The organism is Yoonia sp., from assembly GCF_965660735.1.
Classification (GTDB): Bacteria; Pseudomonadota; Alphaproteobacteria; order Rhodobacterales; family Rhodobacteraceae; genus Yoonia.
In genome coordinates this window covers 1-55,793 of the sequence record NZ_CBFIBD010000011.1, presented here as the reverse complement: position 1 = coordinate 55,793, position 55,793 = coordinate 1, and the positions used below count along the sequence as shown (strand labels likewise).

General features: G+C 60.1%; 55 protein-coding genes, 2 tRNA genes and 2 pseudogenes (1 of these 59 running past the window's edge). 23 read left to right on the top strand and 36 right to left on the bottom strand.

The window, feature by feature from the left end; translation table 11 throughout:
* A protein-coding gene (hisA, locus tag ACTG4B_RS06570) for a 1-(5-phosphoribosyl)-5-[(5-phosphoribosylamino)methylideneamino]imidazole-4-carboxamide isomerase (RefSeq protein WP_439154886.1) crosses the window boundary here: on the top strand, positions 1–400 show its 3' portion. Its footprint begins 323 nt before the window's first position; the window shows 400 of its 723 coding nt (coding positions 324–723); its start codon lies beyond the left edge, outside the window; its stop codon occupies positions 398–400.
* Here hisA and ACTG4B_RS06565 read toward each other — a convergent pair.
* Positions 397–840, bottom strand: a complete 444-nt coding sequence (locus ACTG4B_RS06565; RefSeq protein ID WP_439154885.1) for a DUF302 domain-containing protein — start codon at positions 838–840, stop codon at positions 397–399. The genes hisA and ACTG4B_RS06565 overlap by 4 nt on opposite strands.
* 79 nt (positions 841–919) lie before the next feature.
* On the opposite strand from ACTG4B_RS06565, the gene hisF reads away from it, so the two are divergent.
* Both hisF and ACTG4B_RS06555 read left to right on the top strand, forming a co-directional pair.
* Entirely contained in the window at positions 920–1,681 is a 762-nt protein-coding gene (gene hisF, locus ACTG4B_RS06560; RefSeq protein WP_439154884.1) for an imidazole glycerol phosphate synthase subunit HisF, read from the top strand.
* The gene (locus ACTG4B_RS06555; RefSeq protein WP_439154883.1) at positions 1,678–1,983 is read left to right on the top strand and encodes a phosphoribosyl-ATP diphosphatase; all 306 of its coding nucleotides are present in this window, start codon (positions 1,678–1,680) and stop codon (positions 1,981–1,983) included. Before hisF ends, ACTG4B_RS06555 begins: the two co-directional genes overlap by 4 nt.
* Here the strand turns inward: ACTG4B_RS06555 and ACTG4B_RS06550 are convergent.
* From ACTG4B_RS06550 to rlmB, 3 genes are all read right to left on the bottom strand, one after another.
* Positions 1,980–2,447, bottom strand: coding sequence for a CoA-binding protein (locus ACTG4B_RS06550; RefSeq protein WP_439154882.1), 468 nt, complete (start codon positions 2,445–2,447; stop codon positions 1,980–1,982). The genes ACTG4B_RS06555 and ACTG4B_RS06550 overlap by 4 nt on opposite strands.
* Positions 2,448–2,642: 195 nt before the next feature.
* Entirely contained in the window at positions 2,643–2,948 is a 306-nt protein-coding gene (locus ACTG4B_RS06545; RefSeq protein WP_439154881.1) for a hypothetical protein, read from the bottom strand.
* 5 nt (positions 2,949–2,953) lie between these two features.
* Entirely contained in the window at positions 2,954–3,730 is a 777-nt protein-coding gene (gene rlmB / locus ACTG4B_RS06540) for a 23S rRNA (guanosine(2251)-2'-O)-methyltransferase RlmB (RefSeq protein WP_439154880.1), read from the bottom strand.
* A gap of 144 nt (positions 3,731–3,874) precedes the next feature.
* On the opposite strand from rlmB, the gene ACTG4B_RS06535 reads away from it, so the two are divergent.
* Positions 3,875–3,958 (top strand) — tRNA-Tyr (locus ACTG4B_RS06535).
* Between the two features lie 156 nt (positions 3,959–4,114).
* Here ACTG4B_RS06535 and modC read toward each other — a convergent pair.
* The 5 genes from modC to ACTG4B_RS06510 all read right to left on the bottom strand — a co-directional run bounded on the left by modC (position 4,115) and on the right by ACTG4B_RS06510 (position 7,320).
* A complete protein-coding gene (modC, locus tag ACTG4B_RS06530; RefSeq protein ID WP_439154904.1) occupies positions 4,115–5,206 on the bottom strand; it encodes a molybdenum ABC transporter ATP-binding protein in 1,092 nt (363 codons plus the stop codon).
* The gene (gene modB / locus ACTG4B_RS06525) at positions 5,206–5,901 is read right to left on the bottom strand and encodes a molybdate ABC transporter permease subunit (protein ID WP_439154879.1); all 696 of its coding nucleotides are present in this window, start codon (positions 5,899–5,901) and stop codon (positions 5,206–5,208) included. Before modB ends, modC begins: the two co-directional genes overlap by 1 nt.
* Positions 5,902–5,904: 3 nt before the next feature.
* On the bottom strand, positions 5,905–6,675 hold the full coding sequence (modA, locus tag ACTG4B_RS06520) for a molybdate ABC transporter substrate-binding protein (RefSeq protein ID WP_439154903.1): 771 nt from the start codon (positions 6,673–6,675) through the stop codon (positions 5,905–5,907).
* Between the two features lie 88 nt (positions 6,676–6,763).
* Positions 6,764–7,144 (bottom strand): winged helix-turn-helix domain-containing protein, encoded by a 381-nt coding sequence (locus tag ACTG4B_RS06515; RefSeq protein ID WP_439154878.1) that lies wholly within the window; start codon positions 7,142–7,144, stop codon positions 6,764–6,766.
* Between the two features lie 89 nt (positions 7,145–7,233).
* Positions 7,234–7,320, bottom strand: a tRNA-Leu gene (locus ACTG4B_RS06510).
* 96 nt (positions 7,321–7,416) lie between these two features.
* On the opposite strand from ACTG4B_RS06510, the gene lipB reads away from it, so the two are divergent.
* Complete coding sequence (lipB, locus tag ACTG4B_RS06505) at positions 7,417–8,088, top strand: lipoyl(octanoyl) transferase LipB (RefSeq protein WP_439154902.1); 672 nt, start codon at positions 7,417–7,419, stop codon at positions 8,086–8,088.
* A 129-nt stretch (positions 8,089–8,217) separates the two neighbouring features.
* Here the strand turns inward: lipB and ACTG4B_RS06500 are convergent, their stop codons facing one another.
* The 4 genes from ACTG4B_RS06500 to ACTG4B_RS06485 all read right to left on the bottom strand — a co-directional run bounded on the left by ACTG4B_RS06500 (position 8,218) and on the right by ACTG4B_RS06485 (position 11,367).
* Entirely contained in the window at positions 8,218–8,577 is a 360-nt protein-coding gene (locus ACTG4B_RS06500) for a group I truncated hemoglobin (protein ID WP_439154877.1), read from the bottom strand.
* Between the two features lie 95 nt (positions 8,578–8,672).
* Positions 8,673–9,332 carry a winged helix-turn-helix transcriptional regulator gene (locus ACTG4B_RS06495; protein WP_439154901.1) on the bottom strand — a complete coding sequence of 220 codons (660 nt, stop codon included), beginning with the start codon at positions 9,330–9,332 and terminating at the stop codon, positions 8,673–8,675.
* Between the two features lie 208 nt (positions 9,333–9,540).
* A complete protein-coding gene (locus ACTG4B_RS06490) occupies positions 9,541–10,671 on the bottom strand; it encodes a carboxylate-amine ligase (RefSeq protein WP_439154876.1) in 1,131 nt (376 codons plus the stop codon).
* Between the two features lie 63 nt (positions 10,672–10,734).
* On the bottom strand, positions 10,735–11,367 hold the full coding sequence (locus ACTG4B_RS06485; RefSeq protein ID WP_439154875.1) for a TIGR02466 family protein: 633 nt from the start codon (positions 11,365–11,367) through the stop codon (positions 10,735–10,737).
* 240 nt (positions 11,368–11,607) lie between these two features.
* Here ACTG4B_RS06485 and ctaD point away from each other — a divergent pair, with 240 nt between their 5' ends.
* The 3 genes from ctaD to ACTG4B_RS06470 all read left to right on the top strand — a co-directional run bounded on the left by ctaD (position 11,608) and on the right by ACTG4B_RS06470 (position 14,806).
* Entirely contained in the window at positions 11,608–13,281 is a 1,674-nt protein-coding gene (ctaD, locus tag ACTG4B_RS06480; protein WP_439154874.1) for a cytochrome c oxidase subunit I, read from the top strand.
* Positions 13,282–13,384: 103 nt separating this feature from the next.
* The gene (locus tag ACTG4B_RS06475; RefSeq protein ID WP_439154873.1) at positions 13,385–14,230 is read left to right on the top strand and encodes a glycosyltransferase family 25 protein; all 846 of its coding nucleotides are present in this window, start codon (positions 13,385–13,387) and stop codon (positions 14,228–14,230) included.
* 69 nt (positions 14,231–14,299) lie between these two features.
* Positions 14,300–14,806 (top strand): DUF2244 domain-containing protein, encoded by a 507-nt coding sequence (locus ACTG4B_RS06470; RefSeq protein WP_439154900.1) that lies wholly within the window; start codon positions 14,300–14,302, stop codon positions 14,804–14,806.
* A 23-nt stretch (positions 14,807–14,829) separates the two neighbouring features.
* On the opposite strand, the gene ACTG4B_RS06465 is transcribed toward ACTG4B_RS06470, so the two are convergent.
* Positions 14,830–15,291 (bottom strand): GatB/YqeY domain-containing protein, encoded by a 462-nt coding sequence (locus ACTG4B_RS06465; RefSeq protein WP_439154872.1) that lies wholly within the window; start codon positions 15,289–15,291, stop codon positions 14,830–14,832.
* A gap of 172 nt (positions 15,292–15,463) precedes the next feature.
* Between ACTG4B_RS06465 and carA the strand changes: the two genes are divergently transcribed.
* Together carA and ACTG4B_RS06455 are read left to right on the top strand one after the other, a co-directional pair.
* Positions 15,464–16,618 (top strand): glutamine-hydrolyzing carbamoyl-phosphate synthase small subunit, encoded by a 1,155-nt coding sequence (gene carA / locus ACTG4B_RS06460; protein WP_439154871.1) that lies wholly within the window; start codon positions 15,464–15,466, stop codon positions 16,616–16,618.
* Between the two features lie 102 nt (positions 16,619–16,720).
* Positions 16,721–18,490 (top strand): glycosyltransferase family 2 protein, encoded by a 1,770-nt coding sequence (locus ACTG4B_RS06455; protein WP_439154899.1) that lies wholly within the window; start codon positions 16,721–16,723, stop codon positions 18,488–18,490.
* Here the strand turns inward: ACTG4B_RS06455 and ACTG4B_RS06450 are convergent.
* Entirely contained in the window at positions 18,444–19,097 is a 654-nt protein-coding gene (locus ACTG4B_RS06450) for a GntR family transcriptional regulator (RefSeq protein WP_439154870.1), read from the bottom strand. The genes ACTG4B_RS06455 and ACTG4B_RS06450 overlap by 47 nt on opposite strands.
* Before the next feature lie 101 nt (positions 19,098–19,198).
* Here ACTG4B_RS06450 and ACTG4B_RS06445 point away from each other — a divergent pair, with 101 nt between their 5' ends.
* Positions 19,199–19,885 carry a pyrimidine 5'-nucleotidase gene (locus tag ACTG4B_RS06445; protein ID WP_439154869.1) on the top strand — a complete coding sequence of 229 codons (687 nt, stop codon included), beginning with the start codon at positions 19,199–19,201 and terminating at the stop codon, positions 19,883–19,885.
* Positions 19,885–21,075 carry a UbiH/UbiF family hydroxylase gene (locus ACTG4B_RS06440; protein WP_439154868.1) on the top strand — a complete coding sequence of 397 codons (1,191 nt, stop codon included), beginning with the start codon at positions 19,885–19,887 and terminating at the stop codon, positions 21,073–21,075. Before ACTG4B_RS06445 ends, ACTG4B_RS06440 begins: the two co-directional genes overlap by 1 nt.
* On the opposite strand, the gene ACTG4B_RS06435 is transcribed toward ACTG4B_RS06440, so the two are convergent.
* From ACTG4B_RS06435 to ACTG4B_RS06425, 3 genes are all read right to left on the bottom strand, one after another.
* A complete protein-coding gene (locus ACTG4B_RS06435) occupies positions 21,076–22,203 on the bottom strand; it encodes an aminotransferase class V-fold PLP-dependent enzyme (protein WP_439154867.1) in 1,128 nt (375 codons plus the stop codon).
* 110 nt (positions 22,204–22,313) lie between these two features.
* Complete coding sequence (locus ACTG4B_RS06430; protein WP_439154866.1) at positions 22,314–22,766, bottom strand: Lrp/AsnC family transcriptional regulator; 453 nt, start codon at positions 22,764–22,766, stop codon at positions 22,314–22,316.
* On the bottom strand, positions 22,763–23,218 hold the full coding sequence (locus ACTG4B_RS06425; RefSeq protein ID WP_439154865.1) for an Lrp/AsnC family transcriptional regulator: 456 nt from the start codon (positions 23,216–23,218) through the stop codon (positions 22,763–22,765). Before ACTG4B_RS06425 ends, ACTG4B_RS06430 begins: the two co-directional genes overlap by 4 nt.
* A gap of 126 nt (positions 23,219–23,344) precedes the next feature.
* On the opposite strand from ACTG4B_RS06425, the pseudogene ilvC reads away from it, so the two are divergent.
* Positions 23,345–24,373, top strand: a pseudogene (gene ilvC, locus ACTG4B_RS06420) (ketol-acid reductoisomerase); the annotation flags it as partial.
* A gap of 84 nt (positions 24,374–24,457) precedes the next feature.
* On the top strand, positions 24,458–25,357 hold the full coding sequence (locus ACTG4B_RS06415; RefSeq protein ID WP_439154864.1) for a DMT family transporter: 900 nt from the start codon (positions 24,458–24,460) through the stop codon (positions 25,355–25,357).
* Here the strand turns inward: ACTG4B_RS06415 and glmM are convergent.
* The 8 genes from glmM to ACTG4B_RS06375 all read right to left on the bottom strand — a co-directional run bounded on the left by glmM (position 25,354) and on the right by ACTG4B_RS06375 (position 35,900).
* Positions 25,354–26,697 carry a phosphoglucosamine mutase gene (glmM, locus tag ACTG4B_RS06410; RefSeq protein ID WP_439154863.1) on the bottom strand — a complete coding sequence of 448 codons (1,344 nt, stop codon included), beginning with the start codon at positions 26,695–26,697 and terminating at the stop codon, positions 25,354–25,356. The two genes, ACTG4B_RS06415 and glmM, sit on opposite strands and share 4 nt — an antisense overlap.
* Positions 26,694–27,704, bottom strand: coding sequence for a dihydropteroate synthase (folP, locus tag ACTG4B_RS06405; RefSeq protein ID WP_439154862.1), 1,011 nt, complete (start codon positions 27,702–27,704; stop codon positions 26,694–26,696). Before folP ends, glmM begins: the two co-directional genes overlap by 4 nt.
* Positions 27,701–28,621, bottom strand: a complete 921-nt coding sequence (locus ACTG4B_RS06400) for a dihydroneopterin aldolase (RefSeq protein WP_439154861.1) — start codon at positions 28,619–28,621, stop codon at positions 27,701–27,703. Before ACTG4B_RS06400 ends, folP begins: the two co-directional genes overlap by 4 nt.
* A 97-nt stretch (positions 28,622–28,718) precedes the next feature.
* Positions 28,719–29,387, bottom strand: a complete 669-nt coding sequence (locus ACTG4B_RS06395) for a cell wall hydrolase (RefSeq protein WP_439154860.1) — start codon at positions 29,385–29,387, stop codon at positions 28,719–28,721.
* Positions 29,388–29,578: 191 nt separating this feature from the next.
* Complete coding sequence (locus ACTG4B_RS06390; protein ID WP_439154859.1) at positions 29,579–32,128, bottom strand: putative PEP-binding protein; 2,550 nt, start codon at positions 32,126–32,128, stop codon at positions 29,579–29,581.
* Between the two features lie 78 nt (positions 32,129–32,206).
* Complete coding sequence (gene glyS, locus ACTG4B_RS06385; protein WP_439154858.1) at positions 32,207–34,459, bottom strand: glycine--tRNA ligase subunit beta; 2,253 nt, start codon at positions 34,457–34,459, stop codon at positions 32,207–32,209.
* Positions 34,459–34,980 carry a DUF6446 family protein gene (locus tag ACTG4B_RS06380; RefSeq protein WP_439154857.1) on the bottom strand — a complete coding sequence of 174 codons (522 nt, stop codon included), beginning with the start codon at positions 34,978–34,980 and terminating at the stop codon, positions 34,459–34,461. The genes glyS and ACTG4B_RS06380 overlap by 1 nt, the downstream gene beginning before the upstream one ends.
* Positions 34,980–35,900 (bottom strand): glycine--tRNA ligase subunit alpha, encoded by a 921-nt coding sequence (locus ACTG4B_RS06375; protein WP_439154856.1) that lies wholly within the window; start codon positions 35,898–35,900, stop codon positions 34,980–34,982. Before ACTG4B_RS06375 ends, ACTG4B_RS06380 begins: the two co-directional genes overlap by 1 nt.
* Before the next feature lie 160 nt (positions 35,901–36,060).
* On the opposite strand from ACTG4B_RS06375, the gene ACTG4B_RS06370 reads away from it, so the two are divergent.
* Complete coding sequence (locus ACTG4B_RS06370) at positions 36,061–37,800, top strand: serine protease (RefSeq protein WP_439154855.1); 1,740 nt, start codon at positions 36,061–36,063, stop codon at positions 37,798–37,800.
* 4 nt (positions 37,801–37,804) lie between these two features.
* Here the strand turns inward: ACTG4B_RS06370 and ACTG4B_RS06365 are convergent, their stop codons facing one another.
* Positions 37,805–39,253: a TrkH family potassium uptake protein gene (locus ACTG4B_RS06365; protein WP_439154854.1), complete on the bottom strand. Its 1,449-nt coding sequence runs from the start codon at positions 39,251–39,253 to the stop codon at positions 37,805–37,807.
* Positions 39,254–39,336: 83 nt separating this feature from the next.
* Between ACTG4B_RS06365 and ACTG4B_RS06360 the strand changes: the two genes are divergently transcribed.
* The 3 genes from ACTG4B_RS06360 (at position 39,337) to ACTG4B_RS06350 (ending at position 43,291) form a co-directional block, all read left to right on the top strand.
* On the top strand, positions 39,337–40,491 hold the full coding sequence (locus ACTG4B_RS06360) for an FAD-binding domain-containing protein (RefSeq protein WP_439154898.1): 1,155 nt from the start codon (positions 39,337–39,339) through the stop codon (positions 40,489–40,491).
* A gap of 97 nt (positions 40,492–40,588) precedes the next feature.
* Entirely contained in the window at positions 40,589–41,053 is a 465-nt protein-coding gene (locus tag ACTG4B_RS06355) for a (2Fe-2S)-binding protein (RefSeq protein ID WP_439154853.1), read from the top strand.
* 3 nt (positions 41,054–41,056) lie between these two features.
* Positions 41,057–43,291, top strand: a complete 2,235-nt coding sequence (locus tag ACTG4B_RS06350) for a molybdopterin cofactor-binding domain-containing protein (protein ID WP_439154852.1) — start codon at positions 41,057–41,059, stop codon at positions 43,289–43,291.
* 45 nt (positions 43,292–43,336) lie between these two features.
* Here ACTG4B_RS06350 and ACTG4B_RS06345 read toward each other — a convergent pair whose 3' ends face one another.
* The 7 genes from ACTG4B_RS06345 to ACTG4B_RS06315 all read right to left on the bottom strand — a co-directional run bounded on the left by ACTG4B_RS06345 (position 43,337) and on the right by ACTG4B_RS06315 (position 48,755).
* Complete coding sequence (locus tag ACTG4B_RS06345) at positions 43,337–44,023, bottom strand: D-lyxose/D-mannose family sugar isomerase (protein WP_439154851.1); 687 nt, start codon at positions 44,021–44,023, stop codon at positions 43,337–43,339.
* A gap of 65 nt (positions 44,024–44,088) precedes the next feature.
* Complete coding sequence (locus ACTG4B_RS06340) at positions 44,089–44,622, bottom strand: flavodoxin domain-containing protein (protein WP_439154850.1); 534 nt, start codon at positions 44,620–44,622, stop codon at positions 44,089–44,091.
* Between the two features lie 69 nt (positions 44,623–44,691).
* Positions 44,692–45,459, bottom strand: coding sequence for a gamma-glutamyl-gamma-aminobutyrate hydrolase family protein (locus ACTG4B_RS06335; protein ID WP_439154849.1), 768 nt, complete (start codon positions 45,457–45,459; stop codon positions 44,692–44,694).
* A gap of 190 nt (positions 45,460–45,649) precedes the next feature.
* On the bottom strand, positions 45,650–46,078 hold the full coding sequence (locus tag ACTG4B_RS06330; RefSeq protein ID WP_439154848.1) for a GlcG/HbpS family heme-binding protein: 429 nt from the start codon (positions 46,076–46,078) through the stop codon (positions 45,650–45,652).
* A gap of 39 nt (positions 46,079–46,117) precedes the next feature.
* Complete coding sequence (locus tag ACTG4B_RS06325) at positions 46,118–48,265, bottom strand: malate synthase G (protein ID WP_439154847.1); 2,148 nt, start codon at positions 48,263–48,265, stop codon at positions 46,118–46,120.
* Between the two features lie 115 nt (positions 48,266–48,380).
* Positions 48,381–48,530 carry a DUF2256 domain-containing protein gene (locus ACTG4B_RS06320; RefSeq protein WP_439154897.1) on the bottom strand — a complete coding sequence of 50 codons (150 nt, stop codon included), beginning with the start codon at positions 48,528–48,530 and terminating at the stop codon, positions 48,381–48,383.
* A gap of 30 nt (positions 48,531–48,560) precedes the next feature.
* Positions 48,561–48,755: a hypothetical protein gene (locus ACTG4B_RS06315; protein WP_439154846.1), complete on the bottom strand. Its 195-nt coding sequence runs from the start codon at positions 48,753–48,755 to the stop codon at positions 48,561–48,563.
* 91 nt (positions 48,756–48,846) lie between these two features.
* On the opposite strand from ACTG4B_RS06315, the gene pepN reads away from it, so the two are divergent.
* From pepN to ACTG4B_RS06295, 4 genes are all read left to right on the top strand, one after another.
* Positions 48,847–51,396: an aminopeptidase N gene (gene pepN / locus ACTG4B_RS06310; protein WP_439154845.1), complete on the top strand. Its 2,550-nt coding sequence runs from the start codon at positions 48,847–48,849 to the stop codon at positions 51,394–51,396.
* A 102-nt stretch (positions 51,397–51,498) separates the two neighbouring features.
* On the top strand, positions 51,499–52,368 hold the full coding sequence (locus tag ACTG4B_RS06305; RefSeq protein ID WP_439154844.1) for a 1-acyl-sn-glycerol-3-phosphate acyltransferase: 870 nt from the start codon (positions 51,499–51,501) through the stop codon (positions 52,366–52,368).
* Positions 52,369–52,446: 78 nt separating this feature from the next.
* The gene (gene gatB / locus ACTG4B_RS06300; RefSeq protein ID WP_439154843.1) at positions 52,447–53,958 is read left to right on the top strand and encodes an Asp-tRNA(Asn)/Glu-tRNA(Gln) amidotransferase subunit GatB; all 1,512 of its coding nucleotides are present in this window, start codon (positions 52,447–52,449) and stop codon (positions 53,956–53,958) included.
* A 66-nt stretch (positions 53,959–54,024) separates the two neighbouring features.
* Positions 54,025–54,354 carry a DUF4177 domain-containing protein gene (locus ACTG4B_RS06295; RefSeq protein ID WP_439154842.1) on the top strand — a complete coding sequence of 110 codons (330 nt, stop codon included), beginning with the start codon at positions 54,025–54,027 and terminating at the stop codon, positions 54,352–54,354.
* Here the strand turns inward: ACTG4B_RS06295 and ACTG4B_RS06290 are convergent, their stop codons facing one another.
* Complete coding sequence (locus ACTG4B_RS06290) at positions 54,355–54,606, bottom strand: BolA family protein (protein WP_439154841.1); 252 nt, start codon at positions 54,604–54,606, stop codon at positions 54,355–54,357.
* 78 nt (positions 54,607–54,684) lie between these two features.
* On the opposite strand from ACTG4B_RS06290, the gene ACTG4B_RS06285 reads away from it, so the two are divergent.
* Entirely contained in the window at positions 54,685–55,320 is a 636-nt protein-coding gene (locus ACTG4B_RS06285; RefSeq protein ID WP_439154840.1) for a J domain-containing protein, read from the top strand.
* A gap of 51 nt (positions 55,321–55,371) precedes the next feature.
* Here the strand turns inward: ACTG4B_RS06285 and ACTG4B_RS06280 are convergent.
* A pseudogene (locus tag ACTG4B_RS06280) lies at positions 55,372–55,793 on the bottom strand (hypothetical protein); the annotation flags it as partial.

Sequence of the window (55,793 nt, the reverse complement as noted above, 5' to 3'; positions counted from 1 at the left end):
AAACCCCGATCTGGTGCGGGACGCGGCCCGTGCGTTCCCCGGTCAGGTCGCAGTCGGGCTGGACGCCCGCAATGGCCGTGTCGCGACCCGTGGCTGGGCCGAGGAGACAGATGTGATGGTCACCGATCTGGCCCGCTCGTTCGAGGACGCCGGCATCGCTGCGATCATCTATACAGACATCCTGCGCGACGGCGCGATGAAAGGCCCCAATATTGCGGCCACTGCGGATCTTGCCCGCGCGGTCAGTATCCCCGTCATCGCATCTGGTGGCGTGTCGTCCATGGCTGACCTGCTGGCGCTGCGCGACACTGGCGTGATATCCGGCGCGATTTCGGGGCGCGCGCTTTATGACGGCGCGCTTGATCTGCGGGCGGCCTTGCAGGCGCTGTCGGGCGATTAATGCGCGCTCATCGCGCGGTCGGTCAGCCCGTTCAGCGCGCCGTTGATCCGTGCGATCACTGCGGCATCAGCGGCGATATTCATCCCCGCGAACAGATCCTCTGCCGGGGTCCATGTCATCTGGGTATGTCCATCCGCATCCCGATAGACCAACACCCGCAGCGGCAGGACTAGACCCGCGCGGATGTCATCCTCCATCGCCAGAGTGCCCAGCGCGGGGTTGCCGAAAATCAACAGTTGCGCATCGGGGATGGATTTACCGACGCTTTGCGCACCTGCGGCGTGATCCACACGGGCAAACACGGTGGCACCTGCGCCTGTCACTGCGGCCTCCAGCCCATCGACAGTCTGCGTGACCGACAAGGGCGATTGTTTCGTGACATCCGCGGCCGTGGCCATTGTTGAAAGCCCGATCAGGGCCGGGGCGACCAGATACTTCATCAAGAACTCCTGCTATAGCGTGTCGTACTCTATCACCTTCCCCTTCCCATTTCGCCCTGTTCAGCCTATGGATCACGCCATGTTGAAAACCCGTATCATCCCCTGTCTGGACGTGGCCGATGGCCGTGTCGTCAAAGGCGTCAATTTCGTGGATCTGATCGACGCGGGCGACCCTGTCGATGCCGCGATCGCATATAATGCGGCTGGCGCGGACGAACTGTGTTTTCTGGATATCCATGCGACCCATGAAAACCGCGGCACAATGTATGATCTGGCGACACGCACAGCGGAACAATGTTTCATGCCGCTGACCATCGGTGGCGGGGTGCGCACGCATCATGATGTGCGCAATCTGCTGCTGGCGGGGGCGGACAAGGTCAGTTTCAATTCGGCCGCCGTCGCCGACCCCGATGTGGTGGCCGAGGCCGCGATGCGGTTCGGGTCGCAGTGCATCGTCGTGGCGATTGATGCAAAAACCGTCAGTCCCGGAAAATGGGAGATCTTCACCCATGGCGGGCGCCGGGCAACAGGCATCAACGCGGTGGAATTCGCGCAGACCGTTGTTGAAAAGGGTGCGGGTGAAATCCTGCTGACCTCGATGGATCGGGACGGCACCAAATCGGGGTTCAACATCCCCCTGACCCGCGCAATAGCGGATGCGGTCGATGTGCCGGTGATCGCCTCGGGCGGGGTCGGCACCTTGGATCATCTCGTCGAAGGCGTGACCGAGGGTCATGCATCTGCGGTGCTTGCCGCGTCGATCTTCCACTTTGGCACCTATACAATCGCCGAGGCCAAGGCGCATATGGCGGCCGCTGGCATCCCTGTGAGGCTGACATGACCCTTGACGATCTGGCTGCGATCATCGCCGCACGCAAAACCGCCGACCCCGAGAGCAGCTGGACAGCAAAACTGCTGTCCAAAGGCCCCGAAAAATGTGCCGAGAAATTCGGCGAAGAGGCGGTGGAAGCGATCATCGAGGCGGTGAAAGGCGACAAAGACCGCCTGACATCAGAGGCAGCGGATGTGATCTATCACCTGCTGGTCATGCTGGCCGCGCGCGACGTCCGGCTTGAGGATGTGATGGCCGAACTGGCACGCCGGCAAGGCACATCGGGCATCGCCGAAAAGGCCAGCCGCTAAAGTTTCGACGAAATCACACCGGTATTGAACCCGCCCATGCGCAATTCACCGCACAACCGCTGATATTCAATCTTGGGGCAGCGGTTCTGGATGACATCGACACCGCGCGCCTGGGCCTTTTCTGCGGCCTCTGCATGTTCGACCCCGATCTGCATCCAGATCGTCTGTAAGTCGGGCCAGCGGGCCAGCGCCTCGTCCACGATGGGCGGCACCGCGTCAGAACGGCGAAAGATATCAACCATATCCACATCGTCGGGCACATCCGTCAGCGTGGCATAAACCGTTTCACTCAACAGGGTCTGGCCCGCCAGACCGGGATTGACCGGGATGACGCGATAGCCTTTCAGCCCCAGATAGCGCGCGACGTAATAGCTGGGGCGAACGGGATTGGCGGAAACCCCGACCACGGCAATGGTGCGGGTCCGGTCAAGAATGCGGCGCAGATGCGAGTCGGTATATGTCATGGCGACACATTAGCCCCGAACCGCCTCATAAAAAAGCGCCCGGTTGAACCCGGGCGCAGGTATGGAACGAGGGACAGTGAGGGGAAGCGGCCTGTTCCAGTGGCGCGCTTCCTGACTATTAGATGGGGATCACATCGCCGCGCAAAAGGGTTGATCAGATAATCGTGAACAGCCTGCGCAGTGTGAATGACCGGATCAGTCAAAAATATCCTCCAGTTCGTCCCATATTTCTTCCCATAACTTGCGGGCAAAGCGGCCAACCTTTCGTTTCTTTGCCGGGCGGCGCGGTTGTGCATACTTTGGTTGTTCAGCACGACGGGCCGGGCGGGCGGGCGTCGCCGCAGGCGCGGTGGCCATGCCCGGGGTGACGGGAAACATCTTGAGATTATGCAATGGCGCTGCGCAACTGGCACAGGTCAGTTCATGACGCTCCTTGCCGCGCAGGCGTAACGCTGTGCGGCTGCCGCAGTAACAACAGGTTGCAATCTTGGTCGCTGGCATCGGCTTTACCCCCGTGCAGCATATAGGGCCACCGCCGCTGCATTTGAGACGTTGAGAGAGCCAAATCCGGCCGCTGCGTCAATCCGTACCAGCGCATCGCAGGTCTCTCGCGTCTTTTCGCGCAGCCCCGGCCCTTCGGCCCCCATGACCAGCGCAACGGGCCTGTCGCGTTTCCCTTCAACGGCCGCTTCGATGGTCTGCTCAGCCTCACCGTCAAGGCCCAGCACCAGATAGCCCATCCCCCGCAGCGCCTCCATTGCGTCAGCCAGATTACGCACCCGCAGATAGGGCTGCCGTTCCAGCGCACCGCTGGCCGTTTTCGCCAGCGCGCCGGTTTCCGGGGCCGCGTGGCGCTGCACTGCGACAACCGCGCGCGCGCCGAACACCTCCGCCGATCGCAGGATCGCGCCCACGTTATGCGGGTCCGTCACCCGGTCCAGCAGCACGATCCGGGGTGGGGTTGGCCCCTCGCCCAACGCCACATCCTCAAGGCTGCCCCAATCCAGCGGTTTGACCTCCAGCGCGGCCCCCTGATGCACCGATTGCGGATCAAGCGGTGCTGCAAATTTCCGCGGATCCGAAAGTTCAGGTTCAATTCCCGCCTCTGCCACCGCATCTCCCAGACGCTCCAAGGCGTTGCGGGTGACGACCAGCCGAAGTTTCGTCCGCGCGGGATTCAAAAGTGCATCGCGCACCGCATGCAATCCGAAAAGCCAAACCGTTTCATTGGCCGCCGCCCGCTTGTCCTGCTCTTTTGCGATAACCCACTTTGGCTTTTTCATCTTCTGTCCGATCTGATCCTGATGCTATCGCCAGCCGATACCTGACATCGGTAGCCCTGTGAAGCCAACATGCCCATTGATCGTTCAAACCGCGCGCTTTTGCGGTTGACGCACCATTGGGCCACAGGTAATCAGCCGTTCAGTGGGCGACAGGCCGCAAGGTGTGGCAGGGGACTGTAACTCCCTCGCGGAGACGCACGCCTGGTTCGATTCCAGGGTCGCCCACCATTCTGTTTTCAAACAGTGCCTTAGAACGCTTGGCTTTCCGGTGCGACAAACTGGTGAGACAATCACATGCGTCATGCAGCCTATCCAAGCACCTCTCCGAGCAGGATTTTTACGGCCCGACTGCCATTCCGCCACATTTGCAGACATCGTGCGGTATCATGGCACGCCGACGGCGCCGATGTCCCCTGTGGCGACCGAGACGGTCTTGACGATGGCATGGACGTCGACGCCCGCTGCCAACCCCATCGCCTGCGCCGAACGGCGGGTGATCCGGGCCAATACACGTCCTGCAGCAGTATCCAATGCCACGATTGCGCCGGGACCGTCGCCTGAACGTATGTCGCATATCGTTCCGGGCAGAATGTTGAGCGCCGACAGCCCCTTTGGCCGTGCCCGCGACAGGATCACGTCATGGGCTGCAATGCGCACGCGCAGCATGCTGCCCGGTGCCGCCGCGACGCGCGGCAGAAACAGGGGAATGCCGCCAGCGTCAAGCTCGGTCAGTCCGTCGTCATGGTGGGCGATCACGCGCGCGGTCAATACCGCGCCGGCCTCGCGAGCGCCGGCAGGCAGCACCGCGGGATTGCCCAGCACATCGGCCGCCGGCCCCTGCGCCACGACCCGCCCGGCATCGAGCGCGACGACGGTGGTGGCAAGCCGCGCCACCTCTGACGCGGAATGGCTGACATAGAGGATCGGCACGCTTACCTCGTCGCGCAACCTTTCGAAATAGGGCAAGATCTCGGCCTTGCGCGCCTCGTCCAGTGCGGCGAGCGGTTCATCGGCCAAAATCAGGCGCGGCGCCGAGAGAAGCGCCCGGCCGATGGCGACGCGCTGCTTTTCCCCGCCCGACAGCGCACCGGGACGGCGGTCCAGCAGGGGGCCGATGCCCAACACCTCGACGACATGATCCATATTCTCGCGCGGGGCGTCCCTGGGCGCGAACCACCCGCCGTAAGCAAGGTTTTGCTGAACGCTCAGATGCGGAAACAGCCGCCCTTCCTGAAAGATATACCCCAGTCGGCGGCGATGCGGCCGCAGGCGAATCCCACTCCCGGTATCAAGCAGCACCCAATCGCCTGCGGCGACACGGCCTTCGTCGGGCATCAACAAGCCCGCCACTGCATTCACAATCGTCGTCTTGCCCGAGCCGGATCGGCCAAACAGGACCGTCAACCCAGGCGGTGCCCGGAAATGTGCGTCAAGCGAAAATGCCCCAAAAGAATGGCGGACAGAGACATCCAGCATCATTTCCCCCCCACCCGCACGGCCACCCGCCGCGCGATCAATTCCGACAGCAACAGCGCGCCCATGGCCAGAACGACCGACACGATAACCAGTTTCATGGCAGACCCCTCACCGCCCGGCACCTGCAAGAAGGCGTAGATCGCAGAAGGGATCGTGCGGGTCTGTCCGGGGATGTTGGATACAAAGGTGATGGTGGCCCCGAATTCCCCCATCGCCTTGGCAAAGGCCAGAATCGTGCCCGCGATGATGCCGGGCAGGGCCATGGGCAGGGTGACAGTCAGGAACACCCAGGCGGGTGCGGCCCCCAGAGTGGCACTGGCCTGTTCCAGTTTAGGATCCACAGCCTCGATCGAGAGCCGGATCGCACGCACCATCAGGGGAAAGGCCATCACAGCGGCGGCCACGGCGGCCCCAGTCCAGCGAAAGGCAAAGATAATCCCCCAATCGGCCAGAATACTGCCGACAGGCCCGCGTGTGCCAAGCGTCAGCAACAAAAGATAGCCCGTCACCACCGGCGGCAGGATCAGCGGCAAGTGGACGATACCATTCAATATCTGCTTGCCAGGAAAGGTCCAGCGCGCCAGTGCATACGCAGTGAGGATACCAGGCGGCAAACTGACCAGCGTCGCCCAGAAGGAAACCTGCAAAGAGAGCGCGACTGCTTTCCACTCTTCAGGACCAAGCCAGTCAATCATGCGTTATTGCGCCAGGACAGTGAAACCCTGCCTCTCGAATGCCGCGCGCGCCTGTGCGCCACGCAGATATTCCAGGAACGCGGCCTCTGCCGGGATATCGCGGTTCGCCAGATCCGCCACAGGGTAAATAATGGGCGGATGCGTTTCAGCAGGGAAGGTGCCCACCACGGAAACGCGACCGTCTGCGACCGCATCGGTCGCGTATACGATCCCGTAGGGCGCTTCGCCTGTCGCGACAAAGGCAAGTGCCGCACGGACGTTATCCGCTTGCGCGACCTGCGCCGCGATCCCGTCCCACAGCCCAAGGGCCTCCAGCGATGCCTTGCCGTAGATGCCCGCCGGAACCGCATCGACCAGCGCCATCGCCAGACGGCCATCACCCAGAAGACCGGCAAGGTCCATTCCGGGTTCGATATCGACCGGTGCGGCATCGGCGCCCGCCGCGATCAGCACCATGGAATTGCCAAGCAAGTCGAACCGCGTGCCTTTCTCTACAAGGCCATCCACTTCTAGCACATCCATCCAGCCGGGGTTGGCCGAAATGAAAATGTCGGCGGGCGCACCCTGCTGGACCTGGCGCGCAAGTGCCGAGGAACCGGCGAAGGACATCACCAGATCATGCCCGGTGGCCGTTTCGAAGTCCTCCGCGATCTCGGCCAGCGCGGTCGTCATACTGGTTGCAGCGAAAACAGTAATTTCGTCCGCAAACGCAACGCGTGCGCCACAAACGCCAAGCGCGATCGCAACACCGGTTGTTGCAGCGGCTTTGGCTATGAAGGCAGACTTGGACACCCGCTACACCTTTCAGGGCTGGATATGTTTTGCGAAATACATCGCAGGCAGAAGATCATCCGGTCAAGCGTTATTTTTCGTCGGGAATATCCCTTAACAACCCGCGCAGCGCCGCAAGACGCGCAGCACCCGCTGTTGCTGCCTCGGTCTCAAAGGCGCGATATTGCGCAAGAACCTCGTGCCCGAGGTCGGTCAACACAGCACCACCCCCCCCGGCCCCGCCGCGTGTACTTTTCACCAGCGGCGCGCGAAACATCGTGTTCAGGGCACCGATCAGCTCCCATGCCCGTTTATAGCTCATGCCCATCTCGCGGCCTGCTGCTGCAATCGACCCGCAACGGTCAATCCGTTCAATCAGCTCTGCCTTGCCCGGCCCGATCATCTCGTCCCGGCCAAAGACGATGCGCATGCGAACCTGCGGCGCAGGCGGGCGGTGTGGGTGTGATGTCATGGCGCCCGACATGCCGGAAATTCTTTTCCGAGGCAAGCACCAGGAGTGGCCAGATCGGATGCCTGCGCTGCGTGGGATACCAACCTGCCTGGTGCGGTCGGGGGGACTCGAACCCCCACGAGTGTTACCTCACAGCGACCTCAACGCTGCGCGTCTACCAATTCCGCCACGACCGCAAAACCATGGTTCGGTAGCCGGGTCTGTAACCAACTGCCTTGCCCTTCTCAAGTGCAAAAATCGGCGCGGGGGTGACAAAGGCTGCAGCTGCGGTCATATCCGCATCAAAGAAGGAAACGATCATGCCGGAATGGATCATCAGTGACGGGCTGACGCCATATGCCGATGCGCTGGCGTTCATGGAGACGCGCGTCGATGCCATCGCGAGGGGCGCGGCTGATGAATGCATCTGGCTGCTGGAACATCCCCCCCTTTATACCGCCGGCACATCCGCCAAAGCCGCCGATCTGATCGACCCGCACCGGTTTCCGGTGCACCAGGCGCGACGCGGCGGCGAATACACCTACCACGGCCCGGGCCAGAGGGTCGTCTACGTCATGCTGGACGTCGGCAAACGCGGCCGCGACGTGCGCCGTTTTGTGCAGTGTCTAGAGGCATGGGTGATCGCCACGCTGGAGACATTCAACGTCAAGGGCGAAATCCGTCAAGGCCGCGTCGGCGTCTGGGTCCAGCGGCCTGACAAGCCGTTGCAGCCCGACGGACAACCGGCCGAAGACAAGATCGCCGCCCTTGGCATCCGCCTGCGCAAATGGGTGTCGTTCCACGGCCTGTCGATCAACGTGGACCCCGAACTGGGGCATTTCGACGGCATCGTCCCCTGCGGCATCAGCGCCCACGGCGTCACATCACTGGTCGATCTGGGCCTGCCCGTAACGATGGACGATCTGGACGTGGCGTTGCGGCAGACGTTTGATGAGGTGATGTAGCGGGGCTGACCATGGAGTTTTTCAGCGTATGGCAAGCACAATCCGCGCTACGTCGCAGCCGGCGCCATATTGCAGAAAGCGATCAGGGAAGCTCTGGTGATGCCTCTGCCAAATCATGTGTCCTGCCCTTCACACACCAACGACCTCGGGGCGAAGCGTGTGGAAGATATAGAGAACCTCGGACTTCTCACGATCCCCCACGCCGGCATTCGTCAGTGCCTTCATCAGATCATCAACGGCAGCCATATATTCGTTGTCGGAAATGTTCATGTGTTTGTGGGCACTCAGCATATCCAACCCATTATAATTGTTGGGGCCGCCAGAACCCATCGAGAAGAAATCCGTTGCCTTCTTCTTCATAGCGATCACATCGCTGCCGGCGAAGCGCTTACCGATCAGTGGGTTGGCAATGTGGTTATCGACGAGGTCGGATGCAATCCGCGCAATTGCCTCTGCGCCTCCGAGGCGAGAATAAAGGGTATCGGTCATGACTTTCTCCATCGTCTTGGGGTTTCCTGACAAGCAGTGCAAGAAACAGGGCGATACCGATAGTCCTGAAACTGGACTCCCCCACTACACGACGACTAACCAATAATCTTCTTCTGGGCGGCGAAATGACTCAGGCCCAACCATTGTGTCATGGATCGGGCCAATGCTGGGTCGCCATCAAATATCAGTTGCGATTGCGAGTCTTTCACCGAAGACAACCCCATCCAGATCGCCGTCATTGTCTTGAGATCCGTGGTGACCCATAGGTCGACATCAAAACCCGGATCTTTTGCACAGAGATCGACTTCGACCTTTGCTTCGGGATCAATGATAAGCCACCAATCCCGGCGATTGGCGGAAAGTTCTGGATAGCGAAACTGAATGACGGTCCGTTGCGATGGCAGCGGCGCGGGATTGATGTTGCGCCGCATGTCCCACATGAGAAGTGAGGGATCCAGGTTCTCAAGTGAAGCCTGCGTTTCGACCCATTTCTGCCCCCAGATACCGAAAGATTCCACGATCTGTTTCAGGTCTTTCCCGGCTGTCGTCAGCTGATATTCATGAATGCCCACTTCATCAGCCACAGGTCTGCGGGTGATGATCCCGGCAGCTTCGAGTTCCTTAAGCCGTTGTGACAAAAGTGTGGGAGACATCCGGGGAACGCCGCGTCGCAGGTCGCCGAACCTTGTGGAGCCCGCCACAAGTTCACGGATTAGGACCATAGTCCATCTGGTGCAAAGCACTTCGGATGCCATTGCGACCGGGCAAAACTGCCCGTAGCTCCCTCTCGTCATTCAAGCGACCTCCAACGGCCAGGATGACCCGATGTCGCAGCCTAGCACCGTTTACGCCCAACACCATCAGAATTCAGCGCAGCGTTTCCTACGAAAACCGAGCCGCAACATGCATGTTTTCAAGTCGTTCCGGACATCGGCTCTCGCTTGCTCTGCACCGCCATTCGGTTCACACACCTGCATGAAACTCCCCGATCAGCGATGACACCACCGCCTGCATCGCCTCGTGCGGTGTCGCGCCACGGGCAAGGGCTGCATCGCGGGCGGCGCGTTGGCGGTCGGCGCTGGTGCCATGTGCCACGATATCACCGATGCGGGCGACCTCGGCCGTGCAGTCAAGTGCGGCGGCATCCTCGGCGATCAACTCCAGCAGGTCATCGGCGACTTGCGTGAAGGGGATCAGGCATTTTTCGCCGAAATCGATCTGCCCTTCCGACACGCCATAGCGCTGTGCGCGCCAGCGGTTCTCGGCGATCATGAAATTCTGAACGACCCGCCAGCCGTCGCCATCGCGGTTGCGCCGCCAGATCATCCGCGTCAGGCACTGGGTCAGCGCGGCCAGTGTCAGTGTCACCTCCAGCCTGGGCGCCACGTCGCAGATGCGTGATTCGATGGTAGGGAAATTGGCGGACGGGCGCAGGTCCCACCAGATCTTCGAGGCATCCTCGATCAGCCCCAGGTCGACCAGCGTTTGCACTGTCGATTGGTATTCGGCCCAGTCTGTCATGCGCGGCGGCAGTCCGGTGCGCGGCATATTGTCGAACACCGACAGCCGGTAGGATTGCATCCCCGTATCCTCGCCCTGCCAGAAAGGCGATGATGTGGACAACGCGTGCAGATGCGGCAGAAAGTATTTCAGCTGGTTGATCAGGCGGATCCGTTCTTCGTTATCGGGAATGCCCACATGCACATGCATGCCGCAGATCAGCATCCGCCGGGCGACCCCGGCCAGTTCCCGATGCAGCGCGTTATAGCGTTCCTTGTCGGTATGAACCTGGTTTTTCCAGTCCCCGAACGGGTGACAGGACGCCGCAATCGGGGCCAGACCGAAATCAGCCGCATGGCGGGCGACCGTGCGGCGCAGATTGCGCAGGTCAGTGCGGGCCTCGGCGATGGTGTGGCAGATGCCTGTCCCGATCTCGATCTGGCATTGCAGGAATTCGGGGCTGACCTGCCCTTTCAGATCCGCCTTGCAGGCGGTGATCAGCGCGTCAGGCGCGCTGGCCAGCGCCATTGTGGTCGGATCCACCAGCAGGTATTCTTCTTCAATACCGATGGTGAACGGCGGCATATCCTGCATGATGGTGCCCCTTTTCGATCTTGGCCCAGCAAAGCAGCCCGAAAGGCGCCGCGCAAGCCCGGATCAATCCACCGCCTTATCGCGCACCTTTTTGAAGGTCGCGTTAAAGGCAATGGTCACGCGTTCCTGCGGCGTTTCGTTGGGATAGACCCAATGCACCAGGTAAGACGGAAAAATCACGATCTCGCCCGGTTGCGGACGGATCCGCCGTTTCGGGCGGAAGGCCTTTGCCCCAAGTATCCGCCAGTTCGGCAGGTCCGACCGCGGATCCAGAAATTCGATCATCCCGGATGTGCCGTCTTCCACTGCGGGCTGGGCCACGTAGTAGACGCCGGACCAATGGGCACCGGGGTGCGTATGGGGCGCATTAAAGCCGCCGGGCGGGTTGATGTTCATCCAGCCGAACAGTTTCAGCCGCAGCGTATCTGGGTCAGCCGTGGCCTTGACCTTGTGATTTGCGGCCGCGATCGCCTGTTCGACTGCCTTGCGCAAGGTAACGATGCAGGCGGCGTCACTGTTCAGCAGATTGCCCTGCGAATGCCACCCGCCCTTGTTGGACTTTGCCACCCCTTTATCCAGCGCCCGCATCCGCGCGCCTTCGGCCATCAACGCCGCATCAAGGGCTGCGTGATCATCTACAACAAATCGCAGAAGCGGTGTTGAAAACAGCGTTTCAGATCTTTCGAGCTGTATCATCAGGTTCCCCTTCTGTGGCCAGGAAACAAATTACCACGAAAAGGCCACCAGACAAGCGCGCTGTTGCGGGCTTGTCACGACAGCCCCGTGCAGTACCCCCGTGCACTGCGCCAATTTACCCCATGCATAAAAGCGCATCCATTATTGCTCCTTTCATGACAACCGATTACTAACACCCCAATTGCGTGCCGGTTTCTGAATCGGTGCGCTGAGGAAGTAGCCAACACGAGGAGTGCCACAATGGCAGATGCAGCCATCCACGGCGACGCACACGAAGACGAGCGGGGGTTCTTTACCCGCTGGTTCATGTCAACCAACCACAAGGATATCGGTATCCTGTACCTGTTCACCGCAGGTGCGCTGGGTTTCGTATCGGTCGCCTTTACGGTTTATATGCGTTTGGAACTGATGCACCCCGGCGTGCAATACATGTGCATGGAAGGGGCGCGGTTCATTGCTGATTCCGCTGCGACCTGCACACCGAACGGTCACCTGTGGAACGTCATGATCACCTATCACGGTGTCCTGATGATGTTCTTTGTGGTTATTCCCGCGCTTTTCGGCGGTTTCGGCAACTATTTCATGCCACTGCAAATCGGCGCACCAGATATGGCGTTTCCGCGTCTGAACAACCTGTCCTACTGGATGTTCGTGGCCGGTGCGTCGCTGGGTGTCGCATCCATGCTGGCCCCCGGCGGCAATGGTCAGCTTGGCTCCGGTGTGGGCTGGGTGCTGTATCCGCCGCTGTCCACGTCCGAAGGCGGGATGTCGATGGATCTGGCGATCTTTGCGGTTCACCTGTCGGGTGCCTCTTCGATCCTGGGTGCGATCAACATGATCACCACCTTCCTGAACATGCGCGCGCCCGGCATGACAATGCACAAGGTTCCGCTGTTTGCATGGTCGATCTTCGTGACTGCATGGCTGATCCTTCTGGCCCTGCCCGTTCTGGCCGGTGCGATCACCATGCTGCTGACCGACCGCAACTTCGGCACGACCTTCTTTCAGCCTGAAGGCGGCGGTGACCCGATCCTGTATCAGCACATCCTGTGGTTCTTTGGTCACCCCGAAGTCTACATCATCATCATTCCCGGCTTTGGCATCATCAGCCACATCATCGCAACCTTCAGCCGCAAGCCGATCTTTGGCTACCTGCCGATGGTCTATGCGATGGTGGCCATCGGTGTTCTGGGGTTTGTCGTCTGGGCACACCACATGTACACCGTCGGCATGTCGCTGACCCAGCAAAGCTATTTCATGCTGGCCACGATGGTCATCGCGGTGCCGACAGGGGTGAAAATCTTTAGCTGGATCGCAACGATGTGGGGCGGTTCGGTGGAATTCAAGGCACCCATGCTGTGGGCCTTTGGTTTCCTGTTCCTGTTCACTGTGGGCGGTGTGACCGGTATCGTGCTGTCGCAGGCCGGGATCGACCGGGTGTATCACGACACTTACTATGTCGTTGCACACTTCCACTATGTGATGTCGCTAGGTGCCGTCTTCGCGATCTTTGCAGGCATTTACTTTTACCTGCCCAAGATGTCTGGCCGCATGTATCCTGAGTGGGCGGCCAAGCTGCACTTCTGGATGATGTTCATCGGTGCGAACCTGACATTCTTCCCACAGCACTTCCTGGGTCGTCAGGGCATGCCACGCCGTTACATCGACTACCCCGATGCATTCGCTACATGGAACCTTGTCTCCAGCTGGGGTGCCTTCCTGTCATTCGCGTCATTCCTGTTCTTCATCGGGATCCTGTTTTACACGCTCTTGGCCGGACGGCGCGTAACAGAAAACAACCCCTGGAACGAATATGCCGATACGCTGGAATGGACACTTCCATCCCCTCCGCCAGAGCATACGTTCGAAACACTGCCCAAGCAGTCCGATTGGGACAAGACCCACGCCCATTGACGCGGACGTGCGATGTTTACACAGTCAAAAAGCCCCGCTGGACGAGCGGGGCTTTTTTTAAATCAAGGTCAGGCCGCGAATTACCATGCCGCTTCATGCACACATGCAAACCAATGCCGTCACGATATCGCACTATTACATCAACCTTGATAGCAGCCCGGCCCGGCGTGCGCATATGGAAAGCTTGTTCCAGAAAATCGGTATCACTGCACAGCGTATTCAGGCGGTTGACGGCCAGCAGCTGACCGATGACGCATGCCGATTGATCAATCCCACAAGACCGGGATTTCGCACCCTGTCCAAGCCCGAAGTCGGATGTTTTCAAAGTCACCGCAGAGCATGGCAGCACATTGTCGATGGGCCACATGAATGGGGATGTGTCTGCGAGGATGACCTCACATTTTCAGACGATATCCGGCCTTATCTGACTGACACTGCCTGGATTCCCGCAGGTATTGCGCTGGTCAAACTGGAAAGTGTTCCACAGCAGCGGGTTCTGGTCAGCAAACGCCAGATCCCACTTGCTGATGGTCGTGTCCTCGCCAGTCTGGGCTCGACTAGTTTTGGCACCGGATTTTATCTTTTGACACAAGACGTCGCCGCTGGCTTTCTGGCCGCGACCGAACAGTGCGTCATGCCTGTCGACCATGTGCTTTTTGATCCCTTGCATGCCGCCCTGCCGGGTTTGGCTGCCTTTCAGGTCATTCCTTCGGTCGGTATTCAGCAAGTGGTGCTGGATGGTCCCGCGTTTCTGCCTGCAGGCGCAGAGGTTTCCGGGCTCGAGGCAGGGCGTGTGCGCGCCAAAGATATGACAAGAAAGATCCGCGGCCTTGCCAAGCTAAAACGCGAATTGCTGCGGCCTTTCCGGCAGTTCATCACACTTACAGACCCTTTGTGGCGCCCCTTGTTTTCGCGCTATCAATGGCAAAATATCCATTTTCGGCGCTGAACAGTGACAGTTTCACGCATGGCAGGCTGGCACATTGCAGGCCATCTTGCGACAAACGAAGGTGAAACGATGCCCTACGAATGGACCCCACCCCCGCCACATGACACATCGGATTGGCAACTAAGCCTATGGCCTTACCGATCGCTGCTGCGCCGTGATTTCGTGCTGTTCATCGGTGCGACCGCAATGATCGTCTCGCTTCCCTTGATCACAGTGCTGGGCACAGCTGTGCTATGGGGGTTGTTGCCGTTTTTTCTATTGATGCTGTGGGGGCTGTGGACTGCACTGAATGTCAGCTACAAGCGCGGCGAGGTGCTCGAGGAATTGTCCGTCGATGAAACAACCGCCCATCTGACACGCCACAACCCCAAAGGCCCCCCACAGGAATGGGAGGCGAACCGCCATTGGGTCACGGTGCATCTGCACCCAAAGGGGGGACCAGTTGACAACTACATCACATTGCGCGGCGGCGACCGAGAGGTCGAGATCGGCGCATTTCTGGATGCCGAGGAACGCCTGGCGCTTTACGATGAACTGAAGCGTTCACTCCGCGACGGCGCGCGCCAAGGCCCGTGACATTGCCCCGCAGCGGCAAGGACCTATCCCAAATGCGCCTTGACCAATGGCCCGGCCTTGGCGAAATCCATACGGCCCATGTAGCGCGCTTTTAGCGCCGCCATCACCTTGCCCATGTCCCGGATGCTTGATGCACCAACTTCGGCAATGGCGGCGTCGACGGCTTTTTCGACCTCTTCGTTGCTTAGCTGCTTTGGCAGGAAATCTTCGATCACCTTGATTTCCGCACGTTCCTTTTCGGCCAGTTCAAGCCGCCCACCTTCTTCGTAGGCACGTGCACTTTCCAGCCGCTGCTTGACCATGCGCCCCATGATGGCCAGCACATCGTCGTCCGTCACGCCGCTTGCCTCGTCTGCGGTGCCGCGCTGTGCGATGTCGCGATCCTTGATGGCGGCGTTGATCAGTCGCAAGGTCGACAGACGATCAACCTCTTTCGATTTCATTGCATCTTTCAGGGCTGCATTGACCCGGTCACGCATGTCCATGAAAACTCCTGCTCATGTTCGTCAGACGAAGCCGCATCTTACTGTGGCCCCCCCCCGGTGACAAGCGCGGCTTGCCTTACGTCATCCCTTGTTTGCAAGGGGCCATTCCTGCCTTGACCCTGCGCGCCCACCCCCGTAAACCCTGCCCAATTTGACCAACAGGAGAGTTCGCATGACGCAGAAACCGACAGCCTGCCTGGCGCTTGCGGATGGCACGCTCTTTTATGGGATGGGCTTTGGAGCGACGGGCGAGACCGTCGCCGAGCTGTGTTTCAACACGGCGATGACCGGCTATCAGGAAATCATGACCGACCCGTCCTATGCAGGCCAGGTCGTGACCTTTACCTTTCCCCATATCGGCAACACAGGCGTGAACCCCGAAGACGATGAAACCGCCGATCCGGTAGCCGAGGGTATGATCGTCAAATGGGATCCGACCCATGCGTCAAGCTGGCGCGCGACCGAAGAGCTGGGCCCATGGCTGGCCAAGCGCGGGCGCATCGGCATGGGCGGCGTTGACACGCGCCGCCTGACCCGCGCGATCCGCCAGCAGGGCGCGCCGCATGTGGCGCTGGCGCATGATCCGGACGGCAATTTTGACATTGCCGCGCTGGTGCAGAAGGCACGAGGGTTTTCCGGGCTTGTCGGGCTGGATCTGGCCAAGGATGTGACCTGCGCGCAATCCTATCACTGGGACCAGATGCGGTGGGCCTGGCCCGAAGGCTACAAGGCTCAGGATAACCCCCGGCGCAAGGTTGTCGCCATTGATTTCGGCGCGAAACGCAACATCCTGCGCTGCCTTGCCAGTGCAGGATGTGACGTGACTGTCATGCCTGCCACGGCAACGGCAGCGGATGTGCTGGCACTGAACCCTGACGGTGTGTTCCTGTCAAATGGGCCGGGTGACCCAGCGGCAACCGGCAGCTATGCGGTGCCGATGATCAAGGGCGTTCTGGACAACGATCTGCCGGTCTTTGGTATCTGCCTTGGGCATCAGATGCTTGCCCTGGCGCTGGGGGCCAAGACCGTCAAGATGAACCACGGCCACCACGGCGCGAACCACCCCGTCAAGGACATGGAAACCGGCAAAGTTGAAATAACCTCTATGAACCATGGGTTTACCGTGGACAGCCAGACATTGCCTGCCGGCGTCGTGGAAACCCATGTTTCCCTGTTTGACGGCAGCAACTGCGGCATACGCATGGCCGACAGGCCGGTCTTCAGCGTGCAGTATCACCCAGAGGCCAGCCCCGGACCGCAAGACAGCTATTACCTGTTCGACCGTTTCGTGCAGGCAATGGATGACAGGGCCCTTGTCGCGGGGTAAACGGCGCTTTTCTTGTGGGTTAACTGATCCTTAACCACGCGCTGACATGTTCTGTCCTGCAAGACAGGATATGGCATGGTAAACTTTGGCGCGACCGCACAGGTGTTGGATACGGCGACCGACGGTTGCATCGGGGCTGATGATATATCCCGATATGTGACGGCCAGACAGCTTGCGGCGCATCGGCAGACTCTGCTTGTCAACCCGGTTGCCCAACCACCCGACCGCCGCCTTGTCGCCCGTTACGGGCCTGCGACCTGTTTGCAAAATGGACTGATGCCATGGCGTAAGGTGGGGAAGGCCACTGTCATCCTAACCACTGAACCGGACAGGTTCGCCCGACACCGCAAGGATTTGCGGACCCACTTTGGCGCCTTGCGGGTTGCGATGACGACGCAAGACCAACTTGACCGATATATCACTGCACACTTTCGTCGCGAATTGGTTACACGCGCAGAAACGCGTGTGCCTGCGGGCCAAAGCTGTCGGGGGTGGAATAATAGGGCTGCTCTCTTCATGTGGATTTTGGTCTGCGGTGGATTGCTGCTGTGCGCTCTGCTGGCCCCGACCGCGATACTTGCGGTATTCACGGCCTATGCGATGGGTGTTCTTGCGCTGAATACGCTGTTAAGGGCTGCCGCTGCGCAGATAGGGCAGCGTGACGCGCAAGATGCGCGACCAAATGCTGCCCCTTTCAAGCGACCTGTCATTACAATGCTGGTGCCGCTTTATAAAGAAACAGCCATTGCCGATCATTTACTGCGGCGGTTGCGCGCGATGGACTATCCACGCGACCGGCTGGATATCTGTCTGGTGCTGGAAGCCAGCGACAAGACGACCCGCGCGACGTTAAGCCAGACAAGATTACCCAGCTACATTCGTGCGATCGTCGTGCCAGAAGGAACGATCAAGACAAAACCACGCGCGCTGAACTATGCGCTGGATTTCGCACGTGGTAGCATCATCGGTGTCTGGGATGCCGAAGATGCGCCCGCCCCTGACCAGTTACACATTGTTGCCCGCCATTTTGCCACAAGCGGGCCGCAGGTGGCTTGCCTGCAAGGGGCATTGGATTACTACAACGCCGACGCCAACTGGCTGACGCGCTGTTTCACCGTGGAATACGCAGGCTGGTTCCGCGTCATCCTGCCGGGGCTGCAACGGATGGGGCTCGTGGTGCCGCTGGGGGGGACAACCCTGTTTTTCCGGCGTGACGCGCTGATGGCACTGGGCGGTTGGGATGCCCACAATGTTACCGAAGATGCCGATCTGGGCGTGCGGCTGGCAAGGCACGGCTATACCACTGCCCTGATCCCCACCGTCACAGAGGAAGAGGCAAACGGCCGCACCTGGCCGTGGATCAAGCAGCGGTCGCGCTGGCTCAAGGGGTATGCGATGACCTATGCTGTGCATATGCGCAACCCTGTGGGGTTGTGGCGTGATCTGGGGGCCTGGCGGTTTTTCGGGCTGCAACTGTTGTTCATGGGCACATTGTCCCAATTCGTGCTGGCCCCGCTATTGTGGACATTCTGGCTGTTGCCCTTCGGGTTTGAACACCCGCTGCAAGGACTCATCCCGGATTGGGCGTTCTGGGCTTTCGCCGGGCTGTTTGTTACATCAGAAATCGTGGGGTTTGCCGTGGCGGCCGTGGGTCTGCGCAAGGCGGGCAAAACCCGGCTGATCAAATGGGCTGTCACACTGCAACTGTATTTCCCGCTGGCTGCCATTGCCGCCTACAAGGGGCTGTTTGAACTGGCGACCAAACCGTTCTACTGGGACAAGACGGCGCATGGCATCCTGTTGCCCGCCAACACGTCGGATGTCGCTACTCTGCCGCCTCTACTGCTTCTGCATCCAGTTTCAGACGGGTGACGAAAGCCTTGGAAATATGCGCGCGCAGCGCAGCGTAGGCGGCATCGCCATCGCCTGCTTCGATCGCTTCGACGATGCGCGCGTGTTCTTCCAAGGTGCCTGTCGTACGCCCTTCGGCAGCCAGAGACGTCGTGGCCAGCAATGCCATGGACCGATGCACAAGGTCCAGCTGCTGCACCAGATAACGATTGTGCGATGCCAGATGGATCTGCTTGTGAAACCGCCTGTTCGCCCGGCTCAACGCTTGCGGGTCGCCCACCAGTTTCTTGTCATCCTCCAGCATGTCGCGCAGCACACGGACCTCTTCGGGGGTGGCATGGCGTGCAGCCAGCCTTGCCGCCAGACCCTCAAGCTCTCCGCGAACGACGTAAAGTTCGGACAGCTGCGAATGATCAAGCGATGCGACAATCAGCGACCGCCCGTCACGGGTCAGCAGGGATTGGGTTTCCAGTCGCTGCAAGGCTTCGCGGATGGGTGTGCGCGATACACCGAACCGTTCGGCAAGTTCGCTTTCAACAAGCCGGTCACCGGGTTTGTAGATATGGCTGTCGATCGCTTCGAGGATCAGGGTATAGGCGTCTTTGTGCGGCGTGCGCGGATCATGCATCTGGTCTGGCCTTATGTAATTGCGACAACATAGGCCCGCAGGGCCCCTGCAATCAAGCCAAAGCGATTGCACAGACCTTCTCACGGTCCTAATCTGACCTCATGGTTGCGACGCATTTCACGCATGTCGACACGTGGGTCTTTGATCTGGACAACACGCTTTATCACCCCTCGGCGGGGCTGTTTGCGTTGATGGATGCACGATTTTCGGCTTATGTGACGCGCCTGACGGGGATGGATGGCGACCGGGCAATACAGCTTTGCGGGGACTACTGGCGCAGCCACGGGTCCACACTGGCCGGGCTCATGGCGGATTATGACGTTGATCCGCATGAATTTCTATCCGATGTCCACGACATAGACATCAGCCACCTGAGGCCCGATCCGGGGCTGGCCGGCGCTCTCTCTGCACTGCCCGGACGCAAGGTGGTGTTTACCAACGGATCGCACAACCATGCCAAACGGGTGCTGGCCGCACGCGGCCTGACGCGGCAGTTCGACGCAGTTTATGGCGTGGAACACGCGGATTTCAAACCAAAGCCGACCGAGGCTGCTTTCAGCGCTGTTTTCGCCAAAGACGGGATCGCCCCGCAGAAATCCGCCATGTTCGAGGATGAGGCGCGCAATCTGGCGGTGCCGCATATGATGGGCATGCGCACGGTCCATGTGCATCCCCAGCCTGATATTGCCGTTCACATCCACCACCACACCAATGACCTGACAGGCTTTCTGTCGCAGGTGGCACGCCCGGGCTTTCCACCGCATGCCAAGCGGCCTATCTCCGCATAATGAAACATTATGCGACCGATATTCTGATTTCTGGCGGCGGCGTCGCTGGCCTGACAGCGGCAGCGGCCTTTGGCACGGCGGGTTTTTCCGTCACCATCGTGGACCCAACCCCGCCAATCACAGCGCAAGAGGCGGATGGCGCCGACCTGCGCACAACGGCGTTTCTGCAGCCCGCGCAACAGTTTCTGGCCACGGCGGGCCTGTGGGACAGGCTGGCACCCCATGCCACCGCCTTGCAGGTCATGCGCATCGTGGATGCGGCCGCCGAACCGCCGATTGTGCGCGATTTCAACGCAACCGATATTTCCGAAAAACCGTTCGGCTGGAACCTGTCGAATTGGCTGTTGCGCCGTGAAATGGTGGCGCGGCTGGCGGAATTGCCCAATGTCGATTTCCGGCCGGGCACCGGATTCGCCCGCATGGTCGCCCGCACGGCAGAGGCGCTTGTGACGCTCAGCGATGGCAGCCGGATTGCCGCAAAACTGGTCATCGGGGCCGACGGGCGCAATTCGCCCGTGCGTCTAGCAAACGGGATTGACGTGAAAACAATGCGTTATGGTCAAAAGGCCGTCACCTTTGCCGTGACCCACGACGCACCGCATGACAATATTTCGACCGAAATCCACCAATCTGGCGGCCCGTTTACGCTTGTGCCGCTGCCAGATCACCATGGAAAACCCTGTTCAGCGGTTGTCTGGATGGACAGCGGCGCGGAAATTGCCCGCCTTGCCACCCTGCCCGATGCCGAGTTCGAGGCCGCAGCAAGCGCCCGGTCCGCCTATCACTATGGCCTGTTGACGCTGGCATCGCGGCGCATGGTCTGGCCGATCATCAGCCAGATCGCACAAGCCATCACCGCCCCGCGCACCGCCTTGGTGGCGGAGGCCGCGCATGTGATGCCGCCCATCGGCGCGCAGGGGCTGAACATGTCGCTACGTGATCTTGATTGCCTGCTGGAACTGGCGCAGGCGGCACCCGACAGGCTCGGCAGCGCGCAAATGCTGGATAGCTACGCCCGCCGCCGCCATCCTGACATTCGGTTGCGCGTGACCGGAATAGATGCGCTGAACCGCGCGTCCATCGCGGGCAGCCCGCTGGTGCAAGACCTGCGCGCGCGGGGGATCACAGCGCTGCACGGGGTCACACCTGTGCGCCGCACGCTTATGCAAATGGGCCTTGGCGCGCGTTAGTCAAAGCACGCGGTCCAGCACCGGCACCAGCCGCGCCAGCGTGCCATCCACATCATAGAGCTTGTCCAACCCGAACAGCCCCAGCCGGAAGGTGCGGAAATCGGCAGGTTCATCGCATTGCAGCGGCACACCTGCGGCGATCTGCATGCCTTCGGCTGCAAATTTCGACCCGTTCTGAATATCTGGGTCATCGGTATAGCTGACCACGACACCCGGCGCGCCAAAGCCTTCGGCGGCGACCGATGGCACGCCCTTGTCCGCCAGCACCTTGCGCACCGCATTGCCCAGCGCCCATTGCTGTTCCTTCAGCTTGTCAAAACCATAAGATTTCGTCTCGACCATCGTGTCGCGGAACGCCCGCAGCCCGTCTGTCGGCATTGTCGCATGATAGGCGTGACCGCCGTTTTCATAGGCTTGCATGATGGCGTGCCATTTCTTGAGGTCCATCGTGAACGAATTCGACGTGGTGTCCGCCATCCGGTCCACCGCACGCTGCGACATCATGACCAATCCGGCGGAAGGTGTCGCCGACCACCCCTTTTGCGGGGCGGAAATCAGCACATCGACACCTGTCGACTTCATATCCACCCAGACGCAGCCCGACGCGATACAATCAAGCACCATGATCGCACCGACCGCATGGGCGGCATCGGCAAGGGCTGTCAGGTAATCATCCGGCAGGATGATCCCGGCGGATGTTTCCACATGCGGGGCGAACACCACATCCGGTTTGGCGGCATGGATGGCCGCCACGACCTCTTCGATCGGGGCGGGAGCAAAAGGGGCGCGGGTATCATTGCCCGCTTGCCGCGCCTTCATTACCGTGGTTTGCGCGGTGAACTGGCCCGCATCGAAAATCTGGGACCAGCGATAGGAAAACCAGCCATTGCGCACGATAAAGGCATGGGCGTCTGTACCGAACTGGCGCGCCACGGCCTCCATCCCGTAGGTACCGCCGCCGGGCACAAGGGCGACGTGATCGGCGTGATACACCTCTTTCAGCATGGCCGAGATATCGGTCATAACACCCTGAAACGCCCGTGACATATGATTCAGCGACCGGTCGGTGAACACCACAGAGAATTCCATCAGACCGTCAGGGTCTACCGTATTTTTCATACCATCCATGTCGCTCTCCATCCTTGTTCCCTACCGAGGTAGGCAAGTTTTCGCCCCAGATCAAAGCCTATTTCGGCAAAGATTGCCAAGATTGCGGCATGCCATGTTTCCGATGGGCGTCAGAGCGGCCCCGGTCTGCGTTCTTCGGATAATAGCACATTGGCCTCGACGTTGCCGACCCCGGGCAATGTCATGATACGCCGGCGCAGAACACGCTCGAAATCGGCCAGATCGCGGGCAATCACGCGCAGTCGGTAATCATACAGCCCCAGCATGTGTTCCACGCGCTGCACTTCTGGGATGGCGCCGACGGCACGTTCGAAATCCTCCAGACTGATGCGGCCTTTTGTGGCCAGCTTGATCCCCAGAAACACCGTGACGCCGAACCCCAGCTTTTCCGCGTCCAGCAACAACCGCCGCCCTGCAATCACGCCCGCGTCTTGCATCCGGCGGATACGGCGCCATGTGGCGGGCTGGCTCAGCCCCAGTTTCTGGCCCAGTTGCGTGGTAGATTGATCCGCGTTCACCAGCAACGCCCGCAGGATCGCACGGTCCAGATCATCCAGCGTCATAGCGGCAACCGAACATCGGCCTTGACGCTGGCCACGGTCATCAGCGCCTCGATATCCGCGATATGCGGCAGTGTCAGCACATCTTCGCGATAGATACGCTGGTAATCGGCCAGATCGCGGGCAATCAGCGACAGGCGTACATCGACACGACCCAGAAATGTCTGGATCTCGATCACTTCTGGCACGGCACGGGCGGCGGCCAGAAATTCGTCAAAGGCGCGGGGCACGGTCTTGTCCAATGTAATGCGCAGGCTGACATCCACCGTGTATCCCAGCACGGCCCAGTCGATTACGATCTGACTTCCCTGCAATATCCCGCCCTCGCGCAGGCGATCCAGCCGCCGCGTCACCCGCGCAGGTGTCAGTCCGGCCGCTTCAGCCAGTTCCGGCACCCCCTGGGCGGGATCGGCCTGCAAAAGGCGCAACAAACGGCGATCAAGATCATCAAGCATGAAAATACTCTTAATTCTAAATTTTACGCATAACAATCTCCATCTTTTCGAAAATACTCGGAATAAGGCACTCACAATCCACTAAAACCTTCGCTAGAACATGCCAAAGCAACCAACCAAAGGACCGCCACCATGCGCGTTTATTACGATCGCGACTGCGATGTGAACCTGATCAAGGACAAGAAAGTCGCCATTCTGGGCTATGGCAGCCAGGGCCACGCCCACGCGCTGAACCTGCGCGACAGCGGCGCGAAAAACCTTGTCGTCGCCTTGCGCGAAGGCTCGCCCAGTCAAGCCAAGGCCGAAGGCGAAGGCCTGACCGTCATGGGCATCGCCGAGGCCGCCGCATGGTGCGACCTGATCATGTTCACGATGCCCGATGAATTGCAGGCAGAAACCTACAAGAAATACGTGCATGACAACCTGAAAGAAGGCGCAGCCATCGCATTCGCCCACGGTCTGAACGTGCATTTCGGCCTGATCGAGCCCAAGCCCGGCGTTGACGTCATCATGATGGCACCCAAGGGCCCCGGCCACACCGTGCGTGGCGAATACACCAAGGGCGGCGGCGTGCCATGCCTTGTCGCGGTCCACAACGACGCATCCGGCAAAGCGATGGAAATCGGTCTGTCCTATTGTTCCGCCATCGGTGGCGGGCGGTCCGGCATCATCGAAACCAACTTCCGCCAGGAATGTGAAACCGACCTCTTCGGTGAACAGGCCGTGCTTTGCGGTGGTCTGGTCGAGTTGATCCGCATGGGTTTCGAAACACTTGTCGAGGCCGGTTACGAGCCGGAAATGGCCTATTTCGAGTGCCTGCATGAAGTGAAGCTGATCGTGGACCTGATCTATGAAGGCGGCATCGCCAACATGAACTACTCGATCAGCAACACGGCAGAATATGGCGAATATGTCAGCGGTCCGCGTATCCTGCCGTATGAAGAGACCAAGAAGCGCATGAAAGACGTGCTGACGGACATCCAGACAGGCAAGTTCGTGCGTGACTTCATGCAGGAAAACGCAGTGGGCCAGCCATTCTTCAAGGCAACCCGCCGCATCAATGACGAACACCAGATCGAGCAGGTCGGTGAAAAGCTGCGCGGCATGATGCCATGGATTTCCGCCGGCAAAATGGTCGACAAGGCCAAGAACTGATCAAGACGCAGGAAGGGCCCGGCCCTACCTGACGCCAAGGGGCGCCCCGGTCCGGGGCGCCTTTTTCACGCATGGACCTGGAACATGACCGCACAACCGACCCTGTTCAACTGGCTGTCCATCCTCGCCTTGGGCCTGATCTGGGGTGGGACGTTCATGGTCGTGTCCATCGCATTACAAGGCTATGGCCCGCTGACAGTCGCCTGCGCGCGCACGACATTGGGTGCAGTGGCGCTGCTGGCCTTGATGAAGGCGCTGAAACGGCCCTTGCCGGTGTTTTCACCCATCGTCGTCAAATATCTGATGGTGATTGGCCTGCTGAACACTGCCGTGCCGTTTGCCTTGCTCAGCTGGGGGCAACAATATGTGCCCTCGGCGTTTGCCGGTATCTCTATGGCTGCATTACCGTTGTTCGTGCTACCGCTGGCACATGTATTCACCGATGAAAAACTCACTACCCGCAATGCGTTGGGTGTTAGTCTTGGGTTCGTGGGCGCTGCTGTGCTGATCGGGCCGGGCGTGCTGCGGATCGGCACCGGGATGGAACCCCTGGGCCAACTGGCCTGTATCGGCGCCGCGCTGTCATATGCGATTGCCAGCATCCTGACCCGGCGCTGCCCGCCGATGGATGCCATTGTGATGTCGGCACTGTTGTTGGGGGTGGGGACACTGGCGCTGATCCCCGCGATGCTGCTGGTCGAAGGCGTGCCCGCATGGGTAGATCCGCGCACCAGCCTTGCCATCCTGTTCCTTGGCTTTCTGCCCACGGCATTGGCCGCGCTGATCCGGGTGCAGACGATCCGCACCGCAGGATCGGTGTTCATGACGCTGGTCAATTATCAGGTGCCGCTGTGGTCGGTGCTGTTTGGCGTTCTGATCCTGAACGAGGTGCTGCCTCTGCGGTTTTTCGCGGCCCTTGGCCTGATCCTGACCGGGCTTGCGGTCAGCCAGTCGCGCAATATGATCCGCCTGTTTCGCGCCTAGACCGCCGCCTCTACTTCGGCCACGATCCCGTTCACGACCTGCGCCAGCAGGGCGTCATCCTCGCATTCCGCCATGACACGGATCAGGGGCTCTGTCCCCGACTTGCGGATCAGCAGACGGCCCTTGCCCACCAACAGCGTCTCGGCTTCGGTGATCGACCGGCGCACGGCATCAGCGCCCAGCGGGTCTTGCCCCGCGGCAAAGCGCACATTTTTTAGCATCTGCGGCACGGTTTCGAACTGTTGCCGCAAGGCGCTGGCAGGCTGGCCGGTGTCGATCATCGCGGCCAGAAACTGAAGCCCCGCAAGCAACCCGTCACCGGTGGTGGCATAATCGGTCATCACGATATGGCCCGATTGTTCACCCCCCAGATTCCAGCCGTGCGCACGCATCGCCTCGACCACGTAGCGGTCACCGACCGCGGTGCGTTCCAACTGCAGGCCCCGGCCCTGCAAGTACCGTTCCAGCCCCAAATTCGACATGACGGTCGCCACAAGCGTGCCGTGGTTCAGTCGGCCGATATCAGCCCAGCGGCCCGCCATCAGCGCCATGATCTGATCACCATCGGCCACAGCGCCCGTTTCATCCAGGATCATAACACGGTCGGCATCACCATCCAGGCAGATGCCCACATCGGCGCCTGTCTCGCGGATCGTCCGTGCCGCCAGCGCGATATCTGTCGACCCGCAGCCATCATTGATGTTCAACCCGTTGGGTTTCACCCCCACCGGAATCACGGTCGCACCCAGTTCCCACAACACTTCGGGTGCCACCCGGTGCGCAGCCCCGTTGGCGCAGTCAATCACCACCTTCAACCCGTCCAGCCGCATCCCCGCCGGGAACGTCGCCTTGATCCGTTCGGCATAGCGAAAGCGGCCATCGTCAACGCGCTTGGCGCGCCCGATGTTCTCGGCCTGTGCCGGTTGCACGCCTGCGGCGACCAGCGCCTCGATCTCGGCCTCGACGGCGTCGGACAGTTTGAACCCGTCGGGGCCAAAAAACTTGATCCCGTTGTCGTGGTGCGGGTTGTGGCTGGCTGAAATCATGATCCCCATGTCGGCGCGCATGGATGTGGTCAGCAGACCCACCGCAGGCGTCGGCACAGGCCCCAGCAGCAACACGTTCATCCCAGTGCTGGTCAGACCGGCCGTCAATGCGTTTTCAAACATATAGCCCGAAAGGCGCGTATCCTTGCCAATCACCACGCGGTGCCCGTTCGATCCGTCATTGCGGAAATAGCGCCCGGCCGCAGCCCCGATGCGCAGCGCCATATCCGCAGTCATCGGATGTGTATTCGCCTTGCCGCGCACCCCGTCGGTGCCAAATAGCGTGCGTGTCATTGTGTCATCGTCCCGTTGATCGCCATTTCAAGCTCAATCGCCTGACGTGTTTCAAAGGTATCGTGGACGCGCAGAATTTGCACCCCCTGCCGGACACCATGTAACGCCACGGCCACCGATCCCGGCATCCGCCCCGCCGCGGCCTCGGCCCCGCCGATCGTGCCAATGAACCGCTTGCGCGAGGCCCCCAGCAGGATCGGGCAGCCAAGGCTGTGGAACAGCGACAACCCGCGCAGCAGCGTCAGGTTATGCGCCAGTGTCTTGCCAAAGCCGATGCCGGGGTCAACGACGATCTGTTCGCGCGCAATACCCGCAGCCTCTGCCGCAGCAATGCGCGCGGCCAGAAAATCGTAGACATCCAGCAACACGTCATCATATTTGGGGTTCTGTTGCATCGTCGCCGGATCGCCCTGCGCATGCATCAGGCAGACGGGCAGACCGGCCTGCGCTGTGACAACCGCAAGGGTCGGATCATAGCCAAGGGCGGCCACATCATTGACCAACCCTGCACCGGCGGCGATGGCCGCCTGTGCGACCGGCGCTTTGCGCGTGTCGATGGAAATTGCCACATCCGACTGCGCCCGGATCGCCGCGATCACAGGTGCAGTGCGGTTGATTTCCTCTGATACCGATACATCGGCTGCACCGGGGCGCGTGCTTTCACCGCCAATGTCGATGATATCCGTCCCGGCGGCCTGCATCGCCTGCGCATGCGCTAGTGCCGCAGCAGGATCATCGAACAGTCCGCCATCGGAAAAGCTGTCAGGTGTCACGTTCAAAATGCCCATGATGCGCGGTGCATCCATGCCCATCCCCGCAATCTCGGGGCGGGGGCGTGCGAGGTTTTCAAAGATCGCGCGTGGCAGATCAGAGGCCGTGGCAATACGCGGTTTGGCATCACGCGTGTGGACCGCGACCTGCGAAAACCAGCACCAGCCCCCGGCAAGCGTGACCGCATCCGCAGGGCGGTCAGGGCTGCATTGGACCAACGGGCGATAATAGCTCATCCCAGATCGGACGTGGTTACATCGACACAGCGCACCGGAACATCGGTTTCGGGTGCATCTGCACCGATCACAAGCATTTCCTGTGCCTGCATTTCGGCCGCAAACCACGCCACCAGCGCCAGCGCGTCACGCGGACCGGCCGAAGGGCCATCCACCGCGTCCAGCACGATTTTCGACGGGGCCCAGATACAGATCTGGCCGTTTTTCATTGCCCAGTCCAGTTCGGTGCGGGTGCCGACGACCATGCAGCGCGGATCGCGGGCGGCCAAAGTCCAGGCATTCTGTTCAATGGCCAGCAAATCGATCCGGCGCTGTGCCAGCGCATTGGCCGCCTGTGGGGCGGGCCGGTCGTCAGCGCCCACACAGAAAATCAAGGAAAGATCGCTTTGCGCAAGCTGGTCGATCCATCCGGTCAAATACGCGGATTTTATGGCTGCGTTCGACAGAAAGACAACACGCGGATGCGGGGTCTCGACATGGGTCTGGCCTGCGGGCGCAGACCCGTCACGCGCTCGCACGATTTCCACGCCCAGGGAAAACGGGCCACGGTCAAGTTTCTCGATACGCACGAAAACACGTTCCGCCTGTGGTTCAAGCAATATCCGTTCGGCCACACGGGCCGCCAGCGTTTCCAACAGATTGATCCGCTCTGCCTCAAGCTCGGCCCCGATCGCCTCGGTGACGCGGTCATAGGACAGGATGCGGTCCACATCGTCATCAATCGGGCCGGTCAGCGGCGACACCTCGACCACCACGTTAAAGCGGACCCGTTGCAGCGTGCCGCGTTCTTGCTGGAATGCGCCGATTTCCACCGCAACAACGTAATCGCGCAGCGAAATCCGGTCACAGGGTGTCTTGCTGCTGGCCTCTGCCCTTTCACTGGGATGGGCAAAGGCAAGGCGAATATCATCAGTCATACGCAGGTCCGGTCAGAAACGTCCATGCCAGCGGGATACTAGCCCCGCCTGACAGGGGCAAGCGCCCAGCGCGACGCATTCGCGCTGTCACCGACGCCTAGTTTGACGCCGTGCGGGTCGGTTGACGATAGAAATAGTGCGACCCGATCGCAGCGGTGCGCGGAAACCGTTTCGCCCAGGAAGGGCTGACAGCGCGGGTGTGATAATGTGTCGCCCCGTCTGTCAGTGCACGCGGCGCACCATCAAGCAGGATACGGGCAACCTTGCCCACATTTTCCCACGCGGCCGGTTCATTGATCACCTCGGCCCGTCCATCGCATGTATAGGTGAACTGGCAGGCATAGCGGCGGCCGGTGCCCTGGTTGATCACATCACAAAGCGTATCGGGATACGAACTACTGTCCACCCGGTTCAAAATGACCTCGCCCACCGCGAACATGCCGCGGACACTTTCACCGCGCGCTTCGAAATAAAGCGCCTCGGCCAGGCATTCCCACTGCGCGCCGCCATCAGCCGCAGGCCGCGATGCCAGAAAACCGGCATCATAGATCACGCCACTTTGTGTCTGCACGCCGCGTTCACCAGCCGAAGGCAACCGTGTCAGCAGGGTCATGCGGCTGTCAGGCACAACAGAAAGCGCCTGACGTTCCTGTCCAAGCAATGCCCCCAAACGGCTTGCCAACAGCTCTTCAGCACTTGCGGCTGACATCGAGAAAGATAATATCGCAGCAGCGAAGATGGCGAATATCGCCTTGATGATCGTCATTTCAGGTCCCACCCAGATACCACGCGGCGTAGCCCCGCGCAGGCGTCGGTGTCTTTAGGGGAAAGAAACGCCTGCGTCCACCCTTGGGCGGGTACTGTCGCCAAAGCGGCAACACATGGCCTATTCCGGCGGGGATTAATGCGCCGTATGTCGCAAACTGTATCTTATGCGCAACGATACGGCGGGTAGTTTCAGGTTTTCATTCTGTCACGCAATGCCGATTGGGCGGCGGTCAGGCGGGCAACCGGCACGCGAAACGGCGAACATGAGACGTAATCGAATCCATGCGCACGACAGAATTCAATCGCCACACGACTGCCTGCATGTTCGCCACAAATCGACAAAACGACATCGGACCGGCCGCGCCTGCCACGCTCTGCTCCGATCGCGATCAGTTCGCCGACGCCCTCGATATCAAGCGTGTGAAACGGGTCTTCGACATAGACACCCTGCTGCACGTAGGCCGACATGAACCGGCCCGCATCGTCGCGTGACAAGCCATATGTCATCTGCGTCAGGTCGTTTGTGCCAAACGACAGAAATTCAGCATATTCAGCGATATCCTGCGCGCGCAGTGCCGCACGCGGTGTCTCGACCATGACACCCAGATGGTAATCCAGCTTTGTCTTGGTCTTGGACCGCACCGCATTCGCGACGGCATCGATACGCCCCTTGACCAGTTCGACCTCGCGCATGGCGCTGACCAGCGGGATCATGATCTCGACTGCGATGTCGGTGCCGGCATTGCCCACGGCGGCCATCGCCTCAAAAATCGCCTGCGCCTGCATGTCATAGATTTCGGGGATCGCGATACCAAGCCGCACACCGCGCATCCCCAGCATCGGGTTATATTCGCTAAGTGCGTCGACCCGTTCGGTCACATCCGCCACTGGCAGGGCAAGCTGTTCGGCCAGATCGCGCAGGCCCTGTTTGTCGGACGGCAGGAATTCATGCAGCGGCGGGTCGAACAAGCGCACGCAAACCGATTTACCCGCCATGATCCCGAACAGCGCCTGAAAATCGGCCCGCTGCATCGGCAGCAGGCGGTCCAGCACCGCGCGGCGGTCATCGCTGCTCTCTGCAAAGATCATCTCGCGCATGACCCCCAGCCGGTCGCCTTCAAAGAACATGTGTTCAGTCCGGCACAGCCCGATACCTTCGGCGGCGAAATTGCGGGCGGTCTGCGCATCGGCGGGGGTGTCGGCGTTGGCCCGCACCCCGATGTCGCGAAATTCATCAGCCCAGTCCAGCAGCGTCTTGAAGGCACCATCCAATGCGGCCTCCAGCATCGGTGGCTCGCCGACAATCACCTGACCGGTTGTGCCATCCACCGTGATCACGTCACCGGCGGCGAATTTGCGGCCGTCCGGCGCAATGATCAGACCGCGTTTGCGATCAATCGCCAGTTCAGATGCCCCCACGACGCACGGCACGCCCAAGCCCCGCCCGATCACTGCGGCATGGCTGGTCACACCGCCGCGCATCGTCAGCACGGCCTGCGCGGCATGCATCCCGCGAATATCCTCTGGCGTGGTTTCGCGGCGCACCAGCACGCAGGGTTCGCCCCGCGCGGCACTTGCCTGCGCCTCGGCGGCGGTCAGCACGATCCGGCCTGCGGCGGCACCGGGGCTGGCGGCGATGCCGCGCACGATCAGGTCGCGTTTCGCGGTCGGGTCCACCTGCCGGTGTAGCAGTTCCGACAGCGCGGCAGGTTCCACCCGCATCAGCGCCTCTTCACGCGGGATGATCCGGTCCTCGGCCAGGGCCACGGCGATCCGCACCGACGCGCGCGAATTGCGCTGCACGCGCACCGCATCCAGAATGTGCAACTGCCCGTCTTCAATGGTAAATTCGACCTGCATTTCTTCGCGCAGCTTGCGGCGGCACAGGTCGCCATAGGCGACCAGTTGCGCGAATGTATCGGGGCAATGTTCCTCGAGCGAAGGGCCACGGTCGTCGCGCGTCAGGTAAATCGCACCCTCCACGTCGCCCAGTGCCTCGCGGCCTTGGCTTTGGCCCAGATAGCGGCCCTTGATCCGGCGCTGACCTGTCGTGCTGTCCACATACTGAATCACGCCGGACCCACATTCGCCCTGCCCCACGCCCAGCGCCATCGCTTGCACCACAAGGCCCAGCCCCGCGTCTGCCGGCGCGCCCTTGGCCTGCCGCAACAACCGGGCGGTTGTGCCTTCCCATGCACGCGCCATGGATCGCAGCACCTCGGCCAGTTGCACGGCGGGGTCATCGGGAAAGGGCTCGTCGGTTTCAAATTCATAGGCGGCCAGCATCGCGCGCAGGCTGTCTTCTGTGGCGACGGCGGGCAGGTCGAATTCATCGGGGTCCAGCCGCGCGACATGCACCGCGTAGGATTGCACGAACCGCAGATAAAGCGCTGTTGCGGCCCGCGCCCCGACCGTTTTCGCCATCTCTGCATGGCATTCGGCGTTCATGCCGATATTCAGGATAGCCCCCGGGCCGCCCCAGTCGGGGTCAAGGCTTGACGGGCGCACCGACAGCAGCGGCTGATCGCCAAAGGGCGCCATCAGATCGACCATATCAGGCATCCGGCCCAGCGCAATCTCGCGCACCGCATCGAACGACAGCGCCACCGTGACCGGCACCGGCATATCCAGCCGGATCAGCCGTTGCAGGCATTTCGCACGTCCACCATGCACGTCCGCCGACATCGCCGCGGTGGGGGTGATCAGCGTCAACTGTTTGTATGTGGCCTGTTGCTGCACTGCGGCATCATCCTGTTGTTCAGGTGCAGCATAGAAGAGGAAGCATTACCACGTAAAGCGAAGGTAACAGTTTTTCTGTCACCCTTCGATTTTTGTCAGATCAGCGACGGACAGGCAGATTTTCCGGATGCGCGACAAGAGGTTAAGCCGGTTGCGGCGCAAAATCTGGCTGTCGGCGTTCACTTGCACATCGGTGAAAAATTGGTCAATTGGCCCGCGCAGTGCCGCCATAGCGGTCATCGCGGTGCTGAAATCCTGTGCAGCCATGGCAGGTGCTATCTTTGCATCCGCAGCATCCAGCGCGTCGAACAGGGCGATTTCGGCCGGATCTTCGGCGAATTTGCGGTCGGCGCCGAATGAATATTCAACGCCATCCTTTTCCTCGGCCTGTGTCAGGATGTTGTTGGCGCGCTTGAACCCCTGCAACAGGTTTTCCCCGTCATCGGTGGCGAGTGTTGCGGCCAGCGCCTCGGCGCGTTTGACCAGAAGGGTCAGGTCGTCATTGCCCGGCATGGCGATACAAGCGTCGATGATGTCGTGACGGATGCCTTTGTCCTTGAGGAAGACCTTGAGGCGGTCGTGGAAGAAGGCGAGGAGATTGAAGTAGTATGGTAGCATGGTCTTTGCGACGCGCTCATCGACATCAGTCTCACTTAACTGAGCTAAGCTGTCTGTAGATAGTTTCTTACGGTGCGATTCAATTTTCAGCCGCTCGACATCAAACGGACTAATACCAAGTTTTCCTGCTGCGTCGGCAATTTTCATGCGAGCCTCAAGGCTCAACTGCCGGTAAAAGCGATGATAATGGTCGATCAAACTAAGCGCGATTATTGGCGCCAACGAAAAACTACCATTTTCCAACACCAACCGAATAACCCCCAACGCCGCTCTGCGCAGCGCAAATGGGTCCTTGCTCCCGGTCGGTTTCTCGTCAATCGCCCAGAACCCGCACAATGTGTCGATCTTATCGGCCAGCGCCACGGCCACCGACACCGGCGCTGTCGGCACATCATCAGACGGTCCCAACGGGGAATAATGGTCCTGACAGGCTTCTGGCACGCCGTCGTCATGGCCCGCCGCCTGCGCGTAATACCGCCCCATCAGCCCCTGCAATTCGGGGAATTCGCCGACCATTTCTGATTGCAGATCAGCCTTGGCGATCCGTGCGGCCTCGGCTGCCAGATCGGGCTTGGCCCCCACATGCGGGGCGATTTCGCGCGCCAGTGCCTCGATCCGTTCCACACGGTCGGCCTGCGACCCCAGCTTGTTGTGGAAGGTCACATCGGTCAGCCCCGCGCCCATGCCCTCCAACCCCACAGTATTCACCGTGCGCAGATCGTTTTCCCAAAAGAATTTCGCGTCCGACAGCCGTGCCGCCAGCACCTTTTGGTTGCCCGCAAGGATGGTCGCGCCATTGTCCGTCGTTTCCATGTTCGCCACGGTGACAAAGCGTTCGATACGCCCTGTCTTGGGGTTGCGCACGGAAAAGAACTTTTGATGTTCCTTCATTGATGTTTGCAGCACTTCTGGCGGCAGGCCCAGAAAAGCATCATCGATCTGCCCCAGCAGAACGACCGGCCATTCCACCAGCCCCGCCACCTCGGCCAGCAGGCCTTTGTCCTCGACCACTTCCAGCCCCATGGCGAATGCCTGATGGGTCGCGTCGTGCCAGATCGCCTGCGCCCGTTCATCGGGGCGCAGCACGACATGCGCGCGTTTCAGCTTGGCTTCATAATCCTCGAATCCGGTGACGGTAAAGGCATCAGGGGCAAGAAAACGGTGCCCGCGCGTGGTATTACCAGCGGTGATCCCGTCCAGCGTCAGCGGCACAATTTCGGTGCCGTCGTCATTTGATAAAATGCACAGGATCGAATGCAGCGGCCGCACCCAGCGCAGGCTGCCATCACCCCACCGCATGGATTTCGGCCATGGGAAATTACGGATCGTCTTTTCCAGCACTTCGGCAATGATATCAGCAGCCTGACGGCCCGGGTTCTCGATCACTGCGAAATAGACCTGACCCTTTTTATCGTCGCGCACTTCCAGTGCGGCAGGGTCCACCCCTGCCCCGCGCGCGAAACCTTCCACTGCCTTTTCCGGCGCGCCAACCTTGGGGCCCTTGCGTTCTTCGCGGGTGGCGCGGCTTTCGCCTGTCAGCCCCTCGACCGACAGCGCCAGACGGCGCGGTGTCGAAAAGGCCGCAGCGCCCGCGTAGGTCAGCCCGGCCTCTACCAGACCATCGGTCACCAGCTTTTTCAGGTCTTCCGCCGCGCGGGATTGCATGCGCGCCGGGATTTCCTCGGAAAAGAGTTCAATCAGAAGATCAGGCATCAGTTCAGGCTTTCGGGTACGGGTGGACAGGTGTCGGGAACCGGGTCACCGTCAAAGACGACTTCGCCGCAGGCGTTGATCTGGTGCCAGGCGTAACCCCGGCCATCGGGATAGATCGCGACGATGCGGTCGATGCCATAGGTGATGTTCTCGGTGCCGAGAAAGGCAATCGCTTCACCTTGCAGATCGGCACCGATCTGTTCGGCGTCAAAGCAATCGAACCAGCCGGGTGCGACCAGCGGTTCGGCATTTTCGGCGATAACATAGGTTTCGCTCAGCGTCGCCTGCGACAACGGCGTGGTGAAACAGGCGCGATAGCGGATCGGGCTGCTGTCGGAATCGATTCCTGTAAAATCGTCGAACGGTATGGGTTCAGGCGCGCCAGCGGTGACAGAGGTCAGTTGCACCTGATCGGGCCCAGGCTGCACATTGTCGTAGTAAGCATAGACCTGTAGGTAATAAAGCGCGATCCCCGCGACCAGTGCCATGACCAGAATTCCCACGATTGCGATACGGCCCATCAGGCAGCGACCCCTGCCGCATTGGTTTGGACAAAGGCATCGGCACATGCCTTGGCCAGTGTGCGCACCCGTCCGATATAGGCCTGCCGTTCGGTCACGGAAATCACACCGCGTGCGTCCAGCAGGTTGAACAGATGGCTGGCCTTGATGCACTGGTCATAGGCGGGATGCGCCATGATGATCCGCTTGCCGGTCTTGGGGTCGTCATGCGGGGCGTCAAGAATACGCTGGCATTCCGCCTCGGCGTCCTTGAAATGTTGCAGCAGCGTGTCGGTATCGGCCACGTCGAAGTTCCAACGGGCGTATTCTTCCTCGGTTTGTCTGAATACATCGCCGTATTTCAGCGCAATTTGCGCGTCAGGGTCGTTGAATGGCATGTCCATCACATGATCGACGCCCAGGACATACATCGCCAGACGCTCCAGCCCATATGTCAGCTCGCCCGATACCGGGTGGCAGTCATGGCCGCCGACCTGCTGGAAATAGGTGAACTGCGACACTTCCATCCCGTCGCACCACACTTCCCAGCCCAGTCCCCAGGCCCCCAGCGTGGGGCTTTCCCAGTCGTCTTCGACAAAGCGGATGTCGTGCATGGTGGCGTCGATGCCGATGGCGGCAAGCGAACCAAGGTAAAGATCCTGCATATCAGGCGGGCTGGGTTTGATCAGCACCTGATATTGGTAATAATGCTGCAACCGGTTGGGGTTTTCGCCATAACGCCCGTCGGTGGGACGGCGCGAGGGCTGCACATAGGCCGCAGCCCAGGGTTTTGATCCCAGCGCGCGCAGGGTCGTGGCAGGGTGAAAGGTGCCCGCACCCACTTCCATGTCATAGGGTTGCAGGATGGCACAGCCTTTCGCCGCCCAGTAGTTTTGCAACCGCAGAATGATCTCTTGAAAACTGCGTGGTTTTTCGGCCATCTTAACCCTCGTCTGCTTTGACGGGTTCAATAGGGTGCAGCGCGCCGAGGGTCAATCAGGCAACGCCCGACACCAAGTGGCGAAAACCGGCGGATTGTCCGCCACATTTCATTGCGCCGTACCTGTTGCGGGGCAAATCATGCAGAATTCTGGGGTATCCATGATCAGGTCACTCACCGCACTATTCCTTTTTGTCGCGCTGACCGTTCCCGCCGCAGCACAAGACCGGTTCTGGATTCAGATCGAGGCGCGCCAGACGTTGACAGGGGCCCAGGACAGCGCACGCACCTATGCCGCGCAGTTGGACGGGGTGCATGGTTTTTATCTGGGTGACGGGTTTTATGGCATTGTCATCGGCCCGTTCGATGCACCGCAGGCCCAGGCCACGCTTGCGCAGCTGCTGGACCGTGGGGCCGTGCCCGCCGACAGTTTCGTAAAAAGCGGCCAGTTTTTCAGACAACAGTTCTGGCCAGTGGGCGGCGGACAAGCCACCACGCCCCCTACTGGCGATCCGATCATCGCGGCCCCACCGGTCACCCCTGCGGACCTGCCCAGGGATCCCACGCCAGAAACCGCCGAAACGCCACAACAGGCCCGCGCAGCCGAGGGCGCCTTGTCAGGAGAAGCGCGCGCGGAACTTCAGCGCGCCTTGAAATGGGCCGGATTTTACCAGGCGGCGATCGACGGTGTCTTTGGCCGTGGCACACGCGCTGCGATGCAGGCCTGGCAGCGGGCGAACGGGCTGGAACCGACGGGCGTCCTGACATCGCGACAACGCGACAGGCTATTGCAGGATTACAACAGCATCCTGGAAGGAATGAATTTGCGGCTGGTCCGCGACACGGCGTCGGGCATTCAGATGCTGATTCCGACTGATGTCGTTGCGTTTACCGAATACCAACCGCCCTTTGTCCATTTTGAAGCAAGTGGCGACATCGCGCAGGCCAAGGTGATGTTCATCTCTCAGGCGGGCGATATGGGCAAGTTGACCGGATTATACGAAGTCCTGCAAATACTCGATCTCGTGCCCCCGGACGGAGCGCGCGGCCTGACGCCTGACAGCTTTGAAATCGAGGGAATTGGAAATGGCATCCATTCATATGCCACCGCTACCTTGCAGGACGGCGCGATCAAGGGTTTCATGCTGGTCTGGCCCGATGGTGACAACGCCAGGCGCAAGCGTGTTCTCGATGAAATGCGCGCCAGCTTTGAACGGTTGGATGGTGTGCTTGACCCCATGATTGTGCCCGCACCCGCAGACCAGACCGTTGACATGGTCGCCGGATTGTCCGTGCGCCAGCCGCAGCTATCGCGGTCCGGCTTTTATGTCACAAACGATGGTGCAGTGATCACCACGCCAGAGGCGGTTCAGAATTGCGCGCGGATCACCATTGATCGCGAACATGAGGCAACGGTCAGCTTTACGGATGACGCTTTGGGCATCGCGCTTTTACGCCCGACCGAGGCCCTTGCACCACTTGGCGTTGCCACATTTCAGACAGGCCTGCCCCGTCTACAAGACCGGATTGCCGTGGCGGGCTATCCGTTCAACGGGGCACTTGGCGCACCGACGCTGACCTTTGGGCAGGTGGTCGATATCCGCGGGCTGACAGGCGATGCGCGGTTCAGCCGCCTTGCCATTCTGCCCCAAGGCAGTGACGCAGGCGGTCCTGTGTTTTCCGAAGGCGGCACCGTCTTGGGCATGTTGCTGCCACGCGCAGAGGGCGCTGCCCGCATCTTGCCAGCAGAGGTGAATTTCGCAATTGACGCTGATCAGATTGTGACGGCATTGCAGACACAGGGCATCGAGGCGCAGCGCAGCACGCCTGCGGCAGCTATCTCGCCCGTGGCACTTACCCGTCAGGCCGCTGACGTCGCTGTTCTGATCAGCTGCTGGTAAAGTATCAGCCGCGCCAGAATTTCAACGAAACAACGGTCAGCACGACCATGACTTCCAACCGTCCCACGAACATAGCCATCGCCAAAATCCATTTGGCGGTGTCGTTAATCGTTACGAAATTCCCCGCCGGACCAATCTGCGGACCCAGCCCCGGACCGATATTGCCGATCGCCGTCGCAGCCCCGGACACCGATGTGATGAAATCCAGCCCCGTCATCCCCAGCAGAACAGCCGTGCCACCCAGTGACAACAGGAAAGCCACGAAAAACGCCATGACAGAGTTCAGCACATCCTCGCTGACGGGGCGACCGTCATAGCGCGGGGTGAAGATTCCATGGGGCGAATGAATTTGCCGAATCTGGCTTTTGATCGAGGCGAACAGCAACTGATAGCGAAAGATCTTGACCGAACAAGCGGTCGATCCGGCGCAGCCCCCGATCAGTCCGATGAAGAAAAACATCATAACGGGAAATGTGCCCCAAGTCATATAATCGGCGCTGGCGTACCCGGTCCCGGAAATGATCGACGTCACATTGAACAGGGCCTCGCGAAAGGCAATTTCGGTCATCACCCCTTCGCGGCCCCAGAGCCACGCCGTGATCAGCATCACGCAAAAACCGATGACGATGAAAAACCCATGCACCTGCGTGTCGCGCCACAACGGCCGTGCAGTGCCCGCAAGCAATTGCACATAGCGGACAAACGGCAAGGCCGCGAGCACCATGAAGACCACCGCGACGTAATGCGCCCCTGCCCCATACCCTTGAAACGAACTGTCGTAATTGGCCATGCCGCCGGTCGAAACCGTGGTCAGCGCATGTACGAACGCATCGAATGGCAACATGCCCGTGGCGCTATAGGCCAATCCGCAGGCGACGGTCAGCGCCACGTAAATCACGGCGATACTGCTGGCGATCTGCCCGGCCCGCGGCAGGATCTTGCCCATGGTGTCAAAGGCCTCTGACCGGAAAATCTGCATCCCGCCGACGCGCAATTCAGGCAGAAAGACCATCGCCACCACAATGATCCCGACGCCGCCCAGCCATTGCAGGATACCACGCCAAAGGCGCAAACCTTCGGGCAACTGATCGAGATTTTCAAATGTCGTGGACCCGGTGGTTGTCAGCGCCGACATCGATTCGAAAAATGCGTTGGTGAAACTGGACTGTGGCGCCCCCAGCATAAAGGGCAGCGCCGCAAAGATCGGCAATGTCAGCCACACCAGCGAGGTCAACAGAAAGGTCTGGCGCAACGACAACCCGGCGCTGACCCCGTTCACACAAGCCAGCGCCACCAATCCGCCCGTCAGCATGGTGATCACGCCCGCTTGGAAAAAGACGAACCAATGCCCGTTTCCGGCCAGCAGGTCGGCCATCAGCGGGGCAAGCATGGTCAATCCAAGCGTTGCCACAACCAGACCGATGACATATCCCACGGGGCGTAAATCAAACATGGCGCAGCGTTGGCTTGGCGGACCGCCCGTGTCAAGAACCCGCAACGCTTGAAACGGCCCCGGCCCGGCTTAGCTTTCTGGGCATGCATGAACCCAGCTACACCGCCGCCTTGCAACTTTTGCAGAGTTTTATCCCGTATGCGGGGCGCACCTATGCCGGTGGGCGAAATTATGATGACCGCTCCAATGTGTCCGGCCTGTCGCCCTATATCCGGCACCGGATCATCACCGAATCGGATGTATTGCGCGCCACACTTGCCCGTCACAGCCCGCAGGCGGCGGAAAAATTCATCCAGGAGGTATTCTGGCGCACTTATTGGAAAGGCTGGCTTGAAATGCGGCCATCGGTGTGGACGGCCTACAAGACCGAACTGGGTGCCGCCCTGAACCGGGTGCAGACCGAAAGCGGATTGCGGCGGAACTGGGAGGCCGCCTGCAAGGGTGACACCGGCATTTCCTGTTTTGACCACTGGGCGCAGGAACTGGTGACAACGGGGTATCTGCACAATCATGCGCGGATGTGGTTCGCCTCGATCTGGATATTCACCTTGCGCCTGCCATGGACGCTGGGCGCGGATTTCTTTCTGCGGCACCTTCTTGATGGCGATCCGGCCTCCAATACGCTGTCCTGGCGCTGGGTGGGCGGGCTGCAAACCCGGGGCAAGACGTATCTGGCCCGGCCAGACAATATCGAAAAATATACAAATGGCCGGTTCAGACCCAACGACCTTGCGACAACGGCGATCCCGCTTGACGGCCCGCTGCCGCCGCCTGCCGGGCCGTTACCTGCATCAGCGCGGATTGATCCAACCAAACGCACCGGCCTTTTGCTGACCGAAGAAGACTTGTCGCCGGGTTGGCTGCTGGCACAGATCACACCGGTCGCCGCGGCCGTGGTTCATACAACCCCACAGCGCAGCCCACTTGCGGTTGCGCCACAGGTGCAGGGTTTCACGCGCGCTGCACTTGATGATTGCTCTGCGCGCTTTGTCGGGCGCCTGGGCCCTGTGGCCTATGTCGATGCCGCACACCTTGAAACATGGGCGCAAGAGCACGGTATCGAACAGATCGTGACGGCATATATGCCGGTCGGCCCCACCGCCGATGCCCTTGCCAATACCCGGACACACCGAATGATCCGCCCGTATGACAACGCCGCCTGGCCCCATGCCACCCATGGGTTTTTCCGTTTCAAAGACAAGATTCCCGCGCTGATCAATAGTCCGGAAATGACCTGAGCAACATCACCGCACCTTCTCTGGCGCCAATGCTTGTCACAGGGATCGTTTCCACCTAATCTGAACCAAACCGTTCATTTCACTACAGAGGCCCGACATGCCGACGACACTTTCGATCAACGGGACATCCCACAGCGTAGACCTGCCCGATGATGTACCTCTTCTGTGGGTGCTGCGCGACGCGGTTGGCCTGACTGGCACAAAATTCGGCTGCGGCGTTGCCGCCTGCGGGGCCTGTACCGTGCATATCGACGGTGAAGCAGTGCGATCCTGTCAGGTCGCCCTTGCCGATGTCTGGGGCGAGGTGACAACGATCGAAGGTCTTGGCACCCCCGACAACATGGCGACGATCCAGCAAACCTGGGTCGATCATCAGGTCGCCCAATGCGGTTACTGCCAATCCGGTCAGATCATGAACGCCGCCGCCCTTCTAGCCCAGACCCCGAACCCTACCGATCAGGACATCGATGACGCGATGCAGGGCAACCTGTGCCGCTGCGGCACCTACCCGCGCATCCGCGCCGCCATCAAAGACGCCGCCCAGCGCATTCAGGAGGCTTGAGCAATGGCCAGTATCGGAAAGATCGCCCGCCGCACGTTTCTTATTGGTTCAGCCGCGATTGCGGGCGGAGTTGCATTTGGTGTCTATCAGGTCCGCAAGGACGCCCCCAACCCGCTGACCCCCGGTGCGGGAGAGGCCACACTGAACCCCTACATCCTGATCAACACCGATGGCATCACCATCATCGCGCCCCGCGCGGAAATGGGCCAGGGGGTCCACACAACGCTTGCCGCGCTCGTTGCCGAAGAAATGGACGTGGCCTGGGACGATATCACCGTTCTGCATGGCCCGCCTGCGCAGGCCTATTACAATCAGGCGATACTGGGGATGGCCCTGCCCTTTCATCACTATGCCGACAGTGATTTTCAGCACAACCTGCGGCAAGGCATCGGCATGGTCGGCAAGCTGCTCAACTTGCAGATCACCGGCGGTTCGACCTCGACCAAGGACGCTTATGAGCGGATGCGCCATGCAGGCGCATCCGCCCGTGAAGCGCTGAAACTGGCGGCCGCTGCGCAATTGGGCGTGGCTGCCGACAGTCTACGCACCGAAAACAGCGCCGTAATCGCACCGGACGGCACAACGCTCGCATACACCGCACTGGCTGAAGCCGTGCGCGACATCACACCGCCCGACGCGGCGTTGCGTCCGAAATCGGAATGGAAATACCTTGGCAAATCCATGCCACGCACCGATGTGGTGGCCAAATCCACCGGCACGGCGCATTACGCTGCCGACACCAAACTGGACGGCCTGAAATTCGCCACTGTGCGGATCAATCCGCGCCGCAGTGGCATGGTGTCATTCGACGACAGCGCCGCGCGCGACATGCCGGGTGTCGCGGCGATCATTGATCTGGGCGATGGGATTGGTGTCGTGGCAAGCAACACATGGCTCGCCATGCAGGCCGCGCAGGCGGTCGATATCACCTGGCAAGAGTCAAGCTATCCCGCCGACACCGCCGGGTTGATGGACGCGATCAAAGCCTCGCTCGATGACGACCCGAACAGCACAACCCGCGACGATGGTGACGTCACCGCCACCGTGGACGGAACAGAGATCACCGCCGAATACGTCGTGCCCTTTCTGGCCCACGCCACGATGGAACCCATGAATGCGACCGCAGTTTTCACCGGTGACGCGCTGGAGCTTTGGTCCGGAAATCAGGCACCTGTCATCACCCGGGACAAATGCGCCGAAGCTGTCGGGCTCGCGCCTGAACATGTAACTGTGCATACCACGCTGCTGGGCGGTGGGTTCGGTCGAAGGGCAGAGGTGGATTTTTCTGTACAGGCTGCGCGCATCGCCGCAGCCATGCCCGGCACACCGATCCGCATGACATGGAGCCGGGAAGAAGACATGCGCCATGATTTCTACCGGCCTGCCGCAATGGCGCAGTTCCGCGGCGTCTTAAGGGACGGCGCCGCACAATTGGTGGACGGCAAGATCGCGGCCCCGTCGGTTATTCACCAGTCGTCCCTGCGCGCCGTCGGCACGATCCCGCCGGGGCCTGACCGGGCACACGTCGAAGGGGCAGCGGATCAACCCTATGCAATTCCCAATTTCCGGATCACGGGCCATCTGACCGGGATCGATGTGCCGATAGGATCTTGGCGGTCTGTCGGCAATTCGCACAACGGTTTCTTTTTCGACACCTTTATCGATGAAATGGCCCATGCCGCCGGCGCGGACCCACTGCAATTCCGGCTGGATTTGGCGCAGCGCGAACACGCCCCATCGGCCGGCGTGATCGCCGCAGTCGGTGAGATGTGCAACTGGACCGGCCAGACGCCCGCCAACATCGGGCGTGGGATCGGCTTTACCTATTCATTCGGAACGCCCGTCGCCGAAGTGGTCGAGGTCGAAGATACCGGTAATGGCATCAGAATCAACAAATGCTGGATCGCCTGCGATGTCGGCACGGCACTTGACCCGTCGATCATTGAAGCGCAGATGACGTCGGGCGCGGTCTATGGCTTCTCGGCCGCGATGCAGGGTGAACTGACGTTCACTGATGGTGCCGTGGAGCAGGGCAATTTCTATGACTATGACGCAATGCGGATGCACAATGTGCCCGAATTCGAAGTGCGCATCCTTGAAACAAACCCATATCTGGGCGGCGTTGGTGAACCGGGTACGCCACCATCGATGCCCGCGCTGGGCAATGCGCTGTTTGACCTGACAGGGACACGCGTGCGCGAATTGCCCTTGAACAAGACCTTCGATCTGATCCTCTGACAGCAGCAAGGGGGCGGAGAATTTTCGCGAAAATTCTTCCCCCCCCTAGGCCAGCCAGGTCTTGTAGTCGCTCACCAAAAGATGTGTCGGCGCTGCGTCCTCCTCTACCTGCGAAAATCGCCCGATTGGATCGCGAAAAATATTGTCGGTCTCGTCGTCGTTGACGGTGGATACCTCCCCGATCAGCACGTCGCCACCTTCGCCCCAGAACGCGTGCCAGTCGCCGGGCATCAATGTCACGCTTTCGCCCGGTGCGAACCGCAGCTTTTCGCCCGCTGCAAAGTCCCGGCGCAGCCCGTCGCACATGACCGTGCCACCGGCTTTTTCATCAAAGTTCCCGTCAGGATCAGAACCGTAAAGTTCGATCACCATCGTTGCCCCGCCACGGTTGATGATGTCTTCGGCCTTGATCACGTGTGTGTGCATCGGTGAAATCTGATCCTGCTTTGAGATCAACAGCTTCTCGGCATAGCACATACCCCCGCCGCGTTGCAGGTCGGCCAGGCGACCATTGCGCAACGTGAACAGAAATAGCCCCATTTCATCATAGCGGCCCGCGCCATAGTCGGTGATATCCCATCCGCAGCGGGCATCGATCAGCGCCTGCGTCTGTGCAGCGCGCGCCCTGAATTCCGCAGGTGTCCAGTGGGCAAAGGGTGGCAGGACAAACCCGAATGACCGGATCATCTGATCCGCCTCTGCCATGATTTCATTGATGCGGGATCGTTTCACCACTAGCTCCGTAATCGTTTACGAAACTGTGGTGCAAAGTAACGCAATGCACAACCCCAAGCGTTTTATCCGCCCCCGGCGATCCATTCATCCAAAGTGTTCCGCAGCGCCTCCCAGTCGGTGTATTCCTTGTCCTCATGCGGATCGACATCTTCATCTTTTTGCGCCGCGATCCAGCGCATCGCCCATGACTTGAAGAAATCATATTCAGAAAACCGGAATGCCCCCGCCACATGCATCACCGTTTTCGGGGACCAGCCCGTCTTGGCCGCAAAGCGGTCAACGACATCGCGCAAGCCCTTCCAGTCATCCTCATCCGTGCCCGCCGCAGCAAGCGAAACAGACAGAAAGGCTGATTTCATCTGATTCAGCTCGCCGGTCCTAGCTGACGCCAGTCTGACCATCGGTTTCTGGTATTTTCCCCCGTGGACAGAGGCCGCGAGCAGCATTGCATCAAAGCGGGACAGGTCGGTGCCATGTGCATCGGCCGCAGGCAGCAGTTCGACGGTGTGCCCTTCCGCGTTCAGGTAGTCCGCGCAGAACTGCACGATCTTGCGGGTTTGCCCCTCGGTCGAGGTATAGGCGATCAGGATTTTCATATCAGGCCCCATTGTTGTGGGCCAGCCATACCAGCGCCGCCGCTGCGGTCTATTGATCTACGTCAGCGGTTAACCCGCCTTGCGCAGTGCGCCCGCAGACCATGCGCGGCAGGCGTCGCCGAATGCTTCGAAAAGTGGGCGCGAGACCGGGTCGGCACAGGCGTTCCATTCGGGGTGCCATTGCACAGACAATGTAAAACCAGGTGCGTCTGCAATATAAATCGCCTCTGGCGTGCCGTCGGGGGCGTGCCCGTCGATGACAATGCGCGGGCCTGCGGACTTGATCCCCTGACCATGCAACGTATTGGTCATCACCGCAGGACGCCCCAGCAGCCGGTGAAACGGACCCCCGTCAGAAAACCGCACCTCGTGGCGCAATTCGAACTTTTCCTCAAGCGTGCCATCGGGGGGCATGCGGTGGTTGTCACGGCCCGGAAGGTCGCGGATTTCCGGGTGCAGCGTGCCACCCATGGCGACATTCACCTCTTGAAAGCCACGGCATATCCCCATGATGGGCTGGCCCCGTGCCACGCAGGCGCGGATCAGCGGCAGCGAAATGCGGTCGCGGTCGCGGTCGAAATCACCATGCGCGTCGGTGGGTTCTTCGCCATATTCCTCGGGATGGACGTTGGGCCGTGCGCCGGTGAACAGGAAACCGTCACAGGTGGCCATCAGTTCCTCGACCGAGACAACACGCGGATCGGTTGCGACGATCATGGGAATACCGCCAGACACCTCTGACACGGCCTGCGCGTTCATCTGCCCTGCACCCAGCACGACATACTGGTTATTGATCAAATGGCTACTGCCGATAATTCCGATCACGGGCCGGGGCATGCATAATCCTTTCGCGTTCGCACGTGCATAGCGCCAATCGCCCCGGAACGGAAGGTGGCGTCGATGCACAAGCGCCCTGTCACCCACGCACATGCCGTGCGGGGCGACACTAACGCCTATGATTTAGGCAATCGGAAGATGTCTGCAATACCCGCAGCGCGTTGAGTGCAACAAGCACCAGCCGGGTATATCAGGATTCGCCAACCAACCCGGCGGCCTCGATCCCGGCCATGGCGGCGATCACGTCATTGTCGGATGTGTCACCGGTCACGCCGACCGCGCCAATCACAGCGCCACGCTTGTCGCGCACCAGAACACCGCCCGGCACCGGCACGACCTGCCCGCCATAGACACCGTTCATTGCGGCCATGAAATAGGCTTGCTGTTCTGCGCGGGCCATCTGCGCGGTGCCCGCGATACCCAGCATCACAGACCCATAGGCCTTGCCATGTGCGATCCCGAACCGGCCCGGCGCCGCACCATCGGCGCGTTCGAAGGCCTTGACGTGACCGCCTGCGTCCAGCACCACGACCGACAATGGTTTCAGGTCCAGTTCCGCGCCTTTGGCGAATGCCTTGCGGATGATCGTCCGCGCCTTGCTTGCTGATATCTCTGCCATGTTCCAGTTTCCCATGGGGTGGGCTTAATCCACCCGCCGTTAATGATTGCGCTGTGCTTTCAGTTCCAGACGACGCTGGTGCAGAATTGGCTCTGTATAGCCAGACGGCTGGATGCGGCCCTTGAACACCAGATCACAGGCTGCCTGAAAGGCGATCCCGTCAAAGTCGGGCGCCATGGGGCGGTAGGCCGGATCATCGGCGTTCTGCGCATCCACCACAATGGCCATCTTCTGCATCGTATCCATCACCTGCACTTCGGACACCACACCGTGATGCAGCCAGTTGGCCAGCGCCTGGCTTGAAATCCGGCACGTCGCGCGGTCTTCCATCAGACCGACGTTGTTGATGTCGGGCACCTTGGAACAACCAACGCCCTGGTCGATCCAGCGCACCACATAGCCAAGGATACCCTGGGCGTTGTTTTCGACCTCTTTGATCTTTTGCGCATCGGTCCAGCGCTGGTATTGCGCCAGCGGAATATCAAGGATCGACGACACATAGGCACGCCGCCCGCCCGCCCGCAAACGGGCCTGTACGGCCATCACATCGACTTTGTGATAATGCAGTGCGTGCAGCGTGGCCGCCGTGGGGCTGGGCACCCATGCACAATTCGCACCGGCCTTGGGGTGTTCGATCTTTTGTTCCAGCATGGCCGCCATCAGGTCGGGCATGGCCCACATGCCCTTGCCGATCTGGGCCTTGCCGGAAAATCCACACTCCAGCCCGATATCGACGTTCTGATCCTCGTAGGCGCCGATCCACTGCTTGCGCTTGATGAAATCCTTGCGGCTGAACGGCCCGGCCTCCATCGAGGTGTGTATTTCATCGCCGGTGCGATCCAGAAAACCGGTATTGATAAAGGCCACGCGCGATTTTGCAGCGCGAATACATTCCTTGAGGTTCACGGTCGTGCGGCGTTCCTCGTCCATGATACCGATCTTGACGGTGTGGCGCGGCAGGCCAAGGATGTCTTCGACCTTTGCAAAGATGTCGCTGGTAAAGGCAACCTCTTCGGGGCCGTGCATCTTGGGTTTGACCACATAGACAGACCCGTGGGCGGAATTGCCCCCCTCGCGCATCAGGTCGTGCATCGCGATCAGCGTGGTCACGATGGCATCCATCAACCCCTCGTAGACCTCGTCGCCCTGCGCGTCCAGGATGGCGGGGTTCGTCATCAGGTGGCCCACGTTGCGCACCCACAAAAGCGCGCGCCCTTTCAGCACCAGCGGGCTGCCGTCGGGGGCCGTATAGGTCAGATCGTCGGCCAGACGGCGGGTGATCGTCTTGCCACCCTTTTGCAGGTCCGCCGTCAGATGCCCCTGCATCAGGCCCAGCCAGTTGGTATAGGCCAGCACCTTGTCCTCGGCATCGACGCAGGCGACGCTGTCTTCGCAATCCATGATCGCGGTCACGGCGCTTTCCATGCGCACATCAGCCAGCAGCGCCTGATCTCGGCTGCCGATGGGATGGGCGCGATCAAACACCAGTTCAACATGCAACCCGTTATTCACCAAGAGCACCGTATCAGGGGCCTTGGGGTTGCCACGATAGCCCACGAATTTTTCAGGCTCGCGCAGTGGCAGATCGTCGATCAGCAAAGCGCCGTCATGGACATAATAGCGGCGCACATCGGCGTGGCTGGCGCCTTCGATCGGAAAGGCCTGATCCAGAAACACACGGCTCCTGGCAACGACACGCGCGCCATGACCACGGTTGTAGGGGCCTTTTGGCGGCGCCTCGCCCATGGCGTCGGTGCCATAGAACGCATCATACAGGCTGCCCCAGCGGGCATTTGCGGCATTCAGCGCAAAGCGGGCGTTCGTGATCGGCACGACAAGCTGCGGGCCGGGGATAGTGGCAATTTCGGGGTCCACATTGGTAGTTTCAATCTCGAAATCGTCGCCCTCTTCCACCAGATACCCGATCTCGCGCAGGAATGCTTCGTAAGCGGTTCGGTCATGCGGGGCGTCGCGGTGCGCGATGTGCCACGCATCAATCCGCGATTGCAGATCTTCACGTTTTTGCAGCAGAGCGCGGTTGCGCGGGGTCATTTCGCCAACGAAACCGGCAAATCCAGCCCAAAAGGCATCGCTGTCAAGCCCTGTGCCGGGCAGCGCGTGATCGTCGATGAATGTCGCGAGTTCCGCGGCTACCTGAAGCCCGTGTTTTTCAATCCGGTCGCTCATGATAATCCCCCTGGCTGATTGCATACAGTTGCACACACAATACTGTCGCGTGGATTAGAATAAAAGTTTCCGATAGGCAACATCTGCGGTCATATTTTCTGACCAATTCGAAAGATCACGCCTTTGGCCGCGTCCGCTTGCATCTTTCGGAACAATACCGCACCTCGTGCCAGACACGCGCCCATTTCTTGCGCCACGCGAACGGTCGCCCGCATGTCATACATGTCTTTTGCGGCAGGTCCGCCTTATTGCGACTTTGCGGCATCAGCGCGCCGACACTGCGATGCGATGCCACCTATTCTGCAACGACATCGCCGGTGCGCCCGTCGATCTGCGTCGTCGCACCGTCAGGTGTAGCGCCGCGTTCAACGACAACCGTCAGAAAACCGAGCAGCAAGGCAAGTGCAACAACAACAGCGGCCGCGATTGCAAAAAGTGACGGACGGTGGCGTTTTACCTGTTTTTCAGGTTCGCTGTCTGGTGCAGACATATCTTCTCTCCTTTCAGTATCGGACGGTTGTGGAAGTCACCCCGCCCTTCTATCTTCTCCTCTTGACGTGGTGACGCACAAAGGAAAGTCAATGAAAGACGCTGCCCCCCAAACGATATATCTGCGCGATTACGCACCGTTTGATTATGTGGTGGACAGCGTTCAACTGACATTCAAACTGACCCCGACAGCCACGCGGGTTACATCGCGCATCGCCTTTCGGCCCAACCCCGCAACCACGACGCGCGACTTCTTTTTGCATGGCGAACAATTGCGTCTGATCGGCGCCAGGATCGACGGCAAATCCATCGACCCCGAAATTACATCAACGGGCCTGCGGTGCGACGTGCCTGACGCGCCCTTCGTGTTCGAGGCAGAGGTCGAAATCAGCCCGGACACCAACACAGCCCTCGAAGGGCTTTACATGTCGGGCGGCATGTATTGCACACAATGCGAGGCCGAGGGGTTTCGCAAGATCACATTCTACCCTGACCGTCCCGACGTCATGGGCGTGTTCACCGTGCGCATCGAAAGCGACCTGCCGGTGTTACTGTCAAACGGGAATCCCGTCACGTCGGGTGACGGTTGGGCGGAATGGCACGACCCGTGGCCGAAACCTGCCTATCTGTTCGCGCTGGTGGCGGGTGATCTGGTCAACCAACCTGATACATTCACCACGATGTCAGGCAGGGATGTTGACCTGAACATCTGGGTGCGTCCGGGCGACGAGGGCAAATGCGCTTTTGGCATGAAGGCGCTGAAGAAGTCGATGAAATGGGATGAGGATGTCTACGGGCGCGAATACGATCTGGACGTGTTCAACATCGTTGCTGTCGATGATTTCAACATGGGGGCGATGGAAAACAAGGGGTTGAATATCTTCAATTCTTCCGCCGTGCTGGCCAGCCCGGAAACATCCACCGACGCCAATTTCGAACGGATCGAGGCGATCATCGCGCATGAATATTTTCATAACTGGACCGGCAACCGCATCACCTGCCGCGACTGGTTCCAGCTGTGCCTCAAGGAAGGGCTGACCGTGTTCCGCGACCAGCAGTTCACCGGCGACATGCGCGGCCAGGCTGTGAAACGGATCAACGATGCAGTGGTCCTGCGCGCCCATCAATTCCGCGAGGACAACGGCCCGCTGGCCCACCCGGTACGGCCAACCAGCTTTGTCGAGATCAACAATTTCTACACCGTCACCATCTATGAAAAAGGGGCGGAAATCATCGGGATGTTGCGCCGTCTGGTGGGACCGGACGCATATGAAAAGGCATTGGATCTGTATTTTACCCGCCACGACGGCGACGCCGCCACGATCGAGGATTGGTTAAAGGTGTTCGAGGACGCCACCGGGCGCGACCTGACGCAATTCGCAAAATGGTACAGCCAGGCCGGCACACCGCGCGTGGCAGTCAGCGAAGAATACACCGATGGCACCTATACGCTGACCCTGCGCCAGCACACGCCCCCCACACCAGGGCAGGATCACAAGGACGCGCTGGTGATCCCCGTCGCCGTTGGCTTGCTGAACGAAAACGGGGATGAGGTTGTGCCGACGCAACTGCTTGAACTGACACAAGCGGAACAGAGCTTTACCTTTGGCGGGCTGGCAAGCCGGCCGATTCCGTCGATCCTGAGGGACCTTTCAGCGCCAGTAATTCTGGAGCATGAGCAGACCAGCGCCCGCCGCGCATTTCTGCTGGCCCATGACACCGACCCGTTCAACAAATGGGATGCGGGGCGAACGCTGGCGCAGGATGTGCTGGTGGCAATGGTGCGCGACGGGGCGACACCTGATGCGGCCTATCTTGACGGGTTGGCGGCCGTGTTGCGCGACGACGGCCTTGATCCGGCGTTCCGCGCCCTTGTGCTGGCCCTTCCGAGCGAGGACGATACCGCGCAGGCGCTGGTCGACGCGGGCGACACGCCTGACCCCAGCGCGATTTATGACGCGCATGAAACCCTGAAACTGCACATCGCGCAGCATCTGCAAGACCTGCTGCCACGCGTTTATGCCGATATGACCGTCACTGCACCCTACCATCCTGATGCCGATCAGGCAGGCAAGCGGACATTGGGAAACGGGGTGCTGGCGCTGCTGGCGCGTATCGACGGGGGGCGTCAGGCCGCCGCGCAATATACAGCGGCCGACAACATGACCCAACAGCTGGCTGCATTGGCGACATTGCTGAAGGCGGGCAAGGGTGCTGCCGAACTGGCCAAATTTGAACGGGAATGGCAAGACGACCGCCTTGTCATGGACAAATGGTTCGGGCTTCAGGTCAGTTGCGCCGCACCGGACGCCGCCGTGCAAACCGCGCAAAAGCTGACAGACCACCCTGCCTTTACCATGAAGAACCCCAACCGGTTCCGCGCTGTCTTTGGGGCGCTGGCGGGCAATGCTGCAGGCTTTCATCACCCGTCTGGAGCGGGCTATGCCCTGCTGGCGGATTGGCTGATCAAACTGGATGCGCTGAACCCGCAGACAACGGCACGCATGACAGCGGCGTTTTCAACATGGCGGCGCTATGATGCGGAACGTCAGGCGATGATGCGCGCCGCGCTGCAACGGATCGCAGACACCCCCGACCTGTCACGCGACACTACGGAAATGGTCAGCCGCATTCTTGATTGATCCTCGCGCAAGCGTTGCAAAACACACGAACGGCATTGCGAATTGTCAGTTCTTGATCACGATGTTGTGGGATTGTTACGTAAAATCGGGTAATACTGCCGCATGAAACATCGCATCGACCCCCTGATCGCCGAGCGCGCGCCATGGCTTTATCGTGATCGTCCTGGCACCAAAGTGGTGCGCGGCGGGCTGAACAGGATGCTTGGTTACGACAAGACCGTGCAAATCGCCCAGCATTTGAAGGACGCACCTTCGGCGGACATCATGCGCTATATGGGGCAACGGCTGGCGCAGACCGTGACCGTTAGCGGAATGGGCCATATTCCGGGACATGGATCGGCATTGATCGTGGCGAATCATCCCACAGGCATTGCAGATGGAATTATCCTGCATCACCTGATCGCGCGGGCGCGGCCCGATGCCTATTTCTTTGCCAACCGTGATATCCTGCGGGTATTTCCGCAAATGGAAACAATGATCGCCCCTGTCGAATGGCGCAAGGAATTGCGCAGCCATGCCAAGACCCGCGAAACCATGGCCTATGTCCGCGATGCGACCGATGCAGGACGGCTTGGCGTGATTTTCCCCTCTGGGCGGCTGGCTAAACGGCGGGGCTTGCAGCTATTTGAACGGCCATGGATGGCCTCTGCGGCGATGCTCGCGCGAAAGTTCGGCTTGCCGGTGATCCCGGTAAACATTCAGGCCCGCAATTCCGCCCTGTTCTATCTGTTCGATGCGCTGCATCCAACACTGCGCGACATCACCTTGTTCCATGAAACACTGAACAAGGCCCGTCAGCCCTACAAGGTTACGGTGGGCGAGCCGATTTCGGCGGCAGCACTTCCGAAAAGTGCCGAAGACGGGATCGCCATGTTGCGCAAGGCCACGTTGGCGTTGGGGGGCAAACATGCGCCTGCGGTCAATCTGGTTGCGGCGTCCCGGTCCTGGCTGAAACAGCCGCAGGCAGACTAAGACGCGGGCGCATGGCGCTTGAAGCCGCGCACCGGTTCTTTTAGAGAACGGGAAACGCCATTTTTCAAGGATGCGCAAATGCTTGACCTGACCTACGACGCCCCTGCCCCCAAAGTGATCTCTGGTGCGAAACACGACTGGGAACTTGTCATCGGGCTTGAGGTGCACGCGCAGGTCGCCAGCAAGGCGAAACTCTTCTCTGGGGCCTCCACGCAGTTTGGCGCGGAACCGAACAGCAACGTGGCCTTTGTGGACGCAGGCATGCCCGGCATGCTGCCCGTCATCAACGAAGGCTGTGTTGCGCTGGCGGTGAAAACCGGGCTGGGGCTGAATGCGCAGATCAATCTGGTGTCAGCCTTTGACCGCAAGAATTATTTCTATCCTGACCTGCCACAGGGCTATCAGATTTCGCAGCTTTACCATCCCATCGTGGGCGAAGGCGAAGTGCTGGTTGAAATGGGTGACGGCACGGCGCGGCTGGTGCGCATCGAACGCATTCACCTGGAACAGGACGCAGGCAAATCCATTCACGACATGGACCCCACCATGTCGTTTGTCGACCTGAACCGCACCGGCGTCGCCCTGATGGAAATCGTGAGCCGCCCCGATATTCGCGGACCAGAGGAAGCCGCCGCCTATGTGCTGAAACTGCGCCAGATCCTGCGTTATCTGGGCACCTGCGACGGCAACATGCAAAACGGCAACCTGCGCGCGGATGTGAACGTGTCGGTCTGCCGTCCGGGCGATTACGAACGCTATCAGGACAGCCAGGATTTCAGCCATCTCGGCACCCGCTGCGAAATCAAGAACATGAACTCTACCCGGTTCATCCAGATGGCAATCGAGGTCGAGGCCCGCCGCCAGATCGCCCTGATCGAGGATGGCAAATCGGTCGTGCAGGAAACCCGCCTTTACGATCCTGACAAAAACGAAACCCGATCCATGCGGTCCAAGGAAGAGGCGCATGATTACCGCTACTTCCCCGATCCCGACCTGCTGCCGCTGGAAATCGAACAGGATTGGGTGGACGATATCAAGGCCAGCTTGCCCGAATTGCCCGACCAGAAAAAGGCACGCTTTATCAGCGATTTCGGCCTGTCCGATTATGATGCTTCCGTGCTGACAGCCGAGGTCGTGAACGCGGCCTATTTTGAACAGGTCGCCGCAGGGCGGGATGGCAAACTGGCTGCGAACTGGGTCATCAACGAACTGTTCGGACGCCTGAAAAAAGAGGGCCACAGCATCGAAACCAGCCCTGTATCAGCCGCCCAACTGGGTGCGTTGATCGGACTGATCAAGGACGGTGTGATTTCCGGCAAGATCGCCAAGGACGTGTTCGAAATCTGCTACACAACGGGCCGCGACCCGCAAGAGATCGTGGACACCGAAGGCATGAAACAGGTCACTGACACCGGCGCGATCGAGGCGGCAGTGGACGAGATCATCGCCGCCAACCCTGCACAGGTCGAAAAGGCCAAGGCGAACCCCAAACTGGTCGGCTGGTTCGTGGGTCAGGTGATGAAGTCCACAGGCGGCAAGGCCAATCCGGCGGCAGTCAATCAGATCGTGTCGGCCAGGCTGGGGCTTTGAGCGGCGGCATACTTGGAATTCGCGCCATGATCGCTATATTGTGCAGGCAGTCGAGGGGGTGACGTGATGTCCTATGAATACAAGGTCGTGCCGGCCCCCACGCGGGGCATGAAAGTCAAAGGTGCCAAATCTATCGAGGCACGCTTTGCCAATGCGCTTGAAGTAACGATGAACGACCTTGCAGCAGATGGATGGGAATATCTGCGCACCGATACCCTGCCTTGCGAGCAACGCGAAGGGTTGATGAGCAAGACAACGGTGTTTCAGAACATGCTGGTGTTTCGCCGCGAAAAGCGCGCCGCCTCGTCCCCGGTTATCAACACCCCAAAGGCAAAACCGGCCCCGCCCGTCGTCGCGGCAGCAAAACCAGCGTCATCGGATCTTGCAGCCGAATAGTTACTGAATATCTATGGCAAGGGCATGAATACGCCCGATCAGATCTGCGCCAAGGGCTGCATGAATGGTCCGATGCCGTGCAATTCGTGTTTTATCCGCCAAGGCAGGTGCCGCGATCACGATCCGCCAATGGCTTTCACCTGATCCGTCGTCGCCCGCATGGCCACGATGTTTTGCACTTTCGTTGATCACCTCAAGGTGAGTCGGCGATAATTTTTCCAATGCGGTGCGAATTTCTGTCTCGATTGCCATTATTTTATCCCTGCCCTCTTCAATCCTGTGCTGGGGGGTTTAAGGTCTGTTGTCCGAGTCGGAAAGGTGAGATGCACCATGAGAAAGAATGATCCCTTTGGTTTTGACATGTCTGTGTCGAGTTCGAAGAAAAAGAACCCGCGCGGTCGGCGCGGTATGTCCGGCGCGTCCGAAACCTCGACCCGTGTTTGCGATCACGAAGGGTGCGAGGAACGGGGCAAATATCGTGCGCCCAAATCGCCTGACGTGCTGGATGATTATTTCTGGTTTTGTCAGGAACACGTGCGGGAATATAACCTGAAGTGGAATTTCTTCGACAGCACGACCGAGGCCGAACTGGCCGCGCAAATGGACAAGGACCGCGTCTGGGACCGGCCTACAAAACCGTTCAAGCGCAGCGTGGAAGAACGTGCTTGGGCACGGCTGGGTGTTGATGACCCGCACCAGGTGCTGGGCCAGAACGCGACCCGTAACCCCGGCCGCGGTGCCGCCGTGGGGCGCAAACTGCCCGCCACGGAACGCCGTGCCATCGAAATACTGGATGCCAAGGATAACTGGTCGAAACCGGAGATTCGCAAAGCCTATAAATCGCTGATCAAGGTGCTGCATCCCGACATGAACGGCGGCGACCGCAGCCAGGAAGAACAGTTGGCAGAGGTCGTATGGGCCTGGGATCAGATCAAGGTCAGCCGCAATTTCCGCGACAAGACATAAAAGAACGGGCGCAGCAAATGCGCCCGTCAACCCTGTCTTGTGCTATCGGGATCAGTTGTCGATTTTGCGACGATAGAGATTCAGCTGCGACAATTGGCTCAGCTGTGAAATCGCCCGGTCATCGCGCGATATCAGGTCCTGGCGTCGGACAACCAGCAAAAGATGCGCGATAACTCCCACCCCGCACCATGTCAGCAGCACAAGTGGTTGCCCCAGGAAAACAGCAAGCAGCAACAATGGCCCCATGACCGATCCGGCAAGGGGCGCAATCAACGTGCCCGCTACAAAAGACGCCAGAAATGCAATCATCAAGCTGCCAGCAACGGCACGTAACATCCCGAAAAATCCTGCCTTGCCCATCCAGTCGCGCAACATGAACAATGCACCGCCACCTGCCAGCCCACCTGCGATGACGGCCCAATTATCCACGAACGTCGGCTCTGGTGGCAACGCACTGTTCCCGCTCAAAGAAG

Bases quoted from the DNA above. Each gene is read 5' to 3' on its own strand.
- ACTG4B_RS06565 (WP_439154885.1), bottom strand. From the start codon at position 840: ATGAAGTATCTGGTCGCCCCGGCCCTGATCGGGCTTTCAACAATGGCC.
- hisF (WP_439154884.1), top strand. From the start codon at position 920: ATGTTGAAAACCCGTATCATCCCCTGTCTGGACGTGGCCGATGGCCGT.
- ACTG4B_RS06555 (WP_439154883.1), top strand. From the start codon at position 1,678: ATGACCCTTGACGATCTGGCTGCGATCATCGCCGCACGCAAAACCGCC.
- ACTG4B_RS06550 (WP_439154882.1), bottom strand. From the start codon at position 2,447: ATGACATATACCGACTCGCATCTGCGCCGCATTCTTGACCGGACCCGC.
- ACTG4B_RS06545 (WP_439154881.1), bottom strand. From the start codon at position 2,948: ATGCCAGCGACCAAGATTGCAACCTGTTGTTACTGCGGCAGCCGCACA.
- rlmB (WP_439154880.1), bottom strand. From the start codon at position 3,730: ATGAAAAAGCCAAAGTGGGTTATCGCAAAAGAGCAGGACAAGCGGGCG.
- modC (WP_439154904.1), bottom strand. From the start codon at position 5,206: ATGCTGGATGTCTCTGTCCGCCATTCTTTTGGGGCATTTTCGCTTGAC.
- modB (WP_439154879.1), bottom strand. From the start codon at position 5,901: ATGATTGACTGGCTTGGTCCTGAAGAGTGGAAAGCAGTCGCGCTCTCT.
- ACTG4B_RS06515 (WP_439154878.1), bottom strand. From the start codon at position 7,144: ATGACATCACACCCACACCGCCCGCCTGCGCCGCAGGTTCGCATGCGC.
- ACTG4B_RS06500 (WP_439154877.1), bottom strand. From the start codon at position 8,577: ATGACCGATACCCTTTATTCTCGCCTCGGAGGCGCAGAGGCAATTGCG.
- ACTG4B_RS06495 (WP_439154901.1), bottom strand. From the start codon at position 9,332: ATGGCATCCGAAGTGCTTTGCACCAGATGGACTATGGTCCTAATCCGT.
- ACTG4B_RS06490 (WP_439154876.1), bottom strand. From the start codon at position 10,671: ATGCAGGATATGCCGCCGTTCACCATCGGTATTGAAGAAGAATACCTG.
- ACTG4B_RS06485 (WP_439154875.1), bottom strand. From the start codon at position 11,367: ATGATACAGCTCGAAAGATCTGAAACGCTGTTTTCAACACCGCTTCTG.
- ctaD (WP_439154874.1), top strand. From the start codon at position 11,608: ATGGCAGATGCAGCCATCCACGGCGACGCACACGAAGACGAGCGGGGG.
- ACTG4B_RS06475 (WP_439154873.1), top strand. From the start codon at position 13,385: ATGCAAACCAATGCCGTCACGATATCGCACTATTACATCAACCTTGAT.
- ACTG4B_RS06470 (WP_439154900.1), top strand. From the start codon at position 14,300: ATGCCCTACGAATGGACCCCACCCCCGCCACATGACACATCGGATTGG.
- ACTG4B_RS06465 (WP_439154872.1), bottom strand. From the start codon at position 15,291: ATGGACATGCGTGACCGGGTCAATGCAGCCCTGAAAGATGCAATGAAA.
- carA (WP_439154871.1), top strand. From the start codon at position 15,464: ATGACGCAGAAACCGACAGCCTGCCTGGCGCTTGCGGATGGCACGCTC.
- ACTG4B_RS06450 (WP_439154870.1), bottom strand. From the start codon at position 19,097: ATGCATGATCCGCGCACGCCGCACAAAGACGCCTATACCCTGATCCTC.
- ACTG4B_RS06445 (WP_439154869.1), top strand. From the start codon at position 19,199: ATGGTTGCGACGCATTTCACGCATGTCGACACGTGGGTCTTTGATCTG.
- ACTG4B_RS06440 (WP_439154868.1), top strand. From the start codon at position 19,885: ATGAAACATTATGCGACCGATATTCTGATTTCTGGCGGCGGCGTCGCT.
- ACTG4B_RS06435 (WP_439154867.1), bottom strand. From the start codon at position 22,203: ATGGATGGTATGAAAAATACGGTAGACCCTGACGGTCTGATGGAATTC.
- ACTG4B_RS06430 (WP_439154866.1), bottom strand. From the start codon at position 22,766: ATGACGCTGGATGATCTGGACCGTGCGATCCTGCGGGCGTTGCTGGTG.
- ACTG4B_RS06425 (WP_439154865.1), bottom strand. From the start codon at position 23,218: ATGCTTGATGATCTTGATCGCCGTTTGTTGCGCCTTTTGCAGGCCGAT.
- ACTG4B_RS06415 (WP_439154864.1), top strand. From the start codon at position 24,458: ATGACCGCACAACCGACCCTGTTCAACTGGCTGTCCATCCTCGCCTTG.
- glmM (WP_439154863.1), bottom strand. From the start codon at position 26,697: ATGACACGCACGCTATTTGGCACCGACGGGGTGCGCGGCAAGGCGAAT.
- folP (WP_439154862.1), bottom strand. From the start codon at position 27,704: ATGAGCTATTATCGCCCGTTGGTCCAATGCAGCCCTGACCGCCCTGCG.
- ACTG4B_RS06400 (WP_439154861.1), bottom strand. From the start codon at position 28,621: ATGACTGATGATATTCGCCTTGCCTTTGCCCATCCCAGTGAAAGGGCA.
- ACTG4B_RS06395 (WP_439154860.1), bottom strand. From the start codon at position 29,387: ATGACGATCATCAAGGCGATATTCGCCATCTTCGCTGCTGCGATATTA.
- glyS (WP_439154858.1), bottom strand. From the start codon at position 34,459: ATGCCTGATCTTCTGATTGAACTCTTTTCCGAGGAAATCCCGGCGCGC.
- ACTG4B_RS06380 (WP_439154857.1), bottom strand. From the start codon at position 34,980: ATGGGCCGTATCGCAATCGTGGGAATTCTGGTCATGGCACTGGTCGCG.
- ACTG4B_RS06375 (WP_439154856.1), bottom strand. From the start codon at position 35,900: ATGGCCGAAAAACCACGCAGTTTTCAAGAGATCATTCTGCGGTTGCAA.
- ACTG4B_RS06370 (WP_439154855.1), top strand. From the start codon at position 36,061: ATGATCAGGTCACTCACCGCACTATTCCTTTTTGTCGCGCTGACCGTT.
- ACTG4B_RS06365 (WP_439154854.1), bottom strand. From the start codon at position 39,253: ATGTTTGATTTACGCCCCGTGGGATATGTCATCGGTCTGGTTGTGGCA.
- ACTG4B_RS06360 (WP_439154898.1), top strand. From the start codon at position 39,337: ATGCATGAACCCAGCTACACCGCCGCCTTGCAACTTTTGCAGAGTTTT.
- ACTG4B_RS06355 (WP_439154853.1), top strand. From the start codon at position 40,589: ATGCCGACGACACTTTCGATCAACGGGACATCCCACAGCGTAGACCTG.
- ACTG4B_RS06350 (WP_439154852.1), top strand. From the start codon at position 41,057: ATGGCCAGTATCGGAAAGATCGCCCGCCGCACGTTTCTTATTGGTTCA.
- ACTG4B_RS06340 (WP_439154850.1), bottom strand. From the start codon at position 44,622: ATGAAAATCCTGATCGCCTATACCTCGACCGAGGGGCAAACCCGCAAG.
- ACTG4B_RS06335 (WP_439154849.1), bottom strand. From the start codon at position 45,459: ATGCCCCGGCCCGTGATCGGAATTATCGGCAGTAGCCATTTGATCAAT.
- ACTG4B_RS06330 (WP_439154848.1), bottom strand. From the start codon at position 46,078: ATGGCAGAGATATCAGCAAGCAAGGCGCGGACGATCATCCGCAAGGCA.
- ACTG4B_RS06325 (WP_439154847.1), bottom strand. From the start codon at position 48,265: ATGAGCGACCGGATTGAAAAACACGGGCTTCAGGTAGCCGCGGAACTC.
- ACTG4B_RS06320 (WP_439154897.1), bottom strand. From the start codon at position 48,530: ATGCCGCAAAGTCGCAATAAGGCGGACCTGCCGCAAAAGACATGTATG.
- ACTG4B_RS06315 (WP_439154846.1), bottom strand. From the start codon at position 48,755: ATGTCTGCACCAGACAGCGAACCTGAAAAACAGGTAAAACGCCACCGT.
- pepN (WP_439154845.1), top strand. From the start codon at position 48,847: ATGAAAGACGCTGCCCCCCAAACGATATATCTGCGCGATTACGCACCG.
- ACTG4B_RS06305 (WP_439154844.1), top strand. From the start codon at position 51,499: ATGAAACATCGCATCGACCCCCTGATCGCCGAGCGCGCGCCATGGCTT.
- gatB (WP_439154843.1), top strand. From the start codon at position 52,447: ATGCTTGACCTGACCTACGACGCCCCTGCCCCCAAAGTGATCTCTGGT.
- ACTG4B_RS06295 (WP_439154842.1), top strand. From the start codon at position 54,025: ATGTCCTATGAATACAAGGTCGTGCCGGCCCCCACGCGGGGCATGAAA.
- ACTG4B_RS06290 (WP_439154841.1), bottom strand. From the start codon at position 54,606: ATGGCAATCGAGACAGAAATTCGCACCGCATTGGAAAAATTATCGCCG.
- ACTG4B_RS06285 (WP_439154840.1), top strand. From the start codon at position 54,685: ATGAGAAAGAATGATCCCTTTGGTTTTGACATGTCTGTGTCGAGTTCG.